General features: G+C 66.1%; 54 protein-coding genes, 1 tRNA gene and 2 rRNA genes (1 of these 57 only partly in view). 21 read left to right on the forward strand and 36 right to left on the reverse strand.

Going from position 1 to position 52,742, the window contains the following annotated elements; translation table 11 throughout:
* The 3 genes in view from ftsX to ftsY are tightly spaced (each overlapping or abutting the next) and all read right to left on the reverse strand, a layout consistent with a single transcriptional unit that may run on beyond the window.
* On the reverse strand, nucleotides 1-227 hold the beginning of the coding sequence (gene ftsX / locus BMY30_RS09240) for a permease-like cell division protein FtsX (protein WP_089712834.1). It extends 748 nt beyond the left edge of the window; the window shows 227 of its 975 coding nt (coding positions 1-227); the start codon lies at nucleotides 225-227; its stop codon lies beyond the left edge, outside the window.
* Nucleotides 224-892 (reverse strand): cell division ATP-binding protein FtsE, encoded by a 669-nt coding sequence (gene ftsE, locus BMY30_RS09245; protein WP_089712836.1) that lies wholly within the window; start codon nucleotides 890-892, stop codon nucleotides 224-226. Before ftsE ends, ftsX begins: the two co-directional genes overlap by 4 nt.
* Nucleotides 889-2,133 (reverse strand): signal recognition particle-docking protein FtsY, encoded by a 1,245-nt coding sequence (gene ftsY, locus BMY30_RS09250; protein WP_089712839.1) that lies wholly within the window; start codon nucleotides 2,131-2,133, stop codon nucleotides 889-891. The genes ftsE and ftsY overlap by 4 nt, the downstream gene beginning before the upstream one ends.
* 90 nt (nucleotides 2,134-2,223) lie before the next feature.
* Here ftsY and rsmD point away from each other — a divergent pair, with 90 nt between their 5' ends.
* Together rsmD and BMY30_RS17615 are read left to right on the forward strand one after the other, a co-directional pair.
* Nucleotides 2,224-2,883: a 16S rRNA (guanine(966)-N(2))-methyltransferase RsmD gene (gene rsmD / locus BMY30_RS09255; protein ID WP_089712841.1), complete on the forward strand. Its 660-nt coding sequence runs from the start codon at nucleotides 2,224-2,226 to the stop codon at nucleotides 2,881-2,883.
* 80 nt (nucleotides 2,884-2,963) lie between these two features.
* Nucleotides 2,964-3,158, forward strand: a complete 195-nt coding sequence (locus BMY30_RS17615; protein WP_139195497.1) for a cell division protein ZapB — start codon at nucleotides 2,964-2,966, stop codon at nucleotides 3,156-3,158.
* A 7-nt stretch (nucleotides 3,159-3,165) separates the two neighbouring features.
* On the opposite strand, the gene rimI is transcribed toward BMY30_RS17615, so the two are convergent.
* The 7 genes from rimI to BMY30_RS09290 form a co-directional block, all read right to left on the reverse strand.
* On the reverse strand, nucleotides 3,166-3,627 hold the full coding sequence (gene rimI, locus BMY30_RS17620) for a ribosomal protein S18-alanine N-acetyltransferase (RefSeq protein WP_244516165.1): 462 nt from the start codon (nucleotides 3,625-3,627) through the stop codon (nucleotides 3,166-3,168).
* Nucleotides 3,614-4,429, reverse strand: a complete 816-nt coding sequence (locus tag BMY30_RS09265) for a hypothetical protein (RefSeq protein ID WP_244516166.1) — start codon at nucleotides 4,427-4,429, stop codon at nucleotides 3,614-3,616. Before BMY30_RS09265 ends, rimI begins: the two co-directional genes overlap by 14 nt.
* Nucleotides 4,426-4,737: a BolA family protein gene (locus BMY30_RS09270; RefSeq protein ID WP_089712843.1), complete on the reverse strand. Its 312-nt coding sequence runs from the start codon at nucleotides 4,735-4,737 to the stop codon at nucleotides 4,426-4,428. The genes BMY30_RS09265 and BMY30_RS09270 overlap by 4 nt, the downstream gene beginning before the upstream one ends.
* A 227-nt stretch (nucleotides 4,738-4,964) precedes the next feature.
* Nucleotides 4,965-5,351, reverse strand: coding sequence for a hypothetical protein (locus tag BMY30_RS09275; protein ID WP_089712845.1), 387 nt, complete (start codon nucleotides 5,349-5,351; stop codon nucleotides 4,965-4,967).
* A gap of 297 nt (nucleotides 5,352-5,648) precedes the next feature.
* Complete coding sequence (gene lysS / locus BMY30_RS09280) at nucleotides 5,649-7,199, reverse strand: lysine--tRNA ligase (RefSeq protein ID WP_089712847.1); 1,551 nt, start codon at nucleotides 7,197-7,199, stop codon at nucleotides 5,649-5,651.
* Between the two features lie 68 nt (nucleotides 7,200-7,267).
* Nucleotides 7,268-8,366 (reverse strand): peptide chain release factor 2 gene (prfB, locus tag BMY30_RS09285; protein WP_139195498.1). Its coding sequence is split into 2 segments (ribosomal slippage): nucleotides 7,268-8,290 and nucleotides 8,292-8,366, totalling 1,098 coding nucleotides; the frame shifts between segments, so codons are not numbered across the junction.
* A gap of 368 nt (nucleotides 8,367-8,734) precedes the next feature.
* Nucleotides 8,735-10,057, reverse strand: coding sequence for an OmpP1/FadL family transporter (locus BMY30_RS09290; RefSeq protein ID WP_089712851.1), 1,323 nt, complete (start codon nucleotides 10,055-10,057; stop codon nucleotides 8,735-8,737).
* A gap of 278 nt (nucleotides 10,058-10,335) precedes the next feature.
* Here BMY30_RS09290 and BMY30_RS09295 point away from each other — a divergent pair, with 278 nt between their 5' ends.
* Both BMY30_RS09295 and BMY30_RS09300 read left to right on the forward strand, forming a co-directional pair.
* A complete protein-coding gene (locus BMY30_RS09295; protein WP_089712852.1) occupies nucleotides 10,336-10,779 on the forward strand; it encodes a MerR family transcriptional regulator in 444 nt (147 codons plus the stop codon).
* Nucleotides 10,776-13,589 (forward strand): heavy metal translocating P-type ATPase, encoded by a 2,814-nt coding sequence (locus BMY30_RS09300; RefSeq protein WP_089712854.1) that lies wholly within the window; start codon nucleotides 10,776-10,778, stop codon nucleotides 13,587-13,589. Before BMY30_RS09295 ends, BMY30_RS09300 begins: the two co-directional genes overlap by 4 nt.
* A 66-nt stretch (nucleotides 13,590-13,655) precedes the next feature.
* On the opposite strand, the gene BMY30_RS09305 is transcribed toward BMY30_RS09300, so the two are convergent.
* The 11 genes from BMY30_RS09305 to ffh all read right to left on the reverse strand — a co-directional run bounded on the left by BMY30_RS09305 (nucleotide 13,656) and on the right by ffh (nucleotide 24,618).
* A complete protein-coding gene (locus tag BMY30_RS09305) occupies nucleotides 13,656-14,273 on the reverse strand; it encodes a YitT family protein (RefSeq protein WP_089712856.1) in 618 nt (205 codons plus the stop codon).
* 10 nt (nucleotides 14,274-14,283) lie between these two features.
* Nucleotides 14,284-16,077: a single-stranded-DNA-specific exonuclease RecJ gene (locus BMY30_RS09310; protein ID WP_089712955.1), complete on the reverse strand. Its 1,794-nt coding sequence runs from the start codon at nucleotides 16,075-16,077 to the stop codon at nucleotides 14,284-14,286.
* A 208-nt stretch (nucleotides 16,078-16,285) separates the two neighbouring features.
* On the reverse strand, nucleotides 16,286-17,674 hold the full coding sequence (gene thrC / locus BMY30_RS09315; protein WP_089712858.1) for a threonine synthase: 1,389 nt from the start codon (nucleotides 17,672-17,674) through the stop codon (nucleotides 16,286-16,288).
* 3 nt (nucleotides 17,675-17,677) lie between these two features.
* Nucleotides 17,678-18,994, reverse strand: coding sequence for a homoserine dehydrogenase (locus tag BMY30_RS09320; RefSeq protein WP_089712958.1), 1,317 nt, complete (start codon nucleotides 18,992-18,994; stop codon nucleotides 17,678-17,680).
* 85 nt (nucleotides 18,995-19,079) lie between these two features.
* Nucleotides 19,080-19,820 carry a DsbC family protein gene (locus tag BMY30_RS09325; RefSeq protein ID WP_089712859.1) on the reverse strand — a complete coding sequence of 247 codons (741 nt, stop codon included), beginning with the start codon at nucleotides 19,818-19,820 and terminating at the stop codon, nucleotides 19,080-19,082.
* Between the two features lie 3 nt (nucleotides 19,821-19,823).
* Nucleotides 19,824-20,714: a site-specific tyrosine recombinase XerD gene (gene xerD, locus BMY30_RS09330; RefSeq protein WP_244516167.1), complete on the reverse strand. Its 891-nt coding sequence runs from the start codon at nucleotides 20,712-20,714 to the stop codon at nucleotides 19,824-19,826.
* 128 nt (nucleotides 20,715-20,842) lie between these two features.
* The gene (rplS, locus tag BMY30_RS09335) at nucleotides 20,843-21,199 is read right to left on the reverse strand and encodes a 50S ribosomal protein L19 (protein WP_089712863.1); all 357 of its coding nucleotides are present in this window, start codon (nucleotides 21,197-21,199) and stop codon (nucleotides 20,843-20,845) included.
* 162 nt (nucleotides 21,200-21,361) lie between these two features.
* Entirely contained in the window at nucleotides 21,362-22,123 is a 762-nt protein-coding gene (gene trmD, locus BMY30_RS09340; RefSeq protein ID WP_089712865.1) for a tRNA (guanosine(37)-N1)-methyltransferase TrmD, read from the reverse strand.
* Between the two features lie 29 nt (nucleotides 22,124-22,152).
* On the reverse strand, nucleotides 22,153-22,701 hold the full coding sequence (gene rimM, locus BMY30_RS09345; protein WP_089712867.1) for a ribosome maturation factor RimM: 549 nt from the start codon (nucleotides 22,699-22,701) through the stop codon (nucleotides 22,153-22,155).
* 39 nt (nucleotides 22,702-22,740) lie between these two features.
* Nucleotides 22,741-22,989 carry a 30S ribosomal protein S16 gene (gene rpsP / locus BMY30_RS09350; protein ID WP_089712869.1) on the reverse strand — a complete coding sequence of 83 codons (249 nt, stop codon included), beginning with the start codon at nucleotides 22,987-22,989 and terminating at the stop codon, nucleotides 22,741-22,743.
* Between the two features lie 228 nt (nucleotides 22,990-23,217).
* Nucleotides 23,218-24,618, reverse strand: coding sequence for a signal recognition particle protein (gene ffh / locus BMY30_RS09355; protein ID WP_089712871.1), 1,401 nt, complete (start codon nucleotides 24,616-24,618; stop codon nucleotides 23,218-23,220).
* Nucleotides 24,619-24,840: 222 nt separating this feature from the next.
* Between ffh and BMY30_RS09360 the strand changes: the two genes are divergently transcribed.
* Nucleotides 24,841-25,641, forward strand: coding sequence for a cytochrome C assembly family protein (locus BMY30_RS09360; RefSeq protein WP_089712873.1), 801 nt, complete (start codon nucleotides 24,841-24,843; stop codon nucleotides 25,639-25,641).
* 74 nt (nucleotides 25,642-25,715) lie between these two features.
* Nucleotides 25,716-26,999, forward strand: coding sequence for an HlyC/CorC family transporter (locus BMY30_RS09365; RefSeq protein WP_089712876.1), 1,284 nt, complete (start codon nucleotides 25,716-25,718; stop codon nucleotides 26,997-26,999).
* 3 nt (nucleotides 27,000-27,002) lie between these two features.
* On the opposite strand, the gene BMY30_RS09370 is transcribed toward BMY30_RS09365, so the two are convergent.
* A complete protein-coding gene (locus tag BMY30_RS09370; protein WP_244516169.1) occupies nucleotides 27,003-27,614 on the reverse strand; it encodes a 1-acyl-sn-glycerol-3-phosphate acyltransferase in 612 nt (203 codons plus the stop codon).
* A gap of 98 nt (nucleotides 27,615-27,712) precedes the next feature.
* On the reverse strand, nucleotides 27,713-28,330 hold the full coding sequence (locus BMY30_RS09375; RefSeq protein ID WP_089712880.1) for a TetR/AcrR family transcriptional regulator: 618 nt from the start codon (nucleotides 28,328-28,330) through the stop codon (nucleotides 27,713-27,715).
* Nucleotides 28,331-28,519: 189 nt separating this feature from the next.
* Between BMY30_RS09375 and BMY30_RS09380 the strand changes: the two genes are divergently transcribed.
* Entirely contained in the window at nucleotides 28,520-29,206 is a 687-nt protein-coding gene (locus tag BMY30_RS09380; RefSeq protein WP_089712882.1) for an SOS response-associated peptidase, read from the forward strand.
* The gene (locus BMY30_RS09385; RefSeq protein ID WP_089712884.1) at nucleotides 29,206-32,058 is read left to right on the forward strand and encodes an insulinase family protein; all 2,853 of its coding nucleotides are present in this window, start codon (nucleotides 29,206-29,208) and stop codon (nucleotides 32,056-32,058) included. Before BMY30_RS09380 ends, BMY30_RS09385 begins: the two co-directional genes overlap by 1 nt.
* Nucleotides 32,059-32,321: 263 nt before the next feature.
* Here the strand turns inward: BMY30_RS09385 and sbcB are convergent, their stop codons facing one another.
* From sbcB to minC, 4 genes are all read right to left on the reverse strand, one after another.
* Nucleotides 32,322-33,815, reverse strand: a complete 1,494-nt coding sequence (gene sbcB / locus BMY30_RS09390) for an exodeoxyribonuclease I (protein ID WP_089712886.1) — start codon at nucleotides 33,813-33,815, stop codon at nucleotides 32,322-32,324.
* A 75-nt stretch (nucleotides 33,816-33,890) separates the two neighbouring features.
* Nucleotides 33,891-34,142 (reverse strand): cell division topological specificity factor MinE, encoded by a 252-nt coding sequence (gene minE / locus BMY30_RS09395; protein WP_089712888.1) that lies wholly within the window; start codon nucleotides 34,140-34,142, stop codon nucleotides 33,891-33,893.
* Complete coding sequence (gene minD / locus BMY30_RS09400; protein ID WP_089712891.1) at nucleotides 34,139-34,957, reverse strand: septum site-determining protein MinD; 819 nt, start codon at nucleotides 34,955-34,957, stop codon at nucleotides 34,139-34,141. Before minD ends, minE begins: the two co-directional genes overlap by 4 nt.
* Before the next feature lie 62 nt (nucleotides 34,958-35,019).
* The gene (minC, locus tag BMY30_RS09405; protein ID WP_089712893.1) at nucleotides 35,020-35,787 is read right to left on the reverse strand and encodes a septum site-determining protein MinC; all 768 of its coding nucleotides are present in this window, start codon (nucleotides 35,785-35,787) and stop codon (nucleotides 35,020-35,022) included.
* A 256-nt stretch (nucleotides 35,788-36,043) separates the two neighbouring features.
* Between minC and BMY30_RS09410 the strand changes: the two genes are divergently transcribed.
* Nucleotides 36,044-38,824 (forward strand): DUF349 domain-containing protein, encoded by a 2,781-nt coding sequence (locus BMY30_RS09410; protein WP_089712895.1) that lies wholly within the window; start codon nucleotides 36,044-36,046, stop codon nucleotides 38,822-38,824.
* A gap of 104 nt (nucleotides 38,825-38,928) precedes the next feature.
* On the opposite strand, the gene phbB is transcribed toward BMY30_RS09410, so the two are convergent.
* Nucleotides 38,929-39,675 carry an acetoacetyl-CoA reductase gene (gene phbB / locus BMY30_RS09415; RefSeq protein ID WP_089712897.1) on the reverse strand — a complete coding sequence of 249 codons (747 nt, stop codon included), beginning with the start codon at nucleotides 39,673-39,675 and terminating at the stop codon, nucleotides 38,929-38,931.
* 184 nt (nucleotides 39,676-39,859) lie between these two features.
* On the opposite strand from phbB, the gene BMY30_RS09420 reads away from it, so the two are divergent.
* Nucleotides 39,860-39,936: transfer RNA gene (locus tag BMY30_RS09420), tRNA-Met, on the forward strand.
* A 221-nt stretch (nucleotides 39,937-40,157) separates the two neighbouring features.
* Here the strand turns inward: BMY30_RS09420 and BMY30_RS09425 are convergent.
* Nucleotides 40,158-40,940: a DUF3750 domain-containing protein gene (locus tag BMY30_RS09425; protein ID WP_342027778.1), complete on the reverse strand. Its 783-nt coding sequence runs from the start codon at nucleotides 40,938-40,940 to the stop codon at nucleotides 40,158-40,160.
* Between the two features lie 77 nt (nucleotides 40,941-41,017).
* Here BMY30_RS09425 and BMY30_RS09430 point away from each other — a divergent pair, with 77 nt between their 5' ends.
* Complete coding sequence (locus BMY30_RS09430) at nucleotides 41,018-41,956, forward strand: tetratricopeptide repeat protein (RefSeq protein ID WP_089712901.1); 939 nt, start codon at nucleotides 41,018-41,020, stop codon at nucleotides 41,954-41,956.
* A 108-nt stretch (nucleotides 41,957-42,064) separates the two neighbouring features.
* Here BMY30_RS09430 and BMY30_RS09435 read toward each other — a convergent pair whose 3' ends face one another.
* A complete protein-coding gene (locus BMY30_RS09435; RefSeq protein WP_089712904.1) occupies nucleotides 42,065-43,240 on the reverse strand; it encodes a MalY/PatB family protein in 1,176 nt (391 codons plus the stop codon).
* A gap of 43 nt (nucleotides 43,241-43,283) precedes the next feature.
* Between BMY30_RS09435 and BMY30_RS09440 the strand changes: the two genes are divergently transcribed.
* From BMY30_RS09440 to BMY30_RS09470, 7 genes are all read left to right on the forward strand, one after another.
* A complete protein-coding gene (locus BMY30_RS09440) occupies nucleotides 43,284-43,715 on the forward strand; it encodes a hypothetical protein (protein WP_089712965.1) in 432 nt (143 codons plus the stop codon).
* A 102-nt stretch (nucleotides 43,716-43,817) separates the two neighbouring features.
* Nucleotides 43,818-44,642, forward strand: a complete 825-nt coding sequence (locus tag BMY30_RS09445; protein ID WP_089712907.1) for a hypothetical protein — start codon at nucleotides 43,818-43,820, stop codon at nucleotides 44,640-44,642.
* A 59-nt stretch (nucleotides 44,643-44,701) separates the two neighbouring features.
* Nucleotides 44,702-45,109, forward strand: coding sequence for an acyl-CoA thioesterase (locus tag BMY30_RS09450; protein WP_089712910.1), 408 nt, complete (start codon nucleotides 44,702-44,704; stop codon nucleotides 45,107-45,109).
* Nucleotides 45,106-45,576, forward strand: a complete 471-nt coding sequence (ybaK, locus tag BMY30_RS09455; RefSeq protein ID WP_089712913.1) for a Cys-tRNA(Pro) deacylase — start codon at nucleotides 45,106-45,108, stop codon at nucleotides 45,574-45,576. The genes BMY30_RS09450 and ybaK overlap by 4 nt, the downstream gene beginning before the upstream one ends.
* A 78-nt stretch (nucleotides 45,577-45,654) precedes the next feature.
* Nucleotides 45,655-45,981, forward strand: a complete 327-nt coding sequence (locus BMY30_RS09460; protein ID WP_089712915.1) for a hypothetical protein — start codon at nucleotides 45,655-45,657, stop codon at nucleotides 45,979-45,981.
* A complete protein-coding gene (locus tag BMY30_RS09465) occupies nucleotides 45,953-46,474 on the forward strand; it encodes a DUF501 domain-containing protein (protein WP_089712917.1) in 522 nt (173 codons plus the stop codon). The genes BMY30_RS09460 and BMY30_RS09465 overlap by 29 nt, the downstream gene beginning before the upstream one ends.
* A gap of 59 nt (nucleotides 46,475-46,533) precedes the next feature.
* Nucleotides 46,534-47,088, forward strand: a complete 555-nt coding sequence (locus tag BMY30_RS09470) for an LOG family protein (protein ID WP_089712919.1) — start codon at nucleotides 46,534-46,536, stop codon at nucleotides 47,086-47,088.
* Nucleotides 47,089-47,189: 101 nt separating this feature from the next.
* Here BMY30_RS09470 and BMY30_RS09475 read toward each other — a convergent pair whose 3' ends face one another.
* Both BMY30_RS09475 and BMY30_RS09480 read right to left on the reverse strand, forming a co-directional pair.
* Nucleotides 47,190-47,678 (reverse strand): hypothetical protein, encoded by a 489-nt coding sequence (locus BMY30_RS09475; protein ID WP_089712922.1) that lies wholly within the window; start codon nucleotides 47,676-47,678, stop codon nucleotides 47,190-47,192.
* Between the two features lie 50 nt (nucleotides 47,679-47,728).
* Nucleotides 47,729-48,289, reverse strand: a complete 561-nt coding sequence (locus tag BMY30_RS09480; protein ID WP_244516168.1) for a tetratricopeptide repeat protein — start codon at nucleotides 48,287-48,289, stop codon at nucleotides 47,729-47,731.
* A gap of 220 nt (nucleotides 48,290-48,509) precedes the next feature.
* Between BMY30_RS09480 and BMY30_RS09485 the strand changes: the two genes are divergently transcribed.
* Both BMY30_RS09485 and yaaA read left to right on the forward strand, forming a co-directional pair.
* A complete protein-coding gene (locus BMY30_RS09485) occupies nucleotides 48,510-49,541 on the forward strand; it encodes an NADP(H)-dependent aldo-keto reductase (RefSeq protein ID WP_089712925.1) in 1,032 nt (343 codons plus the stop codon).
* Between the two features lie 132 nt (nucleotides 49,542-49,673).
* On the forward strand, nucleotides 49,674-50,453 hold the full coding sequence (gene yaaA / locus BMY30_RS09490; RefSeq protein WP_089712928.1) for a peroxide stress protein YaaA: 780 nt from the start codon (nucleotides 49,674-49,676) through the stop codon (nucleotides 50,451-50,453).
* A 4-nt stretch (nucleotides 50,454-50,457) separates the two neighbouring features.
* On the opposite strand, the gene BMY30_RS09495 is transcribed toward yaaA, so the two are convergent.
* Nucleotides 50,458-51,036: an isochorismatase family protein gene (locus BMY30_RS09495; RefSeq protein WP_089712930.1), complete on the reverse strand. Its 579-nt coding sequence runs from the start codon at nucleotides 51,034-51,036 to the stop codon at nucleotides 50,458-50,460.
* 100 nt (nucleotides 51,037-51,136) lie between these two features.
* On the opposite strand from BMY30_RS09495, the gene BMY30_RS09500 reads away from it, so the two are divergent.
* Entirely contained in the window at nucleotides 51,137-51,946 is an 810-nt protein-coding gene (locus BMY30_RS09500; RefSeq protein ID WP_089712933.1) for a Tim44 domain-containing protein, read from the forward strand.
* Between the two features lie 101 nt (nucleotides 51,947-52,047).
* On the opposite strand, the gene BMY30_RS09505 is transcribed toward BMY30_RS09500, so the two are convergent.
* The 3 genes from BMY30_RS09505 to BMY30_RS09515 all read right to left on the reverse strand — a co-directional run.
* Entirely contained in the window at nucleotides 52,048-52,242 is a 195-nt protein-coding gene (locus BMY30_RS09505) for a hypothetical protein (protein WP_342027779.1), read from the reverse strand.
* Between the two features lie 170 nt (nucleotides 52,243-52,412).
* Nucleotides 52,413-52,528, reverse strand: a 5S ribosomal RNA gene (gene rrf, locus BMY30_RS09510).
* Nucleotides 52,529-52,611: 83 nt separating this feature from the next.
* Nucleotides 52,612-52,742: ribosomal RNA gene (locus BMY30_RS09515) — 23S ribosomal RNA — on the reverse strand; the annotation flags it as partial.

The following is a 52,742-nucleotide window of genomic DNA, read 5'->3' on the forward strand; positions in this document are numbered from 1 at the left end:
TCGAGCAGACGGGCGCTGTCCAGGGCCAGCCAGAGCCCTGCCGGCAGCACCAGGGCGATGGCAATGGCCAGCATGGTCAGCAGGCTGCCCAGTGGCCGGCGCAGCAGGCGCCGGGCACTGTCGACGCCCATGGTGCGATGGTGGCGTGCCCAGGCCCGCCAGCGGATGCCGCTCGCCGACGGGTGTGTGCGTGCGCCGCGAGGCGAAGGGGGGGGTTCGCGACTCATGCGACCTCCTCGTCGGCCACCAGGCGACCGTCGTGGAGCCGCAGGGTGCGGTGACGCAGCCGAGCGATCAGGGCCAGGTCGTGACTCGCGACCATCACCGTGGTCCCGATGCGGTTGAAATCCTCGAACAGCGCCATGATGTCGGCGGAGAGCTGGGGGTCGAGGTTGCCGGTGGGCTCGTCGGCGAGCAGAAGGGCCGGCTTGTTGACCACCGCCCGGGCGATGCCGACTCGCTGCTGTTCGCCACCGGAAAGTTCGATGGGCAATGCGGCCTCGCGGTGCAAGAGCCCCACCTTCTCCAGCGCCGCTCGCACTCGCCGCGCCGCCTCGCGATGCTCGACCCCCTGGATCTCCAGCGGCAAGGCGACGTTGTGGAAAATCGAGCGATCGAAGAGCAGCTGGTGGTCCTGGAAGACCACGCCGATCTGGCGGCGATAGAAGGGAATCTGGCTATGGTGCAGGCGGTCGATATCATGGCCCGCCACCCGCACCCGGCCGCGGCTAGGCCGCTCCAGGCGCATGATCAGGCGCAGCAGCGAGCTCTTGCCTGCCCCGGAGTGGCCGGTGAGGAACACCATCTCGCCGCGTTGCACCCGGAAATCGATATTGGCGAGCGCCTCGAAGCGCCCTCCGTAGCGCTTGCCGACGTGCTCGAAAGCGATCATGACTCGGGCGACACCGGCTCGCGGTCGAACAGGGCATCGACGAATTCCTGAGCCACGAAGGGGCGCAGGTCATCCAGCGATTCACCGACGCCGATGAAGCGAATCGGCGTGCCTAGCTGGCGGGCCAGGGCGAAGATGATGCCGCCCTTGGCGGTGCCGTCTAGCTTGGTCAGGGTGATGCCGGTGACCGGCACCGCCTCGTCGAAGGTCGAGGCCTGGGCAAGCGCGTTCTGGCCAGTCCCGGCGTCGAGCACCAGCATCACCTCATGGGGGGCACTGGCGTCGACCTTGCCCATCACCCGGTGGACCTTCTTGAGCTCCTCCATCAGGTGGGCCTTGTTGTGCAGGCGACCGGCGGTATCGGCGATCAGCACGTCGATGCCCCGCGCCTTGGCGGACGACACGGCATCGAAGATCACCGAGGCGCTGTCGGCCCCGGTGTGCTGGGCGATCACAGGCACGTCGTTGCGCTCGCCCCAGACCTTCAGCTGCTCCACCGCTGCCGCCCGGAAGGTGTCGCCGGCGGCCAGCATCACGCTGCGCCCCTCGCGCTGGAAGCGCTGGGTCAACTTGCCGATGGTGGTTGTCTTCCCTACCCCGTTGACGCCCACCACCAGGATCACGAAGGGGCCCTCGCCCTTCGCTGGCAAGATCAGCGGCCGGGTGACCGGTTCGAGCATCGCCGCGAGCTCCTCCTGCAGGGCCCGGAAGAGCGCCTGGGGCTCCTTGAGTTCCTTACGCGAGACCCGCTCGGTGAGCCGGTCGATGATCTCGGTGGTGGCCTCGATGCCCACGTCCGCCATCAGCAACTGGGTCTCGAGCTCCTCCATGAGCTCGTCATCGATCTGCTTGCGGCCCATAAAGAGATCGGCCAGGCCATCGGTGAGGTTGGCGCGCGTCTTGCCGAGCCCGGCACGAATACGCGCGAACCAACCCGTCTTCTCGACGGAAGGCTTTTCCTGCAGGGCCGCCTTGGGCAGCGCAGGCTCGGGTTCGAGCGCAGTCTCTGTGGCCTGCATCCCGGGCACCGGTTCGGATTCGGGAGCCGTGTCCCGGGCCGCCTCGGGCGGCTTCGCCGGCTGACTGCCGGATGTCGCCTCGTCGACCCCGCCGGCGGCCTCTGACGGCGTCGCGGACTCGGTGCCGTCGTCTGCCGCTTGCTCGTCCGACCGGCGCTCGGCCTCATGTTCCGGTGTCGTCTGCTGCCCTTCCTGCTTCTTGCGCTTGAAAATACCGAACATGGGGGATCATGCCTCACGGATGAACGAATCGCCTCATCGTACCATCGCGCACCATGACTGTGGACAAGCCGACGGTTACAATCCGCCCCCATGACACGACGCCGCTCCCCTTCCCGCAAACCCCGCCAACCGGCCGCCAACGCACACAAAGACCTGGGCCGCCGGAACCCCGGTCGGCTGCGCCTAATCGGCGGCGAGTACCGGCGTCGTCAGCTGCCGGTGCTCGACCACCCGGGGCTGCGCCCCACCCCCGACCGGGTGCGCGAGACGCTATTCAACTGGCTGGCCGCCGCCACGCCCGGCGCACGGGTCCTCGACCTCTTCGCCGGCACCGGAGCGCTCGGCCTGGAAGCCCTCTCACGGGGCGCCCGACAGGCCGTGTTCGTCGAGCATGACTCCCGGGTGGGGCGTCAGCTGGCCGACAACCTCGCAACACTGGGCGCCGCCGAGCGTGGACGCCTGGTCACCGCCGATGCCCTGGCCTTCCTCTCGGCTGATCCCACCCACTTCTCTCTGGTCTTCCTCGACCCGCCCTTCCGGCAGGGGCTCACCGAGGCCTGCTGCAAGGCCCTGGAGGCCGGCTGGCTCGCCGACGATGCCCTGGTCTACGTGGAAACCGAGTCGGCGCTCACTCCGGAGGTACCCGCCAGCTGGCAACTGCACCGCCAGGTACGTGCCGGCGACAGCACCGGGCGGCTCTACCGCCGGCATCCACCTGGCTCAGGATCGACCGGCGGCGACGCTTGCTGAGCCCCGACCGCAGCGTTACGCTGCGCGCTGAACACCCCATCGGGCACGCCCCACCAGCAGGATGTCGTTAGGAGAACAGGATGAGTATCGAACTCTTCAACCAGCTCGAACAGAAGGTCACCAGCGCCGTCGAGGCTCTGGAGTTGATGAGGATGGAAGCCGAGGAGCTGCGAGAGGAAAACGCTCGCCTGAAGCAGGAGCGCGAAGAGTGGGAGCGTCGCCTCACCGCCCTGCTGGGCAAGTTCGACGAGGTCGAAACAACCACCAGCAGCTGAGGCAGCTTCAGGCCAGCGGGAGCGACATCAGCAGCGCATCCTCCCGCCGGCCACCGATGTGCGCCGGATAGTAGCCACGGCGCCGGCCGTCCTCGCCGAACCCCGCACCCCGATAGAGCCCCAGGGCCGCATCGTTGCTCGCCCTGACCTCAAGCAGCAGACGCTCGTTCTGCCAAGTACGCGCCTGTTCGATCACCGCCTTCAGCAAGCGCCCCGCCACGCCCTGACAACGCGCTTCCTGCGTCACCAGGATCGCCTGCAGCTCTGCATCGAACGGCAGCCGCACCACCACCGCATGGCCGACCAGGCCACCTTCACGCTCGATACCGAACACCCGGGTGTCAGGGTCGTCCAGCGCCGCCTGCAGCTGGTGTAGCGTCCATGGATCGGGACTGGCGGCCTGCTCGAGCGCCGATAGCATCGCCAGGTCCGCCGGAGCGAGCCGCCGCATCGCCTCAGTGGGGGTCACGACCCGCCCGCCAGGCATCGCACCAGCCGGCCATCCGCGGCCAGAGGGCGCGCTTGGCCTCGGCACTGCCGGCCAGCTCGCCTAGCCTGGGCCCCTGCCAGGCAGGCAACGCCAGCAACGGGCAGTGGCCGCCTGAGAGGGTCAGCAGCTCGGCGAGCGTCTCGTCCTCCCCGAACACCAGCAGCCGTTCCGGTACCCAGCCTCGCCGCTGCCGACCGGCCAGGAAGGCCTGGAGACCCTCGCGGGCTTCCTCCAGTGGCGCTTCCACCGGCAGTCCTTCCACCTGGGGCCAGCGAAAGCCCTCGAAGGCCGGCATCTGTTCGGGCTCCACGCCGGCAGCCTGTAGCAGGTGACGCAGCAGGCGCAGCTCTGCGCTGTCGGGGGGTGTCTCGCCGGGCAGCAATATCAGCCAGCGGCCATCCAGGCAGGCCACCTGCAGGGTAAAGCGCAGCGCGTCCCCGCTGTGGCGCACGGGGGCTGGGCTCACCGCCTCGGGCTTGGCTTCCTGGGCGTCGCTGGACCCCAGGTCACCCAGCAGCGCGCGGGCCTTACCAGCCGCAGGACGATGGCGCGGTTCCGGCTCGGCGGGGAGCGGTCGCGAGGTGGCGACCTGCGCCTCCGCGGCCTCGTCGAGCAGCGCATGCAGCCGTTCCGCCGGGGCGCGGGGCGCCTCGGCCACTGGCGCGTGGGCCTCCCACTCACAGGCTTGCGTGGGCAGGGCATTGGGCAGGCGATAGCGGGAGACCCAGGCCGTCAGGCCCATGGCCTCCAGATACTGCAGACGCTGCGGCTCCGGGGTCACGACTTACTACCACCCCGGCAGTCGGGGGAGTCGGGGCGAGAACGGCCGCTGGCCTCCCACTCTTCGGGCGTGAAGAGGTGCAGGGCCAGGGCATGGACGGGGCCAGCGAGTTCGTCGGCGAGCAGTGCATAGATCTGCTGATGCCGCTTGACCGGCATCAGTCCCTCGAAGCGGGAGGAGACCAGGGAGACCTTGAAGTGGGTCTCGGAGTTCGGCGGCACATTATGCCGATGGCTCTCGTTCTCCACCGCCAGGAAGGCGGGCTCGAGGGCCCTGAGCTTGTCTTCGATGGTGGCCTGGGTGCTCATGTCGACGTCCCGATGCTGAGTGAGTGATAGGGTCATTGTACGCCTTCAGTGAGGGACAGACGACGGCCAGCCGCGGCCCGTAACGGCGCGCCTCACGCGAGGCACACTGGGCGTCGTCGGAGGGCGGGTCGCGAAGAGTCGACTCATCCTGCTTCCATCACTGCGGGATCCCTAACGAGGAAACCGGCCGAAGCCGGTTTCCTCATGGTCGCTGCCTGGCAGGAAGATCAGTCCTGGTCCGCCTCCAGGAGGAGGGCGTCGTCCACCTCGGAGATCTCCAGCGCCGCCTCGTCGTCGAGGTCGATGGCCAGGTAGCTGTGCTCGACCTGCAGGAAGCGCTGAAAGAGCGCCCAGTTTAGGGCTTCTGGCCACTGGCGCTCGTCCTCTTCCCAGGCGCGTAGCTCGGTCTTCAGTATCTCGAGGTATCGCTCACGCACGAAGGCCTCCAGGGCCTCGGGCGCATCCATCTCGGGGATCAGGTAGACGGTGCTTTCGCGTTCGACGTCGGCCAGGGTCAGATCGTCGCCTTCCATCGTGGGTTCGAGCGCGTTGATCCAGTCCACGAAATGCCGGGTCGGCCTGATGCTCAGGGCGGAGCGGTTGAGCAGTTTCATCATGGTCTCCTCGACGTCAAAACGACAACCATTATGGGTGCTCGCCGCCCCGGTTACCAACACTTCCCGCCATGGAGATACTAGACGGGGCTGATCCGGCGGAAGGCCTGCAAGGAGGCGCTGTAAACCCCTCCCTGGGCGCTACCGACGCCCTGCGGCGCTCTCGCGTCCCGCTCCGCTTGCAGGACCGGTGCTGGCCATCCATGGCCAGCCCGTTCGGAGCAGTGCTCCTCACCCATGGCGTAGGACCTCCTCTTCGGCCTACCCCCCCCCCGGCGCCCCTCGAATCATCGCCGGTCAATCGACTTCCGGGCGCATGGCCGGGAAGAGCAGCACGTCACGGATGGAGGCACTGTCGGTGAACAGCATCACCAGCCGGTCGATGCCGATGCCCTCGCCGGCAGTTGGCGGCAGGCCGACCTCCAGCGCCCGCACGTAGTCGGCATCGTAGTACATCGCCTCCAGGTCGCCGGCCTCCTTTTCCGCGGCCTGGGCGCGGAAGCGCTCAGCCTGGTCCTCGGCGTCGTTGAGCTCCGAGAAGCCGTTGGCGATCTCGCGGCCACCGACGAAGAACTCGAACCGCTCGGTGACGAAGGGGTTGGCGTCCTTGCGCCGCGCCAGCGGGCTCACCTCGGTGGGGTACTCGGTGATGAAGGTGGGCTGCTGAAGGCGGTGCTCCACGGTCTTCTCGAATATCTCGATCTGCACCTTGCCCAGCCCCCAGCCGTCCTTGACGTCGATGTCCAGGCGCTCGGCGATCTGGCGCGCGGCGGCCTCGTCGGCGAGGGCCTCGGCATGGATATCCGGGTTGAACTCGAGGATGGAGTCGAACACTGTGATCCGCCGGAGCGGCTGGCCGAAGTCGTACTCGAAGGTCTCCAGCACCTCGCCCTCGCCGTTGCGCACGGTATTCACCAACGTGGTGGTGCCCAGCACCTTGTGGGTCACGCTGCGCAGCATCTCCTCGGTGAGGTCCATCAGGTCATTGTGGTCCGCATGAGCCTGATAGAACTCGATCATGGTGAATTCGGGGTTGTGGCGAGTGGAGAGCCCTTCGTTCCTGAAGTTGCGGTTGATCTCGAAGACCCGCTCGAAGCCGCCCACCACCAGGCGCTTGAGGTAGAGCTCCGGCGCGATCCGCAGGTACATGTCGATGTCCAGCGCGTTGTGGTGGGTAACGAAGGGACGTGCCGTGGCACCGCCGGGAATCGGCTGCAGCATGGGGGTCTCGACCTCCATGAAACCGCGATCCTCGAAGAAGCGCCGCATGGCGCTGATCACCCCGGCGCGCGTCTCGAACACCTTGCGAGAATCGGGGTTCATGATCAGGTCCACGTAGCGCTGGCGGTAGCGCGCCTCCATGTCGGTGAGGCCGTGGAACTTGTCGGGCAGCGGACGCAGGCTCTTGGTCAGCAACCTGGCCTCCACCATCATCACGTAGAGGTCGCCCTTGCCCGACTTGTGCACCGGGCCGCGGGCCGCCACGATGTCGCCGATGTCCCAACCCTTGACGTCCTCCAGCACCTCGGCCGGCAGCCCTTTCTTGTCGACGTAGAGCTGGATCGTCCCGGAGGGGTCCTGGATGACGATGAAGGGTCCCCGCTTGCGCATGACGCGCCCCGATACGGCGGCTTGACGGTCCAGCATCTCAAGATCGGCCTTATCCCGATCACCAAGCTCATCGATCAACCCGGCCGCCAGGCTGTCGCGACGGAAATCGTTGGGAAAGGCACTCTCGCCGGTCTCGGCGGCAAGCTGGCGGCGCGTTGCCAGCTTGTCACGCCGCTCGGCAATCAAGCGGTTCTCGTCGTTCTGCGGGCTATCCGATGAAGGGCTCTCGTTGGCCATTTTGCTACCTGTTGGAAATCTTTGATGCGGAGTCTGAGACACGTCTTGAACCGCGCGAGCGCAGCAGGCTATAGGCCTTGCTTGAGGCTGGCGACGATAAACTGGTCCAGGTCACCGTCCAGCACCTTGTCGCAGCTGCTCGACTGCACGCCGGTGCGCAGGTCCTTGATGCGCTGGTCGTCCAGCACATAGGAGCGGATCTGGCTGCCCCAGCCGATATCGGCCTTGGAGTCCTCGGCCTCCTGCTTGGCGGCGTTGCGCTTCTGCATCTCGTGTTCCCACAGCTTCGCCTTGAGCTGCTTCATGGCGAAGTCGCGGTTGGCGTGCTGGCTGCGCTGGCTCTGGCAAGCCACCACGATGCCGGTGGGTTCGTGGGTGATGCGCACGGCCGAGTCAGTGGTGTTGACGTGCTGCCCACCGGCCCCGCTGGAGCGGTAGGTATCGGTACGCAGGTCCGAGGGATCGATCTCGACCTCGAAGCTGTCATCCACCTCAGGCGACAGGAACACGGACGCAAAGGACGTATGCCGGCGGCCGCCGGAGTCGAAGGGGCTCTTGCGGACCAGGCGATGCACACCGGTCTCGGTACGCAGCCAACCGAAGGCGTACTCGCCGATGATGTGCAAGGTGGCCGACTTGATGCCCGCCACCTCGCCGGAGGAAACCTCGATGATCTCGGCCTTGAAGCCGTGGTGCTCGACCCAGCGCAGGTACATGCGCAGCAGCATGTTGGCCCAGTCCTGGGCCTCGGTGCCGCCGGAGCCGGCCTGGATGTCGAGATAGGCGTTGTTCTCGTCCATCTCGCCGGAGAACATGCGCCGGAACTCGAGCTTCTCGAGGCTGGCCTGAAGCCCCTCGAGCTCCTTCTGGACCTCGTTGACGGTGCCCTCGTCGTCTTCCATCTCGGCGAGTTCGAGCAGGTCACGACTGTCGCCGAGCCCCTGATCGAGATCGTCGATGGTGGCCACGATTGCCTCCAGCGTCGCCCGCTCCTTGCCGAGTTTCTGAGCGCGGTCCGGATCGCTCCAGACGTCCGGGTCCTCGAGCTCGCGGGTGACTTCCTCTAGCCGATCCTTCTTTTCGGCATAGTCAAAGATACCCCCTCAGGACATCTGTCCGCTCAGACAGGTCCTTGATGAGGTGGTGAATCGGGTTGGTTTCCAGCATGGGGCTCATCCGAGTCTGCGATACAAAAATGCCTGCCGTGGCGGTGGCTCGACGCCAGGGCCGCGGCGGCACGGAAAAGGCGCCTAGTGTAGCGAAAGTGCCGCTCTGTCGCATCCACCCCGCACCGACGGCAGGGCTATCGAAGTCACCCCAAGCGAGAGACGCCGGGGACAGGCCGAAGAGGAGGTCCTATGCCAGGGAGGGCATCGGTAGCGCCCAGGGAGGGATTCACAGCGCCTCCCCGAAGTCCTGTCGTCGGAACAGCCTCGAGCGTTACTTCAATCTGCGATAGTCCTGATGCTGGCGGCAGCATATGACGACGAGACCCGGCCAAAGCCGGGTCCCGAGGTCAGGCACATGATCGAGAGTCAGAAGCGGTAGTCCACCGAGAGGGCGAAGACATCCGCGGCGACCTCGTAGGTCCCAGAAAGGTTGCCCTTGGTCTCATTTTCGTTGCCGGGAGCCGCCTGCTGGTCGATATCGCCATCATCAGCGAAGACATGCATATAGCCGGCGGTGATGCCGAGCTCCGGGCTGGGCATCCAGGTGGCGCCGAGCGTGGCCCACTGGCGATCCGCATCCGGCACACGCGGTGTGCGGTATTCGGCACTCGGCACCGGGCTCTCGTCCACACCCAGGCCGGCGCGCAGCAGCCACTGCGGGGTCAGCGCATAGTTGGCACCCATCGAGAAGGCCCAGGTGTCGTTCCAGTTTTCGGTTGTCGGATTGCTAGAGCCATCCTCGAACTCGACCACCAGCTCGTCGAAGCTGCTCCACTCAGTCCACTCGGCGTTGGCCATCAATGCCAGCTGATCGGTCACCTGATGATAGATCCCCAGGTTCATGTTGGCAGGAGTGGTCAAGTCTGCGGTTCCCCCCTGGCTACCCGGGAGACTTGCTGCTACCAGAGGGTTATCAGAGCTGTAGTCCACCTCACCCTCTAGGGTCAGATCGATTTCCGAACGATAGCCGATCCCCAGGCGGGTCTGATCGGTGGCCTGGAAGAGTGCGCCGAGCGTATAACCATAGCCCCAGTCATCGCCTGTTACCTCAGCTAAGGCATCAAAATCCCCATTAGGGTTAGCGCTTTGCCCAGTTGATGGATTAAGCCCCGTGTCAACTGCCTGTGACAAGGTGGCATCCGCATACTGGGCCCGAAGCCCCACGGCCAGATTCAGTCGCTCGGTTGCCCGGTAGTTGAGCGTCGGCTGAAAGTCGATGGTGGCGAGCTCGGTCTCGACAGCATGATAGCGGCCAATCCAGTCTTCATCGTACTTGGTGGAGAGCCCATAGGGGGCGTTGATGGCCAGACCCAGATCGAACCGCTCATTGAACTGAGTCTTCACGGCAAAGGCCGGCACCACAGCGCTTTCGCCCCCCTGATTTGAAGCGTTCGAGATGTAAGGGGTGCCACCGACGCTGCTGGCCTCGGCGTCATGCAATTCGAACTTGGCATCGATATAGGCCACTCCGCCGACGACCTGGTGTCCATCGATATTGCCGATGGCGGCCGGGTTATAGGCCATGAAGCTGGCATCCTCGGCACCGGCGGCGGCGTTGGAGAGGGCGTTGGCCAGTGTCTTGGCGCTCTGCTCGCGAACCTGGAAGCCGGAGGCGGAAACCTGACTGGCGATCAACGCCGTGGAGGCAAGCGCTACAGCGAGGGAGAGCGTGTTGAACTTGTTGTGCATGGGCTCGTCATCCTTTCGGGTAGGTAGGGCTGGGTGCTAGTCATTGCTCTTCCTGACGTACCCGCAGTGTTCGCGAATCCCCCCTTCGGGATCAAGCACAAACGACCGTTTGAAAATAAAAAAGCCTAATACTTTGGTTGCACGCTTGTTTGATTTTTCGATTTCTCATCACCTTAGACAACCTCCATTCATCCGGAAGCTGAACTCTCACCCCTCTTGACCTGCGTGTTACCCAAAGGTTTTATACTTGGACAGTGACATTACATAGAGACCCCAACATGAAGGTCAGCGAACTGGCTCACCTGGCAGGCGTCACCGCAGAAACCGTGCGCCATTACACCCGAGAGGGGCTACTGCATCCCGAGCGCCATCCCGAGAACGGCTATCAGCTGTTCGGGCAAAATGACCTGGACCGGCTGCGCTTCATCCAGCGGGCCCGCACCCTGGGCTTCAGCGTGGCCGAGATCCGCGACATCCTCGACCATGCCGACCATGGTGACTCGCCCTGCCCCATGGTGCGTGACCTGCTGGCCAGCCGGCTGCCACAGATCCGTGAGCGGATCCGTGAGCTGGAATCCCTTGCCTCGCGCATGGAGGAGGCCCTTGCCGCCTGGAAAGAGATGCCCGACGGCACCCCCGACGGCAATAGCCTCTGCCGGCTGATCGAGAGCTTTCCCGAACCGCTGAATGCCGACCACGAGACACACGAGGAGACCCGATGAACGCCAGACAGACCCTGGAACGCCAAATCCCCGGCATGAGCTGCCAGGGCTGCGTGGCCAAGATGCGCCGGGCCATTCAGGCCCAGGACGCACAGGCCGAAGTCACCGGCACCCCGCCCGAAAAGCGCCTCGAGATCACCACCACCCTGGCCGATGACGACCTAGACAAGGCGCTTGCCGAGGCCGGTTATCCGGCAGCCAGCCGGCAGCATCACGAGCGCAGCGTGCCAGGCATGAGCTGCCAGGGCTGTGTCAGCAAGATGCGAAAGGCAATCCAGGCCGAGGATCCGGACGCCGAGGTGGTCGGTTTTCCGGACAAGAAACGCCTGGAAACGGAGACTTCCCTGGAAGGCGACACCCTGGACCGGTTGCTGGAAGAGGCCGGCTACCCACCAGGTCAGCCTACGGATGCTGCCAACACAGAGGCCAAAGCACCGACTGAGTCCGAGTCCGAGCTCCGATCCGCCGAGGCGTCACCTGAAAAGGCCCGCGAGCAGGACAAGGATTCGAAAGCGGAAGAGGCGGATTCTCGTGCCACCACCCGCCGGCTATCGATCGATGGCATGACTTGCGCCAGCTGCGTAAAGAGCGTCCAGCAGGCCCTGGAGGGGATACCCGGCGTGGTCAGTGCGGAGGTCAACTTCGGCACCCATACCGCCCAGGTACGCGGCAATGCCGATCCGAACGCCCTGATCGCGGCAGTAGAGGATGTAGGCTACGGTGCCGAGCCGATCGTCGACATGCGCGAGGCGGAGCAGGCCCGCGCGGAGAAGGACGAGAAGGCCTATCGCCAGCGCCTTCACGGAAGTGCCTGGTCGCTGGCGCTCGCCGTTCCGCTGATGGCCAGCATGTTCGTCTTCCATCCCCACCCCGTGGGAACCGGTCGGCTCTACTGGCTGGTAATCGGCTTGCTGACCCTAGCGGTGATGGTCTTTCCGGGCCGCCACTTCTTCGTCAATGCCTGGAAGAACTTCAAGCACCACCAAGCCAACATGGACACCCTGATCGCCATGGGTACCGGCACCGCCTGGGTCTATTCGATGGCGGTGGTGGCCTTCGGGCCCTGGCTTCCCGAGGTCGCCAGGGGCATCTACTTCGAGGCCTCGGCGATGATCATCGGCCTGGTGCTGCTGGGCAATGCCCTGGAGCTGCGCGCCAGGGGCCGCACCAGCGATGCTCTCAAGCGCCTCCTCGACCTGCAGAGCCGCACCGCAAGGGTGATCCGCGACGGCGAGGAACGCGAGGTGGATATCGACGAGGTGCGCGAAGGTGACCATATCCGCGTGCGCCCCGGCGAGCGCCTGCCGGTGGATGGCGAGGTGACCGAGGGCAAGAGCCATATCGACGAGTCCATGCTCACCGGCGAGCCCCTGCCCGTCGCCAAGGGCGAGGGCGACGAGGTAAGCGCCGGCACGGTCAACGGCAAGGGCTCGCTGGTCTATCGTGCCACTCGCGTCGGTGCCGACACCCGCCTGGGTCAGATCACCGAACAGGTGGCCAGTGCCCAGAACTCCCGGCCGCCCATCGGACAGCTGGCCGACAAGGTGTCGAGCGTCTTCGTGCCCGCGGTGTTGATCATCGCCGTGATCACCGCGTTGGCCTGGTTCAACTTCGGAGCCGAGCCACGAGTGATTCATATGCTGGTCACCGCCACCACGGTGCTGATCATCGCCTGTCCCTGCGCCCTGGGCCTGGCAACACCGATCTCGACCATGATCGGTGTGGGCAAGGCGGCCGAACACGGCGTGCTGGTGCGCAGCGGCGACGCCCTGCAGACCGCCAGCAAACTCACCACCCTGGTGGTGGACAAGACCGGCACCCTCACCGAGGGCAAGCCCGAGGTGACGGAGTCGGAGGTGCTCGAGGGCGAAGAGCGGGAGATGCTGAGCCTGGTGGCGGCTCTGGAGCGCGGCTCCGAGCATCCCCTCGCGGCCGCCCTGATGGACCACGCGGAAGAGCGGCAGGCCGAACCCGGCGAGATTCGCGACTTCGACACCGTCACCGGTGGTGGCGTCAAGGCGACGACTGCCGATGGCGGTGCACTACTGCTGGGCAATGCCCGCCTGCTTGAAGAGGCCGGCATCGACCTGGCCAGCGGCAGAGAGCTTGCCAGGGAGCTGGAGGATAAGGCGCGCACCGTGGTCTATCTCGCCGTGGACGACAAGCTGACCGCCATGTTCGGGATCAGCGATCCGCTGCGCCACGACACCATTGCCGCCGTGAAGCGCCTGCAGGCCGACGGCCTCAAGGTAGTGATGCTGACCGGCGACAACGAACATACCGCCGGGGCCATCGCCCGGGAGGTCGGCATCGACGACTTCCGGGCTGGGCTGCTGCCCGAGGACAAGCATGCCGAGATCGAGCGGTTGCAGCGTGAGGGCGAGATCGTGGGCATGGTCGGCGACGGCATCAACGATGCCCCGGCCCTGGCCCGGGCCAACGTGGGCTTCGCCATCGGACAGGGCACCGACGTGGCCATCGAGAGCGCCGGCATCACCCTGGTGCGCGGCTCGCTGCACGGTGTGGCCGCCGCCATCGAGATCAGCCGGGCCACCCTCACCAACATCAAGCAGAACCTGGTGGGCGCCTTCGGCTACAACACTTTGGGCATTCCCATCGCCGCGGGGGTGCTCTACCCCGTCACCGGCACCCTGCTCTCGCCGATAATCGCCGGGGTCGCCATGTCGCTCTCCTCGATCACCGTGGTCAGTAACGCCAACCGGCTGCGCCTGTTCCGCCCTTCCAGCGAGACGGGTGGCAACGAAAAGGGCGGCGACAACGGCCGCCACCAGCAGAAGGAGTCCAAGTGATGAGTTGGATCGTCAATCTTGCCGGCCTGGCATTGATCGCCCTGATCGCCTGGTGGTTCTGGGGGGTCAGCTGACCCCCATATAACGACCGGGCTTGTGATTGAGGGCAATGATCAGGTTGAGTGCTACGGCGCCCAGCACCGAAAGTCCTACGCGCTCCATCGGCAACACCAGCAGGGCGACCAGCATGATCACACCGTCGATACCCAACTGGACATAGCCGGCCCGCAGGCCGTAGCGATCCTGCAGGAAGAGGGCGAGGATGTTGATCCCACCGAGGCTCGTGCGATGGCGGAACAGCACCAGCATGCCGATGCCGATCAGGCTGCCGCCCATCAAGGCCGCGTAGAGCGGCTGCAGCCACTCGATGCGGATCCAACCGGCGGTGAGCTCCGAGAACACCGAGACCATGCCGATGGCCACGAAGGTGCGCAGGGTGAAGCTCCAGCCCATCCGACGTATGGCCAGCCAGTAGAACGGCAGGTTGATCAGGAAGAACCAGACGCCGAAGCGCCAGCCGGTCGCGTACTGCAGCAGGAAGGCCAGGCCCGCAGTGCTGCCGGTGAGCAGCATCGCCTGGGTATAGAAGCTGACGCCGAGGGCGACAAAGAGCGTTCCGACCAGCATCGCCATCACGTCCTCATGGGGGCGATGGGGGTCGGTAGGCAGGTCCTGTGGATCCATGTGGCTTTCCTTATAGTGGCTCGGCGTGCTCGACCATCAGTTGGAGACTCTCCCGACCCCGCCAGCGGTTGCGATTGAGCTTGAAGGCACAGCGGAGGCGATCGCCGACACCGAAGCCCGGTACCTCACCGGGGGTGAGGGCACGGAACCAGATCGCCTTGAGGCTCGTGGCGCCTGCGGAAAGCTCCAGCATCAGGTGGCTGCCATCGGCCCCCACCGGACGCAGCGCCTCGACCAGGAAGTCACCCTGGAACAGCGGGGCATCGAACTCGCGGCCATAAGGCGCAAGTTTCTCGAGCTCGTCCAGTGTGGCGAGGCCGAGCTGATGAGGCGAAAGCTCGCCATCGGTGAAGATCCGTGGGCACAGTTCGGTATCGCCCAGCTGCTCGCCAACCGCCTGCAGGAAGACTGCACGGAAGACCGACAGGTGCTCGCGCGGTACCCCCACCCCGGCGGCGCCGCAGTGACCACCGAAGCGCGGCAGCGCCTCGGGCGCCAGCTCGAAGGTCCGCTGCAGTGCGTCGCGTAAATGCAATCCCTCGATGGAGCGTCCCGAGCCGGTAAGCATGCCGGGGGCCGCCGCCGGTGTCAGCACCAGCGCCGGCCGGCCGAAGGCTTGTACCAGCCGGGAGGCGACGATGCCCTGCACGCCCGGGTGGCCGTCTTCCAGAAATACGACAATGGCGGGCTCATCGGCGGTCAGGGACGGCAGGGCCAGGGCCTTGGCCTCCTCGACCATGTCTGCCTCGATCGCCTTGCGCGACTGGTTGTCCTGATCCAGCGTCACCAGGTGCCGTGCCGCCGTGGCATCATCCGCCGCCAACATGAAATGCAGCGCCGCGTATGGATCGTCGAGCCGCGAACGGGCGTTGATGCGCGGCCCCATCTGGAAGGCCAGGGTCTCGGCATCGAAGGGCACGCTGTCGGACCCCAGTCGCTCGGCCATGGCCCGCCAGCAGGCGGCCTCCATGCGGTTGATCAGCGCCAGGCCGTGGGTCACCACCGCCCGGTTGGCCGCGCTGCCGCCCAGCGAGACGCAGTCTGCCACCGTGCCTAGCGCCACGTAGGAGAGCCAGGGCGAGAGCTTGGGCGTGGCCTGGGCCAGCACACCCCAGTCGATCAACACCTGGCGAGCCAGGGACATCACCAGCCAAGCCACCATGCAGCCGGCGATAGTCGGATCGGGATAGTCGCAGTCGTCGCGGGTGGGGTTCACGGTGGCGAAGGCCGAAGCTGGAGGGCCCTCCAGCGGCAGGGCGTGGTGGTCGCTGACCACCACCTCGATGCCGGCGGCCTTGAGCCGGGCGATGCGCGGCTCGTCACTGCTGCCGCAGTCGGCGGTGATCACCAGGCTCGGCCGCGGGGTGAGAGCCAGGGTGCGCTCCACCAGTGGCAGACTGATGCCGTAGCCATCATGGATGCGGTGGCCGATCAGGCTGTGCAGGCGTGCTTCGGGCACGCCGAACAACTCGACCAGGGTGCGCCGGATCACCACATGAGAGGTGATGCCGTCCACGTCATAGTCGGTGAGGATGCCGATGTGCTCGTCGTCCACCACCGCCTGGGCGATGCGCTCGGCCGCACGCCGTGCGTCAGCGAGCTTCTCGGGATGGGCCAGGTGACGCAGGCTGGGCGAGACCAGCGGCGCCAGCTCGCCCTGGTAGCCGGCAAGGCGCCCGGCCAGCACCCGGGCCTGAAGCTCGGAGAGCCCCTCGCGCTGGGCGCGGGCGTAGAGGGCAGCGTCCCGGGGCCGCGGAAGGATGCGTGGCCTCAGGCGCTGATGAATATCGATAGGGTCCGTCACGGCATCCAAGCCTGACTCCTGCGGTATAGCTCACGATGACGACCGGCAGGGGACATTAGCCCGCTCGGGGCTGATCCGGCGACAGGCCTACGAGGGGGCGCTGTGAACCCATCCCTGGGCGCTACCGATGCCATCCCTGGCATAGGCCCCCCTCTTCGACCTATCCCCGGCACCCCTCGCTAGTTCGGGCGCCCAACAAACAGGTCACTCAGCGGCGGTTCTCGGCCACGAATTTCTGCACCTCGGCCAGCTCTGCCGGCAGCACGGTGTAGCGCTCCTCACACTCCAGAAGGTCGTCCATGTGCGGTGGCAGCGGCACCCCCGGGAAACCGGCCTTGACCACCGCATCGGCAAACTTGGCCGGGTGGGCCGTGGCCAGGGTGATCACCGGGGTCGTGGCATCGGCACGCTCGCGCTCGGCGGCACGGTAGCCGGTGGCGGTGTGCGGGTCGAGGACCTCCTGGGTGCGGTGATGCGCCTCGCGGATCACCTCCAGGATGGTGGCGTCGTCTACGCTGTGGCTGGCAAAGGACTCACGCAGCCTGGCCAGCGGCGCCTCGGCCAGGGCAGTCGGTTCGGCCTGGAAGCGCTCGAGTAGGGCCTTCACCGCGGCGCCGTCACGCTCATAGGCTTCGAACAGCAGCCGCTCGAAGTTGGATGACACCACGATGTCCATCGAAGGGGCGAGCGTGGCGACCAGTTCCTGCTTGGAGAAGTCGTTGTCGGCCAGCGTGCGATGCAGGATGTCGTTGGCATTGGTGGCGATGATGAACTGCTTGACTGGCAGTCCCATGCGCTTGGCCATGTAGCCGGCGAAGACGTTGCCGAAGTTGGCCGAGGGCACACAGAAGCTCACCTGGCGCTGCGGCGCACCCAGCGCCACGGCCGAGGCGACGTAATAGACGATCTGGGCCATGATGCGCGCCCAGTTGATGGAATTCACCGCCACCAGCCGGGTGCCGTTCAGGAAGCCCTGATCAGCGAAGCTCGCCTTGACCATGGCCTGGGCGTCATCGAAGTTGCCCTCAATGGCGACATTGAAGACGTTATTGGCCAGCACCGTGGTCATCTGGCGGCGTTGCACCTCCGAGACACGCTGGTGAGGATGCAGGATGAAGATGTCGAGGTTGTCGCAGTGGCGGCAGCCCTCGATGGCTGCCGAGCCGGTATCGCCGGACGTCGCACCCATGATGACGGCACGCTCGCCGCGCTTCTGAAGGAAGTGGTCGAGGATGCGACCCAGCAGCTGCAGGGCCACGTCCTTGAAGGCCAGCGTCGGGCCATGGAACAGCTCGAGCAGGAAGTGGTTGGCATCCAGCTGGTTGAGCGGCACCACAGCGTCGTGGCTGAAGGTGGCATAGGCCTCCTCGACGATGCCCCGAAAGGTCGCGTCGTCGATCTCGCCGTTGACGTAGGGCTTCATGACCCGGAAGGCGATCTCGGCGTACGACAGCCCGGCCATATCGGCCAGGTCGTCATGGGAGAGCGTCGGGACCTCCTCCGGCACATAGAGGCCGCCGTCGCTCGCCATACCGGTGAGCACGACCTCCTCGAAGGAGAGCGCGGGCGCTTGCCCGCGGGTGCTGATATAGCGCATGGCTCACTCCTGCTCGTCGAGGCTTTCCACCCGGATACGGGTGACGGGGCCGGCAATGTCGGCCAGCGACTCGATCAGTCGCATCGCCTCGTTCATCTGCTTCTCGCGGGTACTGTGGGTCAGCAGGATGATCGGCACCAATTCGCCCTCCTTGGCCTCCTTCTGGATCAACGCCTCGATGGAGATGCCCTGCTCGGAGAGGATCGTCGCCACCCGCGCCAGCACTCCGGGGCGATCCACCGCCAGCAGCCTCAGGTAGTAGGCAGAGAAGATATCCTCCATGGGCATGATCGGCAGGTCGCTCTCCTGCTCGCCGATACCGATGAAGGCCAGATAGGGCACCCGGTAGTGGTGGGCGGTGGTGATATCGCGCGCCACGTCCAGCAGGTCGGCGACCACCGCCGAGGCGGTGGGCTCGGCACCGGCACCGGCGCCGTAGTAGAGGGTCGGCCCCACGGCATCACCCATGATGGCGATGGCATTCTTGACGCCATAGACGCTGGCCAGCAGCCGCTCCTTGGGGATCAGGGTCGGGTGCACGCGCAGCTCGAGCCCCGTTTCGGTGCGCTTGGAGATGCCCAGATGCTTGATGATGTAGCCCAGGTTATCGGCCTGCTCGATATCCTCGGCGGTGATCCGCGAGATGCCCTCGGTGTAGGCCTTGTCGAACTGCAGCGGCACGCCATAGGCGATGGAGGCCAGTATCGTCAGCTTGTGGGCGGCATCGATGCCCTCGACGTCGAAGGTCGGGTCTGCCTCGGCGTAGCCCAGTGCCTGGGCCTCGGCGAGCACGTCCTCGAAGGCACGCCCCTCTTCGCGCATGTGGGTCAGGATATAGTTGCCGGTGCCGTTGATGATGCCAGCCACCCACTCGATGCGGTTGGCGCCCAAGCCCTCGCGCAGCGACTTGATCACCGGAATGCCGCCGGCCACCGCCGCCTCGAAGGCCACGATCACGCCCTTCTCGTGGGCGGCCCGAAATATCTCGTTGCCATGCACGGCGATCAGCGCCTTGTTGGCGGTCACCACGTGCTTGCCATTCTCGATGGCGGTGAGCACCAGTTCTCGGGCAACGTCATAGCCGCCGATCAGCTCGACCAGCACGTCGATGTCGGGGTTGGTGGCCACCTCGAAGACGTCGGAGGTGGTCTTGATACCGGTGGTATCACAGTCGGGATTGAGGCTGCGAAAGGCGACCTGCTCGATGACGATCGGACGCCCCGCGCGCCGGGCGATATCATCGGCATTGCGCGTCAGCACGTTGAAGGTTCCGCCCCCGACGGTTCCCAGGCCACAGATTCCCACTCTCACCGGTTTCAATGTCATTCCCCTCGTTCTGGCGTGTGTCTCAGCGTGGATCAGGCCCACCCGGGCCCGTTGTGCGGACGTTCATCGACGTCGGTCATCATTCGTTGAGGCCGAGCATGGCGGCCAGGCGTTCCGCCGGCACATAGCCGGGTACCAGGCGGCCGTCGGGCAGCACGATGGCGGGCGTGCCCTGGACGCCGAGCGCCATGCCCAGATGATACTGTTCCTCGACTGGATTGTCGCAGTCGGCGGCACCCGACAAGCCTTCCTCGCGTTTGGCCGCAGACATGGCCTCGGCCGGGTTGTCGGCGCACCACACCTGTTGCAGCTCCCGCCCACCCGGGGAAGTCAGGCCGCTGCGCGGGAAGGCCAGGTAATGGACCTCGATACCCAGATCATTGAGGCGTGGCACCTCCTCATGAAACTGGCGACAGTAGGGGCAGGTAGTATCGGTGAAGACCACGAGCGTGGCGCGAGACTCGCCGGTACCGCGGAAGATCACCCGCTCACTCTCAGGTACCGCGGCGAGACGCGCGCTACGCTCGGCGTTACGTCCCTGCTCGGTGAGGTTGATCAGGCCGTTCTCGCCGTTCTCGTAGAGGTCGCCGACGAAGAAATGGCTGCCCTCGGCATTGCTGTAGAAGGTCTCGCCGCCCTCCAGCCTGACCTCGAAGAAACCGTCCAGTGGTGTCTCGCGCACGCTCTCCACGGGCATGGACTGGCCATTGACCGTGAGGGTCTCGGCCAGTTGTTCGGCCGGGTCTGCTTGGGCGACGGGCAGCAAGGCAAGGGAGGTGGCGAGCAGTCCGCCGCCGAGGGTAAGGGACGATCGTCTCATGATTCAGCCTCGAGGATGATGGTCGGCGTGCAGGGCTTCCAGTCGCACCTGCGCCACATGGGTATAGATCTGCGTGGTCGAGAGGTCGCTGTGACCGAGCAGCAGCTGTACGACACGCAGATTGGCCCCATGATTCAACAGATGGGTGGCAAAGGCGTGGCGCAAGGTATGGGGCGAAAGCGGGCGGTCGATGCCGGCTGTACGCGCATGGGCCTTGATGCGGTGCCAGAAGGCCTGGCGCGTCAGGCAACGGTCTCCACGCCCGGGAAACAGTGCCGGACGGGTGATGTCGGCCATCAGCGCACCACGTGCACTGCGCAGGTAGCGCGACAACCAATCGATAGCCTCCTCGCCCAGCGGCACCAGGCGATCCTTGCCACCCTTGCCCCGTACCCGGACCACGCCCTGGCGCAGGTTGACCGCATCGGTGGTCAATCCGACCAGCTCGCTGACCCGCAGCCCGGCGCCATAGAGAACCTCGAGCATCGCCCGGTCGCGCACGCCCAGATCGGTGGAGAGGTCCGGGGCGGCGAGCAGGCGCTCCACCTCGACTTCCTCCAGGGTATCGGGGAGCGAGGGACGCACCCGGGGCAATCGGACCTCGGCCAGCGGGTCGTGGTCGAGGACCCCCTCGGCCAGCGCCCAGCGATAGAATCCCCGCAAGCTGGAAAGCAGCCGGGCATTGCTGCGCAAGCTGTAACCGGCCTCGCGACGCTCATCGAGCCAGGCCGGCAGCACTACACCAGCAGGCGCAAGCAGCCGCTGATCGACGCTCTCGAGGCGCGCTATCCAGGCAACCAGGTCGTGGCGGTAGGCAGCCAGGGTATTATCGCTCGCGCCCCGCTCCAGCCAGAGGCCGTCGAGGAAGGCGTCGACCAGTGTGCCCGCATCCATGGTGGTTTCCATACGGCTCCCGGACATGCCCAAACGGAACGAAACCCCGCCCCGCGGCAGCGGTGACGGGGCTTCGAGGGGTGCAGGGCCTGAGGCCCCGGCACCATGGGCCAGCAGAGGCAGTCGCCTCAGGCCAGCTTTTCCTTGATACGGGCGGAACGGCCGCTGCGCTCACGGAGGTAGTACAACTTGGCCTGGCGTACGTCACCACGACGCTTGACCTCGATGGAATCGACCAGCGGGCTGTAGGTCTGGAAGGTCCGCTCGACACCGACACCGTGGGAAATCTTGCGCACGGTGAAGGCCGAGTTCAGGCCTCGGTTGCGCTTGCCGATCACCACGCCTTCGAAGGCCTGGAGGCGCTCGCGAGCGCCTTCCTTGACCTTGACCTGGACGACCACGGTATCGCCGGGGGCGAAGACCGGGACTTCCTTGCTCATCTGCTCGCTCTCGAGCGCCTGGATCACCTTGTTCTTGCTGCTCATGTCATTGACTCCTTGATAACCTGATCCACCGGTCGGCTTGAGTCGCCGGCGAATCGTGATCCCGGCGCCCGAGTCGAACTCGCGAGCGCGGGAATGCCGTTGGTGACACAGGTCCGCCCAGCCCGCCCAGGGGCTCGTGGCGTCCTGCACCTCCGCCCTGACCTATCGGGTGGCCAGCGCGTAGTCCTCGATGAACTCCTCGAGCAGCTTGCGCTGCTCGGCACTCAACGTCCTGCCTTCCAGCAGGTCGGGGCGCCTGAGCCAGGTCCGCCCCAGAGACTGCTTGAGCCGCCAGCGCCGGATGGCACCATGGTGGCCGCTGAGCAGGACCTCCGGCACCCGACGCCCGTCGACCTCCTCCGGGCGCGTATAGTGCGGACAGTCCAGCAGTCCGTCGTTGAAGGAGTCCTCGACCGCGGAATCCTGATGGCCCAGCACCCCGGGCACCAGCCTTGCCGCCGCATCGATCAGCACCATGGCCGGCAGCTCACCGCCGCTGAGCACATAGTCGCCGATCGACCACTCCTCATCGATGTCGGCTTCCACTACCCGCTCATCGATGCCTTCATAGCGTCCGGCCACCACCACCAGGGGTGGGCCCGACGCCAGTTCCTGCACGCCCGTCTGATCCAGGCGGCGCCCCTGGGGCGACAGGTAGATGACCTTCGCCCGCGCTCCGGTGGCCACCTCGGCCCGCTCGCGGGCAGCGTGTATGGCCGAGCGCAGGGTATCGACCTTCATCAGCATCCCCGGACCACCCCCATAGGGGCGATCGTCCACGGTGCGATGGCGGTCGGTAGCGAAGTCCCGGGGATTCCAGAACTCCAGTGCGATGCGACCCTGGTCCACCGCCCTGCCTGTAACGCCATGGCGAGTGACCGCCTCGAACATCTCGGGAAACAGCGATACCACGCCGATCCACATCGCCGATCCTGCCGGGGTCGAGCCGAATGTCAAAATTCGGGATCCCAGTCGACGGTCATCATGCCGGCTTCGAGATCCACCTCCAACACCACCTCGCCGGGCAGGTAGGGTAGCAACCGCTCGCGTGCCTCGACGCCCTCGTCGACCTCGCCCGTGACCACCATGACGTCGTTAGCCCCGGTCTCGAACAAGTAGTCGATGCACCCCAGCGCCAGCCCCTTTCGGGTCACGACCCGGAGTCCTTCGAGCTGATGCCAGTAGTACTCATCAGCGTCGAGTTCGGGCAGTTCGGCCTTGGGCAGCAGAATCTCCGCCCCGGCCAGGGCCTCGGCCGCCTCACGGCCATCTACACCCTCGAGCTGGACCACCAGGCCCTTGCCTTGGCGACGCCCCTGGACAACGATTGCCCGAGTCAGCGTCGCCCCCTGGCGTATCATCCAGGACGCATAGTCCAGGATGCCGTCCATGGGGCTGGTGTACGAGTACACCTTCAACCAGCCCTTGACACCGTGGGGGCTGGTCAACTTGCCCAGCACCACATGATCGACGGCGGGCTGCGCTTGCGCCTGTTCGCTCATCGACGATCCCTGGATCGTTACAGCCACAAGTCAGGCCCTTCAGGCCTGCTTGCGGGCTTCCTTGACCAGCTCGGCGACGCGGTCGGAGAGCTGGGCACCCTGGCTCTGCCAGTGGCTGATGCGCTCCAGATCGATGCGCAGGCGCTCTTCCTGACCACGGGCCACGGGGTTGAAGAAGCCCAGACGCTCGATGAAGCGGCCGTCACGAGACTTGCGAGAGTCGGTCACGGTGAGGTGGTAGAAGGGACGCTTCTTGGCGCCACCACGTGCCAGACGAATGGTAACCATGCGTTGATTATCCTTCGGTTGAAGTTGCGGATGTTTCGGCCGAGGTGCCGAATCCTGCTGGCCCCTCGACGATCTGCTATGGGAAGCGGGCCGACGGCCCAGCTTCGGGTCATTCGGTCACGACGATGGCCGCGTCAGTCGCGGTCCTGCCAGTGAAGACGCAATATTCTACGGAAAACCGCCCGACTTGGAAACCTTTTTGCGGGAGTCGGCCCGTGGCGGGAAGGCTCAGCGCCGGGGCATGCCACCGGGACCGCCCATACCACCAGGACCACCCGGGCCCCCACCCCCCATCATTCCTGACATGCCGCGCATCATCTTCTGCATGCCGCCTTTCTGACCCGCCTTCTTCATCATCTTCTGCATCTGCTTGTGCTGCTTGAGCAGGCGGTTGAGGTCCGGTACCTGCAGGCCGGCACCGGCGGAGATGCGTCGCTTGCGCGAGCCGTTGATGATCTCGGGCTTGCGTCGTTCCTGGGGGGTCATGGAGTTGATCAGCGCCTCGAGCTTGCCAAGCTCCTTCTCGGGGCCTGGACCCTGGGCCATCTCGGCCATCTGGCCCATCCCTGGCAGCTTGCCCATCAGACCACCCATGCCGCCCATCTTCTTGAGCTGCTGGAGCTGGTCACGAAAGTCCTCGAGATCGAAACCCTGGCCCTTCTTGACCTTCTTGGCCAGCTGCTCGGCCTTCTTCTTGTCGACGGTACGCTCGGCTTCCTCGATCAGCGACAGCACGTCGCCCATGCCGAGGATGCGCGACGCTACGCGATCCGGATGGAAGGGCTCGAGGGCATCGACCTTCTCGCCCACGCCCATGAACTTGATCGGCTTGCCGGTGATGTGGCGCACCGAGAGCGCCGCACCGCCACGGGCATCACCATCGGCCTTGGTGAGGATCACCCCGGTCAGCGGCAACGCCTCGTGGAAGGCCTTGGCGGTATTGGCGGCATCCTGGCCGGTCATGGCATCGACGACAAACAGCGTCTCGTCGGGTACCACGGCCTTATGCAGCGCCTGGATCTCGGCCATCATCGCCTCGTCGATGGCCAGGCGACCGGCGGTGTCGACGATCACCACGTCATGGAACTGGATCTTGGCGTGCTTGATGGCCGCCTTGGCGATATCGACGGGCTTCTGGTCGGAGCGCGAGGGGAAGAAGTCGACCTCGACCTCGCGGGCCAGGGTCTCGAGCTGGTCGATGGCCGCCGGCCGATAGACGTCGGCGGAGACCACCAGCACCTTCTTCTTCTCTCGCTCGCGCAGGTAGCGCGCCAGCTTGGCCACCGAGGTGGTCTTGCCCGCGCCCTGCAGGCCGGCCATCAGCACCACGGCCGGGGCGCTCTTGAGGGTCAGCCCCTCGTTGGCCTCGCCCATGATCGCCTCGAGCTCCTGCTGGACGATCTTGACGAACTGCTGACCCGGGGAAAGGCTCTGGGAGACCTCCTGCCCCACGGCGCGCTCGCGTACGCGATCGATGAACGCCTTGACCACCGGCAAGGCCACGTCTGCTTCGAGCAGCGCCCGGCGCACCTCGCGCAAAGTGTCCTTGACGTTGTCCTCGGTCAGGCGCGCCTGACCCTTGATCGACTTGAGCGTCTGCGACAGACGCTCGCTGAGGTTCTGGAACATGGGCCTCTCCACTGACGATGGCCGGAGAGCCGACCCGGCACCGACCGGGGGCTCCCTGCAATGGGCGAAAATTATACGCTCTGTGGCCGCCAGTCTCCATGCATGGCGGGCATTCCCGCCCTCCAGAGCGGCGCCATGCTGTGCGCGGCCGGGCGGATTCGGTATAGTGGCGGCTCCATTTCCTACCATCAGGCGCTGGCGCAGGCGCACGGACAGCGATAAATGCAGCCGCTATCACTTGCCGTCATGGCCTTCATCTTCTATCTCGGGGCCGCCTCCTGGCAGGGGCTGACCCTTATCCGGCGGGTGCCGCCACGCGCCATGCTGGTACGCAGCCTGGGCCTGCTCGGCCTGCTCTGCCACCTCCCCCTGGCCGCCACCCTGCTGGCCCGAGGCGACTCCCTTCTGCCTGGGCTCTCCACCAGCGCGGTGCTGGTAAGCGGCCTTGCCGTTCTGGTGCTGCTGTTGGTCAGCCTCTTCAAGCCGGTCCTCAATGTCGCCACCGGTCTGTTGCCACTGGCCGGCCTGACCCTGCTGCTGGCCGTCGGCCTGCCGAGCCCCGAGCGCGGGACCGGCATGACCCCGGGGATCGCCCTGCACGCCCTGAGTTCCGCGCTGGCCTTCGCGCTGCTGGCCATCGCCGCCATCCAGGCGGTGCTACTCGGCGTCCAGAACCAGGCGCTGCGCCACCACCACATCCGCGGCGTGGTTCAGTCGCTACCGCCGCTGACCACCATGGAGCGAATCCTCTTCGAGCTGATCTGGGCCGGCATGATCCTGCTGACCCTGTCGATCGTCAGCGGCTTCCTGTTCCTCGACAACATGTTCGCCCAGCACCTGGCCCACAAGTCGATCCTCTCCATGGCCGCCTGGGTGATCTTCGCCACGCTACTGTTCAGCCACCATCGACTGGGCTGGCGAGGCATGCGGGCGGTCCGCTGGACCCTGGGCGGCTGCCTGGTGCTGCTGCTGGCCTACTTTGGCAGCAAGTTCGTGCTGGAGATCCTGCTCGACCGCGGATGACGCCCGCGCGCCTTGACACCGGATGACTGAGCCCCTACAACTCGAGCCTGATACGCCTGTGAGGACCCTTCGACTTGAGTGACGACTTCCCGCTGGGACTGCTTTTCGGCCTGCTGCTACTGCTTGTCTGTCTTTCCGCCTTCTTCTCCAGTTCCGAGACCGGGATGATGTCGATCAACCGCTATCGCCTGAGTCACCAGGCGAACAGCGGTGAGCGCCCCGCTCAGCGGGTACTGCGCCTGCTGGCCCGTCCCGACCGGCTGATCGGCGTGATCTTGATCGGCAACAACCTGGTCAACAACTTGGCCGCAGCGATCGCCACGGTGCTCGCCATTCATTTCTTCGGCGAGGTCTCCGGCCCGGCCATCGCCCCGCTGATCCTCACCATCGTGATCCTTATATTTGCCGAGGTGGGTCCCAAGACCTATGCGGCGATCAAGCCAGAGCGCATCGCCTACCCCGCTTCGCTGGTGCTCGAGCCGCTGCTCAAGCTGCTCTACCCGCTGGTATGGCTGGTCAACGCGATCTCCAACGGTCTGCTTCGACTGTTGGGGGTAAGAAACATCGACGGGGGAGCCGACACCCTGACCCGCGACGAGCTGCGCACCGTGGTCCATGAGGCCGGCACCCTGATTCCGCACCGCCACCAGGCGATGTTGCTGTCGATCCTCGACCTCGAGAACGTCACCGTGAACGACATCATGGTGCCGCGCCACGAGGTGATGGGCCTCGATCTGGACGACGATCTGGAGGAGATCCTGGCCCGTATCCGCACCAGCCAACACACCCGGGTACCGGTCTACAAGGGCGATATCAACAACATCATCGGCATGCTCCACCTGCGCAACGCGGCGCGCTTCCTGTCCCGCGGCGAGGTAACCAAGGCGGCCATCGTCCAGGAGGCCCGCGAGCCCTATTTCATCCCCGAATCCACTCCGCTGCACACTCAACTGCTCAATTTTCAGAAGCAGAAGCGGCGTATCGGCATCGTGGTGGACGAGTACGGCGATGTGGAGGGACTGGTGACCCTGGAGGACATTCTCGAGGAGATCGTCGGCGAGTTCACCACTGACGTGGCGGGCCTGAATCAGGAGATTCACCCCCAGGAGGATGGCAGCCATGTGATCGATGGCACCACCAACATCCGCGACGTCAACAAGGCACTGGGCTGGCAACTGCCCACGGATGGCCCCAAGACCCTCAACGGCGTGATCCTCGAGCACCTTGAATCATTCCCCGACGGCCCCGCCTGCCTGCAGATCGGCACCGTACGCATGGAGATCCTTGAGGTGCGCGACAACCTGATCACCGCGGCACGCTGCTGGCAGCCGATCCGTCGTCCCTCACGCCGCGGCTGATCCCTACGCTCGCCGCTGTTCGCCGTCGGCCCAGCCATCGGCCTCGGCCTTGAGCGCACGCACCCGGGCCTCGATGTTGCGCCGACTCGCCTCACCGGGCTGGATGGGCTCACCGAAGAACAGTGCCACCCGCGCCCGGAAGCGCCGGGGCGGACTGCTCAATGCCTTGCCGCCATGGTTCGAGGTCCAGGACCCCCAGAGACCGGCTAGTCCGGCGGGCACCACCGGCACTCCATCTCGGGCTAGGATCAGCTCGAGCCCGCGGCGGAAGGGATGCACCTCGCCATCCGGGCTCAGACGGCCCTCGGGAAACACCATCACTACCTCGCCCTGGCGCAGCGCACGACTGACCTCGTCCAGGGCATGACGCACGCTGCCCGGATCACGACGGTCGGCATCCACGGGGATGGCCCCCACCAGGCGGAACAACCAGTTGAGCCAGGGCGAATCGAAGATCGGCTTGTCCATCAGGAAGCGCAGCGGCCGGGGGCTTGCCCCACCGACCACCAGGGCATCCATGAAGCTGACGTGATTGCAGACGACGATGGCAGGACCATACGGCGGAATCTGGTGTCGACCGCGGAAACGCAATCGATAGAGGAGGTGGACCAGCATGAAGACCAGCCAGCGCAGGCAGGGCCGAGGTGCACTGGCCACTCGCCAGCTCCCCGCTACTACTGCCAGGCCCGTGACTCCCCATAGCCAGGAGGCCATCATGACCCGCCAGGCGCTTGTCGGAGACCGGCCAGGATGGTCGAGAGCAACTGATCGAGCAGCTCACCCACCTCAAGCGGCTCACCCTGCCAGTGCCCGAGGCGCTCGTTAAGCCCGAGCTGGACCAAGCCATGGACGCTGCCCCAGAGGGTACGACTCAGTCGTCGCGCCTCCGGGTCGTCCAGCGCCGGCTGGTACTCCTTGAGGGTTGCCTCCACGCGCAGGAAGAGGCCTTCGATCATTTCGTTCTGCCGCTGATCGAGCTCGCCCTCCTGAGCCAGGGGGTAATCGAACAGCAGCTGCCAACGGTACGCATCCTGACGAGCAAACTGCCAGTAGGCCCTGGCCAGCGCCTTAAGCCGCTCCTCGGGAGCCACATCGGCGAGCAGTGGCTCGATCACCCCACGCAGGCGCGCCAGTGTCTCGATGTTGACGTGCTGAAGCAGGTTGCCGAAGCTGCCGTAGAGCTTGAGCAGGGTGCTTGGTGCACAGCCGACCTCACGGGCGAGGGCACGCAACGACAGCATGTGGGCCGGATGCTCCTGCAGCCAAGCATCGCATGCGGCCATGACCTGGGCATGAAGTGCCTCGGGAGCATGCTGTCTGGGACGGGCCATCGGGTTTCTCGCAAGGTAGTGTCGGGCATCGCGGGCCGGGCAGCCAAGGATACTCTCATCGAACACTGTTTTCGACAGAATATCCCACCCGGATGACGATGCAAGCCGGTGACAGGATCGCCGTCCGTTCGCCGCTTTTCACACCAGGTCGACTTGGTTACCCTGGCGCCCCACCACCCCGGAGACCCCATGGCCGGTCGACTGTACATCGCCCCCCTCGAGCTCGAGCGCCTGTTGCCCGACCTGGTCGCCGAGACCACGCTGATCACCGGCGCCAACCTGGCCCCACGGCGTCCATTGTCGATCCTGCGCCTCGAAGGCGGCCAGCTGCGTCAGGCGAACGCCTTCTGGGGACTCACGCCTCCCTGGTTGAAGGTGCTCGATCACGCGCCCCACTGCGCTCGGGCCGAGGCGCTGACGACCCGCCCCATGTTCCGCGAGGCCTTCGGCGCACGCCGCTGCCTGGTGCCGGCCAGCGGCGTCTATGTGTGGAAGCCGCAGCCACGCTTCAAGCAGCCTTTCCTGGTGACGCGGGCCGACCGTGGGCCGCTGCTGCTGGCGGGGCTCTGGTGCCGCTTCCATACCACCCTGAGCGAATACAATGATTCCATGGCACTGATCACGGTGCCCACGGAGGGGCTGCTCGCCCCGCTCACCGACCGGCTGCCGGCAGTGATCGACCCCGGCAACGTCCGGCGTTGGCTCGATCCACAGACACCGCTGGCCGAGGCACAGGCGCTGCTCGCACCCGCTCCCGGGGAACTCTTGGGCGCTTTTCCGGTATCAAGACGAGTGAACGATCCGGCCAACCAGGATCCGGCATGCGCCCATCCCACCGGGCCCATGCTGAACCACCCCGTCCCTCAGGAGCGATGATGACACAGCTTTTGTCTGCCCCCTTGCGCCAATCGACCCGCCTGCTCACCTGCCTCGGCGTGGCCGTGACCTTGATGGCGGGCCTGGAAGCTCAAGCCGGGACACCCGAAGCGTCAGAGGCCATCGACGAGGTCGTATCGCCGCGGGTCAGCCCTCACGATGACCGCGACTACCGTGCGCTGACCCTCGACAACGGCCTCTCTGTTCTGCTGGTCAGCGACCCGCAGGCCGACCAGGCCGCCGCCTCGCTGAACGTCGGCGTGGGCAGCGCTCAGGACCCGGAGGACCTGGCCGGACTAGCCCACTTCCTCGAGCATATGCTGTTCCTGGGCACCGACGCCTACCCAGAATCGGATGCCTATCAGGCCTACTTATCACGCCACGGGGGCAGCCACAACGCCTTCACCGCTCCCCAGGACACCAACTACTTCTTCGACATCGAGCCCGACGCCCTGGCCGGGGCCCTGGACCGCTTCAGCCGCTTCTTCGTCGCTCCGTTGTTCAACGCGGATCGCCTGGAGAGCGAGCGCAATGTGGTGCACTCCGAGTACCAGGCCCGCATTCGCGACGACGGCCGCCGCGCCAGTGATGTCCTCGACCAGTTGCTCAATCCCGACCACCCGACCACCGGTTTCTCGGTGGGTAGCCGCGAGACCCTGGCCGACCGCCCCGAGGGCGAGCCGAGCCTGCGCGAACGCGTGATCGGCTTTTACGAGGGCCACTACGGCGCCAACGTGATGCATCTGGCCGTGGTCGCTCCCCAGCCCCTCGATGATCTGGAGGCCATGGTCACCGAGCGCTTCGCCGAGATACCGGACCGCGGTCTTTCCCGCCCGGTCATCGAGACGCCGCTGGTGACGGATCAGGCACTGCCCCGCGCTGCCGAGATGCAGTCGGTACGTGACAGTCAAAGGGTCAGCTTCCTGTTCCCGGTGCCCGACCCCCAGTTGGCCTACCGCCATAAGCCGGCCGACTACCTGGCACACCTGCTCGGTCACGAAGGCGAGGGCAGCCTGCTCGCGGTGCTGCGCGAGGCGGGCTGGGCCGATGGCCTCTCCGCAGGCGTGACCCGCGGCGACGGCCGCCATGCGCTGTTCGCCGTGGACATCAGCCTGACGCCGGATGGCGCCGAGCGGCTCGATCGCATCCAGGAAAGCCTCTTCGCCACCATCGAGCGGATCCGCAATGCTGGCCTGGAGGCCTGGCGCTACGCGGAGCAGGCGCGCCTGGCCGAGCAGCAGTTCCGATTTCAGCAGCACGGATCGCCGCAGAGCGATGCCATGCGGCTGGCCATGAATCTGTCACGCTATCCGCTGGAGGATGTCAACGTCGCCCCCTACCTGATGGAAGGCTTCGTTCGTGAACAGATCATGCGCTGGCTGGACGGCCTGCGTCCCGACCGCCTGCTGAGGCTCTACAGCGGCCCGGACGTCGAGGGCGACAAGGTCTCGCCATGGTTCGATGCGCCATGGCGCGAGGTGAAGGCAACAAGTGCGGCCGAGCCGCTGGCGGGCCTTGCCCTGCCCGAGCCCAACCCCTACATCGCCGAGGATCTCGAGCTGCTCGACGGCCACGACGAGACTCCCGAAAAACATATCGAGGAGCCGGGCTTCAGCTTCTGGCACAAGGCAGATGCCACCTTCGACACCCCCAAGGTAGAGTGGCGCTTCAGCCTGCAGCACCCCGCCGCCAGCCAGGAGGCTCGCGAGGCAGCACTCTCCCGGCTGCTCGCCGGCTGGCTCGGCGACAGCCTCAACGAGACCCTCTACCCGGCACGCCTGGCCGGGCATGATTTCGAGGCCTATGCCCACGCCCGGGGCATCACCCTGTCCTTCTCTGGCTGGCGGGACCGCCAGGATCGTTTGATCACCCGGGTCCTCACCCAGCTGCAGGAGGGCGAGATCGAGGCGGCGAGCTTCGAGCGGGTGCACTATCGTCTTCAGCGCGAATGGCGCAACGCTCCCCAGGATGCCCTCTACCGGCAGGCCCATCGGACCCTATCCGAGGCCCTGGTGCGCCCCCAGTGGCCTACCGAGGCCCTGCTTGAGGCAAGCCGCGAGCTCGGCGTGGAGGAGCTGCGCGACTTCCGTGAACGCTTCCTGGCCGAGCTGCGCCTGGAGGCCATGGCCGTGGGCAACATCGATGACAACCTCGCCGAGCGTGAAGCCTGGCTGGTCGCCGAGAAACTCTCCCCCTCCCTCGCATCCGACGAGATCCCGGACCTCGTCCCCCTGCAGGCCGACGACCTGCCCACGCTGACCCCGGCCACTACCCGGGAGGAGTCGCTGGTACTGCGCTATCTGCAGGGACCGGACCGCTCGCTCGACAGCCAGGCGCGCCTGGCGGTGCTGGGCCAGCTGCTGGAAACCCCCTTCTACCAGCGCCTCCGCACCGAGGAACAGCTCGGCTATGTGGTCAACGCCGGCTACTCGCCGATGCTGGACGCTCCGGGCATCAGCCTGCTGGTGCAGTCCCCCGACACGGAAAGCGAGGCGATCCAGGCCCGTATCGATGCCTTCCTGGACGACTTCACCGAGCGGCTCGCGACGCTTGAGGATGCCGACCTGGCTACCTATCGTCAGGCCGTGCACGACGAGCTGATGCAACGCGACACCAGCCTTTCCGGACGCACCAACCGGCTGTGGCGCGCACTCGCCTATGGTGACACCGATTTCGACCGCCACCGCCGTCTCGCCGAGCGAGCCCTGGCCGTGACGGCCGAGGAACTGCGTCAGGGCTGGCCGGCACTGCGCGAAGCCGGCGTGGCGCGGGTCAGTTTCGACCCGGGCGACGAGCCCAGTGACGTGCTCGCCCTGAGCCGCCATCTTGAGCCGTTGCCGGAAGGGAAGTGAGCGCGCTTCGCGCTTGTGAGTGGTGAGGAGTGAAGCAAAAAGGGCGCCGGGGGGCAGGCCGAAGAGGAGGTCCTACGCCAGGGGTGAGGAGCACTGCTCCGAACGGGCTGGCCAAGGATGGCCAGCACCGGACCTGCAAGCGGAGCGGGACGCGAGAGCGCAGCAGGGCGTCGGTAGCGCCCAGGGAGGGGTTCACAGCGCCTCCTCGCAGGCCTGCCGCCGGATCAGCCCCGTGACCAAGTCAGCCCCGAGCCCTTTTGTTCTCAAGCATCGAAGGCCTGGGGCGGCATGATGGCTTCCACGTGCATCACCAGTTCCTCCAGGATCTGCCGGTCGCGGTCGGAGAGCGAGACGCCATTGAGCCGTTCGATCTCCCGGGCGAAGTCCTTGAGCGTCAGGCCGGCGACGGCCGGGTCGTTCATGCGCTCCCAACGGAAGGTTTCCCAACGCGTCTGCTCCTCGCTCTCCAGGGTCTCCGGGTAGCTGCGAGCCCGGTAGCGGAACAGCATCTCCTCGAGGCGCGGATCCTGGAAGGCGAAACGTGCCCCCACCAGGTCCCAGGGCTCGGTCTCGCGCACCCGCTGCATCTGCCGGCGATCCGCGGGCGAGAAGAAACCGCCGGCATAGAGCATCAGGTCCGGGTCATGCAGCGGCTCGGGAGGCGGCGCGGCGAACACCTCGGCAACCCGCTCAGCCACCTCCGGTCGGGTCGACAGCAGCTTCCAGTGTGCCCGACAGGCGGCCAGGTCCAGCCCCAGGCGCTCGACGATCGCGCCGTACTCGCCCTTGTGCGGCCCTTCCACGTCCTTGAGGGCGCTGGTCGGGAACAGCACCGGACACTTGTTGAGGTGAATCACCTTCAGCGGAATGCGCTCTTCACCCTCCGCCAAGTCATCATTGCTGACGAAGACTCGCTCGCGGATCTGCTCCGGGGTAAGTTCAAGCAGCGGGGTCGGATCCATGGAGAGATCGAAGACGATAACTCCGTTGGGATTGGAGGGGTGCTCGGCCAGCGGCATCACCAGGGCACTGCAGCCACGACTCGCCGGGTAGCGCCGTGAGATGTGCAGTACCGGCTTGCGTCCGGCCAGGTCCAACTGACGGGCGACGGCGCGCTTGCCACGCAACCCCAGCAGGTAGTCGAAGAGCTTGCCGTTGCGTTCGCGCAGCAGCCTCGCCAGGGCGATGGTGGCACGAACGTCGGCCAGAGCGTCGTGAGCCCCCGCGTGGGCGATGGCGTTGGCGGCCGTCAGGTGTTCCAGCTTGAAGCTCGGCGCGCCATCGTCGCGGGTCGGCCACTCGATACCCTCGGGGCGCAGGGCATGGAAGGCGCGCACCACGTCGATCAGGTCCCAGCGTGAATTGCCGTTCTGCCATTCTCGGGCATAGGGATCGAGCAGGTTACGGTAGAAGAGGTGGCGGCTCACTTCGTCGTCGAAGCGCAGGCTGTTGTAGCCCAGGGCGCAAGTGCCCGGCTCGCTCATGGCCGCCTCGACCCGGCCGGCAAACTCGGCCTCGGGCAGCCCCCGACGGCGGGCCTGCTGGGGGGTGATGCCGGTGATCAAGCAGGCCTGGGGATGGGGCAGGAAGTCATCGGCCGGCTTGCAGAAGAGCTCGAGAGGCTCACCGATCTCGTTGAGATCGGCGTCGGTGCGAATGGCCGCGAACTGGGAGGGCCGATCGCGCCGTGGATCGGCACCGAAGGTCTCGTAGTCGTGCCACAGGAAGGACTGCGGGACGGCGGGGGACTGCGCCATGGGCGGGAGCTCTCCGAAGGGCGTGAATTCTCGAGCCCCAGCCTAGCACAGGGCGAACGGCGGCTCAGCCGCCGTTCAGGTCTTGGGAAGCGTCACGTTGAGCTCCAGCACCGAGCAATTGTCTTCACTGTCGAGGGTGATGTTCACCGCGTCGTCGTCGATCTGCACGTAGCGGCGTATCACCTCCAGCAGTTCCTTCTCCAGCAGCGGCATATAGTCCGGCTGTCCCCGCTGGGTGCGCTGATGGGCCACGATGATCTGCAGCCGCTCCTTGGCGACCGACGCGGACTTCTTGCGCTCTCGCTTCAGGAAATCGAGCAACTTCACCGGCGGACTCCTCCAAACATACGGCTTAACAGGCCCTTCTTCTGGTACTCGTGGAAACGCAGGGGCACCTCCTCGCCCAGCAGGCGGGCCACGGTATCGGCATAGGCCTGGCCGGCATCGCTGTCGTCATCATGGGTGACCGGCACCCCTTGGTTGGACGCCCGCAGCACCGCCTCCGATTCCGGAATCAGGCCGAGCAGGTCGATAGCCAGGATCTCGCGGATGTCCTCCAGGTTGAGCATGTCCCCCAGGTCGACCCGGCTCGGGTTATAGCGGGTGATCAGCAGGTGCTCCTGGATCGGGTCCTCGCCACGTTCGGCGCGCCGGGTCTTGGAGGCCAGCAGGCCGAGAATACGGTCCGAGTCGCGCACCGAGGAGACCTCGGGGTTGGTGACCACGATCGCCTCATCGGCGAAGTACATGGCCAGTTGAGCGCCGCGCTCGATGCCTGCCGGGGAGTCGCAGATGATGAAATCGAAATCCTTGGTCAGGGTATCGAGCACCTTCTCCACGCCTTCCAGGGTCAGGGCATCCTTGTCGCGGGTCTGGGAGGCCGGCAGAATGTGCAGGTTGTCGACCCGCTTGTCGCGGATCAACGCCTGGTTCAGTCCCGCCTCGCCCTGAATCACGTTGACCAGGTCGTAGACCACGCGACGCTCGCAGCCCATGATCAGATCGAGGTTACGCAGCCCCACGTCAAAGTCGATGACCACGGTCTTCTTGCCGCGCAGGGCCAACCCTGTGGCAATGGCGGCTGCGCTGGTTGTCTTGCCGACCCCACCCTTGCCGGAGGTCACAACGATGATCTTGGCCAAGTGTCGCATCCTGTCTTGTGATGATGAAAAGAGAATGGTGGTACAAGCGCTGGTAGCCGGCATCAGCCCAGTGGCGTGATGCCCAGTTGATCGTCACTCAGCCGGACCTGCACCGCTGTGCCCAACAGACGCGGGTCGATGTCCTCGAGGCGCTTGTAATTGCCGGCCACCGAGAGCAGCTCGGCATGCAGTTCACGGCAGAAGATACCGGCCTGGGCATCGCCATGGATGCCGGCCAGGGCCCGTCCACGAAGGGCGCCGTAGACATGTACGCTGCCGGCCGCGAGCACCTCGGCGCCGGCATTGACCGCCCCCACCACCACCAGGTCACCCTCGGGTGCGGTCACCTGCTGGCCGGAGCGCACCGTACCACGATAGATACGACCGCCAACCGTGGTGCCAGGCAACGCGCCGGGCGTCACGACCTCGCCCGCCGGCTCTGACGGCTCGGCCATCTCGGCATCGCCATCACCGGTGACGCTCTCCAGAGGACGCGAACGAGGGGCTTCCTGAGGCGGGAACCAGCCCAGCCCCAGGGCCCAGGCCGATTGCTTGACCGGATCCGGCCCACCGCGCACCGCCACCGGCAGCAGCTTGTGGGCGCGGCATACCGCACAGATGCGCTCCAGGGCCAGATGCGGTTCATCGAGCTTCTCGACGTTGAGCACGACCGGGGTATGCTGGAAGAAAGCCGGTGACTGACTGAGTTTGCCCGCCAGTTGCTCGCGGATGCGCTCTGGATCGGCGCTGGTCAGCTCCATGACCGTCATCGGAAGCATCCCCCCCTTGAAGGTGAATGCCATGCTGTCCCTGTCCACTTTGAGACTCATTGCCGAACTCCACGTCGGGTGATGGTCGGGGTACAGCATCAAAGCTAAGCGAGTGGCTGCGACCCTGCAACTGATCATACGGTCATGATGGGGTCCTTGTCAGTGTCTCCGGACGGCCACACCTGCCCGCCGGTGGACTTTTCTGCCGACGCGGCACGTGCTTAGATACTCTCGACCCGGATCCCACGCCGTTACCGCCCACAATAACGACCCTCCTGCGCCCCGCCGGGGCGCGCTCCCATTGTCAGGATGCCCCATGTCTGGACTCCTTCGTCGCCTGTTTGCCCCGCGCTGGAAACACCCGGACCCCGAGGTCCGCCGCCAGGCCGCGGCCCGCCTCGATCCGTTCCGCGATGAGCAGCGCCGCACCCTCGAGCAGCTCGCCCTTGATTCCGACCCCGGGGTACGCGAAGCGGCGCTGGCCCACCTGGAGGATCCCGAGCGCCTGCTGACGCTCTGCCAGGAGGGTAATGCCTCCCCGGAGCTGCGGCACCAGCTGGTGGCCCTGCTGGCCGGCCGCCGCGGCCAGCATGACCTGGCGACACGCATCACCCTGGTGGAACGCCTCGAGGACCCCGAACTGCTCAACGCGTTGGCCCTGCAAGGCGACAACCAACAGCTTCGCCTCGCGGCCCTGGCTCGCCTCGAGGCGGAAGCGGACCTGATACACCAGGCCTGCGACAACGGCATCGCCGCCGTGCGTCATGCCGCCGCTGCCAGGGTCGAGAGCGAGGCGGGACTGTCCCGGCTGGCCCAGGAGGCACGTCGTGATCGCCAGGTGGCCCGCAAGGCACGCGAACGCCTCAACCGGATGCGGGCCGACGTCGCCTCCCTGGCGGCCGCCCGGAAGCGCCGAGAGGCCCTGCTCGAGACGCTCGAGCAACACGCCAACAGCCCTTGGGAGCCGCTCTATGCCGGTCGTTTCCGCCACCTGATACGCGAATGGGACAAGCTCGAGGACCTGCCGAATGCTCAGCAGGAGCGTCGCTATCAGGAGGCCTGCCTACGCTGCCGCAAGGTCATCGGCGACCACGAGGCCCAGGAGCAGGCCCGGGAGGCCGATCATCGTCAGCGGGAGAGTGCCGACCAGACCCGGGAGTCCCTGGTCGAGGCGCTGGAGGAGAGTCTCGATGACCTTTATCGGGGCGAACGTCTCACCGATCAGGACATCGCTAGCCTGAGTGCCCAAAAGCGCCTGCTGGCCACCCGCTGGCAGGCACTCTCGGACCAGCACCTGGCCGACGAGGCACTGCGTGACCGCTATGACCGGGTGCTTGCCGCCTACGAAGACATCGTCCAGGCGCGGGGTCGCCTGGACGAGCGAGCGGAGGCGATCGAACAGGCCCTGATGGAGGGCGATGACGAACGCTTGAAGGCCCTGGTAGAGGCTTGCGCCTGGCCGCAAGGCCTGGCTCCAACGCCGCTGTTGCAACGTGCCCGGCAGCGCCTTGTCGCCGATATCCCCCGGGAAGACGGCGACCTGGACGCCCGGCTGGCGAGATTCGTCGAGGAGCTCGACGAACTCGAACGCCTGCTCGATAGCGGCGCCTTCAAGGGCGCCAGCCGACTCTACCAGCGCTTGCGCCAGCAGGCCGATCAATTACCCCCGGCACCGCTGCAGGCCCACCAGGCGCGGCTCAAGCACCTCGCAGCACGACTCGCCGAACTCCGTGACTGGCGAGGCTTCGTGGCCGGCCCCAAGCGCGACCAACTGTGCACTGCCATCGAGGAACTGGCTGATCATTCCGCCCCGACCGAGGCCGAGCTCGATCGCCGCCATCGTCAACTGGTCAAGGAGTGGAAGGCCCTGGGCGATGCCGCCGCCAATCGCGAACAAGCCGCCCGCTTCCGTGCCGCCTCCGATCGCATTCACGAACGTCTGAGCCCCTGGCGGGAGCGCCAGCAGGCTGAGCGCCAACGTAACCTGGAGGCTCGCGAAGCGCTGTGCGAGCAACTCGAGACGCTGCTCGAGCAGCCCGCCCATGAGGCCGACCCCGATGCGCTGCGTGAGATCCGTGACCGCTCTCGAGAGCAATGGCGTCGTTTCGCCCCCGTGCCTCGCGAGCAGGCCGAGCCCGTCGGCCGACGCTTCGGGCGCATCCGCCACGACCTCCAGGCCCTGATCGACCGGCGTGCCCGAGAGATCGCCGAGGCCAAACGTGATCTCATCGGGCAGACCCGCGAGCTGCTGGCCCGGGACATGCCAGCGGTCAAGCGGGCCGACCAGGCCAAGGCGCTGCAGCGCCACTGGCGGGAGTTGGGCCGCGCCCCCAAGGGTGAGGAGCAGGCCCTGTGGCGTGAGTTCCGTTCGCTGTGCGACGACATCTTCGCCAGCCGGGAGGCCGCGCGGGATGACCAGGCACAGCGCAATCGTGCACGGCTGGATGCCATGCAGGCACTGATCGACCGGCTGGACAGCTGGCACCCGACGAGCAGTCACGAGGCCGGCATGCTGGACGAGGCCGTGCACGAGGCCACGGCACTGGAGCCTCTGCCCTCGGGACGGCGCAGCGAAGGCATGCGGCGCCGCTGGAGTGGCATCGTGCGAGCTCGCCGTGAGCGGCTGGCACGCCTCGCTCTGGCCGAGGAAGCCGAGCGCTGGCAGGCCATCCGACCACTGCTCAATGCCCACCTTCAGGCGGACGCTCGGCGACTGGAGGGCGGACCCGCCGAGCAGGTCGACCTCCCCCACGACCTTCTCCTGCCTAGCACACTGCGCCAGGCCCATGAACGTCGCAACGCTGCTCGCCAGGCCGGCGCGGAGGATGGCGTGGAGGAGCGACTGGCTCGCCTGCGGGCCCATCTGTCACTGCTGGCCGGTGGTCGCGTCAACCAGCGCGACGACCCACTGCGTCTGGCGATCCAGGTCGAACGCCTCAACGACAGCCTGGGCCAGCAGACCTCTCGCGCCGAGGAGCTCCATCGGATACTGACCGAACTGCTGGCCACCGGGCCGATGCCCGAGAGGCTCTGGGAACGCGAGGTGGGTGAGCTCGACCGCATGCTGGAGAGCCTGGCCGAACGGCCCCCACCCTGAGCAAGAAGACCGCCCAGACACACGACAGCGCGAGGCATTTGCCCCGCGCTGTCGTATCTACCGCCGGGGTCACCGACGGCAGCATGCGTGCGACGGTCGGGCGATCAGCCCATGAACTGCCCGCCGTTGATATCGATGTTGGCACCGGTGATGAAGCCTGACTCCTGATCGGCAAGGAAGGTCACTAGGCGACCGATCTCCTCAGGCGTGCCGTAGCGCTTGACCGGAATGGTCTCGCGGATGGCCTCGCGTACCTTCTCGGGGATGTTCATGATCATGTCGGTGGCGATATAGCCGGGCGATACCGTGTTCACGGTGATGCCCTTGGTGGCTGTCTCCTGCGCCAGCGACATGGTCAGGCCGTGCATGCCCGCCTTGGCAGCGGCATAGTTGACTTGGCCAAACTGACCCTTGCGGCCATTGATGGAAGAGATATTGATGATCCGGCCATAGCCCTTGTCGAGCATGCTCTCGATCACGCTACGGCAGGTGTTGAAGACGCTGTTGAGGTTGGTATCGATGACCTCGTGCCACTGATCCGGCGTCATCTTCTTCATGGTGCCGTCCCGGGTAATCCCGGCACAGTTGACCAGCACACTGACGGGACCGTGCTTCTCCTCGATCTCCTTGACCCCTTTCACGCAGGCATCAAAGTCAACCAGGTCGATCCCGGCGATGTCGATGTTGTCAAAACCCTCGGATTTCTGAGTTTCCAGCCACTTCTTGGCCTTGTCCGGATTATTGTAGCCGGCAACCACCATGTAACCTTCTTTGGCGAGCGTGCGGCAGATCGCGGAGCCGATGCCACCAGTACCACCGGTGACCCATGCGACGGGTGCTTGTGTTGTCATTGACTACCTCCCTGATATGCATGACGTGTGGCGTGGCGTCAGGCCGGCCATCGCCAGTCTTGTTCACTGATCTGTCACCTCGATGACAGCATGGGGAGTATGGACCAGAGAGAGCCGTCGGGACGAGCGTTTGAAATCAATCCTTGACCAAAGGCGAATACCTTGTAGAATACGCCCACGTTGATGCGGGGTGGAGCAGTCTGGTAGCTCGTCGGGCTCATAACCCGAAGGTCATCGGTTCAAATCCGGTCCCCGCTACCATCTTCAATGGGAATGCCAGAACCCACCGGTTCTGGCTTTTTTCATGCCTATGGTAGCGCCTACCTCGAAGCTCGTCGGGCTCGGCTCTCCACTACCCTAGGAAGGTCATCGGTTCAAATCCGGTCCCCGCCACCATCACATAGAGAAAGTCGATTCCTGCGGGAGTCGGCTTATTCGTATGCGGCATAGCCATCGGTTATCGGTTCCCTGTCGTTTCAGATTCAGCGGCCCCCGCTACCTACCTCCCCCTTGAGGAGCGGGGCCATGCCCAGGCGACCGATGCCCGGCAGCTTGAGTGCCGGGCGTCGCAGATCAATGCCCAGCGCGAGGCCCAGCAGGTTGAGCTCGATCCCCTCGTCGCGCCCCACGGTCAGCCCCAGCACACCGCCCACTGAGGCGGTGACGCCGAGCCCCCCCGGCGTCTCAGCCAGCACGCCCTCGAGCAGGTAATCCTTGCCCACCGCAGTCACCGGCAGCGTCGCTTCGAGCCCTCCCACCTCGCGGATTACCCAGGCGGTGAAGGTGTTGCTGTTGGGCCCCGGCCAGGCACGGTAGGTGGCGGGAGCCGGATAGGCCGCCACCGCCGCCTCGATCTCGGGAATTATCGCGGCCGCCGCCTCGCCCCGGTAATCGGCCAGCAGCGTGGGCTGGCTGCCGTACCAGGCCCGGTCCGGCGTGGTGGTCGCGCGTGACTCGAGGACCGGCCGGCGCCAGCTGAGCAGCTGGTGCATGCACCAGGCCTCGGCGCCAGCCTCGCGGGTGGCAATCCAGGTATGCACGCCGAAGGCCCCGCGCCATCCCCAGGCCCTGGCGGCATAGACCTGGACCACCGCCTCGGGGGCCTCTGCGGGGCTCGGGGCCAGGCCCGTCACAGTGCGATCGGCGGAGGACCAGTGGCCACCGGCTTCCACCTTGCCGGTAGCCAGCATCCACAGCGGCCCGGCCACCAGCAGGGCAAGCACCACCGCCAGGGCGGAGACCACACGCAGAATTCGTCGCAGCACAGGCCGGCTCCCCTTGAAGTCGCGGGCGATCACCCGCATCTGTAAGGCAAATTCATCTCTATTCAAGGCCAGTGATCATGCCCATCGTCGACCCGCGCACCGGTGAGCCGCTCACCGACGACCTTACCGCCAGCGAGAATGCCGACGCTTCATCTACCGGCGGCCAGAACGCCGAGATGATCCTCGACGTCGACACCAGCAACATCCAGCAGCTGCTCGAGACCTCGATGCAGGTGCCGGTGTTGCTCGCCTGCTGGGCACCCTCGAGCGAGTCCAGCAAGACGCTGATTCCGATCCTCGAAAAGCTGGCCCGGGAGTACCAGGGCACCTTCATCCTCGCCAAGCTCAACATCGACGAGAACCAGGAGATCGCTGGCCAGCTCGGCGTACGCTCGGTACCCGACGTCAAGTTGATCAGCCAGGGCGGACTGGTCGACCACTTCCAGGATGCCCTGCCGGAGAAGCAGGTGCGCGAATGGCTGGGCCGCTACTTCCCGGCGCCGGAAGAGGCCCCGGCGAGCCCCGAGGACCAGGCCGCCGAGGCCCTGGCCGCGGGGGATGCCGCTACCGCACGGAATATCTACCAGGAACTGGTGCAGCAATACCCCCAGCATACCCCCTACCAAGTGGAGCTGGCCCGCGCTCTGGTGGCCGACGGCCAGGCCGAAGAGGCCCGCACCCTGCTGGACAACCTGCCCCCGGAGGAGCGCGAAGCCGCCCCGGCCCGTGGCGTGCGCGCCAGCATCGAGTTCGGCGAGCAGGCGCCCTCTGCGGAAGAGCTGGCTGCCTTGGAAGGCCGCGACGACAGCGAGGCCCAGTACAAGCGTGCCCTGCGCCAGGTGGCCGATGGCGACTACGAAGCCGGCCTGGATGCCCTGCTCGCGCTGATGAAGCGCGACCGCGCCTACGGCGACGATGCCGCCCGCCGCACCCTGCTGCAGGTCTTCGATGCCCTGGGAGCCGACCATCCACTAACGGTCGCCTATCGCCGCAAGCTCTTCGCGTTGCTCTACTGAAGCTGGAAGCTCGAAGCTGTAAGGAACCTCCACGACCCAAGCTTTGGAGGTTATGCCGCGTAGCGGCATTCTTCCAGCTTCCAGGCGCGAAGCGCCGCTCTTCAAGCTTCAGCACAGCACCCCGTCCAATCGCGCCAGTGCGGCCTCCAACTGACTCGCCGTGGTGCCGAAATTGAGACGAGCAAAACCCGGCCAGCCGAAGTCGGCGCCGTCGGAGAGAGCGACGCCGGTGCGTTCGAGCAGCCGCAGCTGGGGGGACCCGGCCAGTCCTTCGAGCCCCTGCGCTTCGCGCAGGTTCAGCCAGGCCAGGTAGGTGGACTCGGGCGGGCTCATGGTAACGCCGGGCCAGCCGGCCACCCGTTCGACCAGGGCCTGCCGGTGGCCGCGCAATACGGCCAGCAGCGCCTGCCGCCACGGTTCGCCATGGGCATGGGCCGCCTCGGCGGCGACCAGCCCCAGCACATTGCCGTCGGGCTGAAGGCCCTTCACACCGGCGGCGAAGCGTCGCCGCAGGCCGGCGTCGGGAATCACCGCACAGGCCGTGGTGAGCCCCGCCAGGTTGAAGGTCTTGGATGGCGCCCAGAGGGTCAGGGTGCGCGAGGCCAGTTCGGGGAAGGCTGCTGCCAAGGGTACATGGTGGGCGCCCTCCTCTAGCAGCAGATCGCAGTGCAGCTCGTCGGAGACCACATACAGATCGTGGCGCTCGACCAGCTCGGCAAGCCCCGCCAGCTCCTCCCGCGTCCACACCCGTCCGGTGGGGTTGTGGGGCTGACACCAGAGTAGCAGTTGGGTCTCGGGGGTGATCGCTGCCTCCAGTGCCGCGAGGTCGAGGCGCCAGGGCTCGCCGGGCGCGGCCGGAGCCTGCAAGGCCGCCTGCTGGGGCCGCCGCCCCGTGCGCTCGGCCACCCTGAGGAACGGCGGGTAGATGGGCGTCACCGTCAGCACGCCGTCGCCGGGCTCGGTGAGAGCCAGGCTTGCCATGTGCAGTGCAGGCACTACGCCCGGCAGCCATAGCTGCCAGCCGGGCTCGATGGCCCAGCCGTAGTGCTCGGCACTCCAGTCGCAGAGGGTCTCGCGCAGCGAATCGGGCACCAGGCCATAGCCGAACACACCATGCGCGACCCGGGACCGCAGCGCCTCGATAACCGCAGGGGGCGAGGCGAAGTCCATGTCGGCGACCCACAGCGGCAGCACGTCATCACCGTAGCGATGCCACTTCTGCGAGGGCCAGTGACCGTCAGAGGGGTGGCGTCGCTCGACGGGCGTGGCAAAATCGAATTCCATGTGCAGTTCCCGATCCCAGAAGGCCAGCTAGATGAACGAGACCATGCCGCAAGACGGCTTCTATGCCAAGGTGCGCCGCGGCCTGCCCGCTCTGGTCGCCCAGTGGCTGACCCTCGGCCAGGGCGACGCCGACCGCCTGGCACTGCTGCTCGCCGAGACCGCGCGGGTAACCCGTATCGGGCTCCCCGAGAGCACCCCGGATGGTGATACCCTCGTCGACTGGAGCCGGCCCGACGGTGCCGAACCACCCCTGTGGGCAGCACGCACTGCCACCTTCCTGCTGGTACAGATGCCTGCCAGGGCCCTACCGGCCAGTGACGACGAAGCCTGCGCCTGGGCCTACTGTTGGCTGCGCAATCGCGACTTCGCGGATGTCGATGCCGCCGAGCAGGCACTACCCGAGCATCTTCGCGAGCCGTTGGCCACCTCCCTGAAGGCCGCCTGGACTGACCTCAAGGGGCTGCGCCTGGTCTAGTTGCCAGGCTTCGGGGCGCCTGCCGGCGCCAATCACGCAGGTAGCTGTCGGTGCCTTCACGCCAGCCTGCGAAGAACCCGATACAAGGATAAGGAAAACAGCATGGACGTTCCCTTGAGCTGGCAACTGGCCAAGCTGCTGGTATCGATCGGCGTAGTACTCGGCCTCTCGGTGATCGCCGAGCGGGTCAGCACACGCGTAGCCGGCCTGCTCGCCGGCTACCCGTTGGGCACCGCCATCGCACTGTTCTTCATCGGCCTTGAAATCTCCCCGGCCTTCGCCACCCAGAGTGCCGTGCATACCCTGGCCGGCTTCACCGCCACCCTGGCGTTGGGTGGCGGCTACCTGCTCTGCGCCCGCCGCGACGGCCTGGCCGGCGTGCTCGCCGGTACCGCGGGTGGGCTGGCCGCCTGGTTGGCGGTGAGCCTGCTGTTGACTCAGCTGGAGTTCACGCGCCTGACCGGCACCCTGACCACCCTGGTGGCGATCGTCGTCTTCATACGGCTCTACCGCCGGGTACCGGAAACCGCGACCGGCGCCCGCGTTGGCTTCAGCTGGGCGGCCCTGGGCCTGCGCGCCGCCCTGGCCGCCGGGATCATCTTCCTGATCACCGGCCTCGCCCATGTGATGCCGGCCGCTTGGGCCGGGGTCATGGCCGCATTCCCGGTGACCATGTACCCCTTCCTGGTGATCCTGCACCTGACCCACGGCGCCGCCCCGGTGGCCACGGTGATCAAGCACTACCCGGCCGGGCTCGGCGCGCTGCTCTGGTACGCCCTGTGCGTCTCGCTGACCTACGACAGCCTGGGACTGGTCCTAGGCACCCTGATCGGCTTCGCCGTCGCCACCGCCTGGCTGCTGGCCTGGACCCGCCTGCTGGCCTGGCGGGCCACTCGCCTGGCCGAGCGCGCAAGCGCCGGGACTTGACCGAGCGCTTGCTCGGGGCAAAGCTGTCAGGCTCAAATAAATCACGAGGACCGCCCCCGATGTTCACCCGCACCATCGAACCCGCCTTCTACGACACCGATGCCTTGGGCCACGTCAACAATACCCGGCTGCCGGCCTGGTTCGAGCTGGCCCGCAACGACCTCTTCCGACTGTTCACGCCAGACCTGGACCCACGCAAGTGGCGCCTGATCATGGCGCGCATGGAGGTCGACTATCGGGCCGAGCTGCAGTACGGCCGCGAAATCGAGATCCGCACCTATGTCTCGCGGCTCGGCAACAGCTCCTTCACGGTGAGCCAGGAGGCACGCCAGGACGGTCAGCTGACCAATCTCGGTCACACCGTGATGGTGCACTTCGACCATGAGGCCAAGAAGGCCATCCCCATCGAGGGCGAACTGCGCGAGGCCCTTCAGATCCACTTCCAGGCGGAGCCGGCAGACGCATGACCCCTGCCGTGAAGGTCCTCGAGAAGGCAGGAGTCGCCTTCAGCCTGGTCGAGTACGAGCATGACCCGCGCAGCACCGCCTACGGCGCGGAAGCCGCCCAGGCGCTGGAGCTCTCGCCCGAGGAGATGTTCAAGACCCTGCTCGCCAGGCTCGACGACGGCCGTCTGGTGATGGCCATCGTGCCGGTTTCGGCCCAGCTCGACCTCAAGGCCCTGGCCCGGGCGGCCGGGGGCCGGAAGGCCAACCTGGCCGATCCCGCCGATGCCGAGCGGACCACCGGCTACGTGGTCGGCGGCATCAGCCCGCTGGGCCAGCGCAAGCGCCTGCCCGCCTTCCTCGATGCCAGCGCCGAGCACCTCGCGACCCTCCATGTCAGCGGCGGTCGCCGCGGGCTGGAGATCTGCCTGGCGCCGGGGGACCTGGCGCGTTTGACCGGCGCACGCCACGCCCCCCTGGCAAGGCGCTGAGCTACCACAAGCCATCCCTGAGCCAAACGTCGGCCGGCGGTGTCACAACAAGAGCGCCATCCACCGACGGGAGTCCCCATGGCCATTCGCTACACCCTCTGGCTGGACCCGGACGACACCCCTCGGCATCGCGCCGTCGAAGCCGATCTGGAGCGCTACTTCATCGAGCGCTTTGCCGACTATCCGCACATCCGCTTGTTCGGTGCCGATCCCTACGATTATGATGCGCCGTTCAATCGCCTCCATGACGTGCTGATGGCGCGGGCCGGCGAATACTGCGAGCGGGAGTGGCGCTACGTACCCACCCCCGAGCAGCTCAACCGCGCCTTCTTCCTCGCCGTGGGGCACTCGAACAAGTTCGTACGGGACAACGATGATGGTGATCCGCACCGACCTGGAACCTGACGCGCGGCAGCTGGCCATCATCGCCGAGCAGCTGGGTCGCGCACCTCGCGGTATAGAGGCCCTGGCCGCCACCGATGGCGAGGGCACGCCGCTAGTGCTGCGCATGGCGCCCATCGTCGACGGCAAGCCCTTCCCGACGCTCTACTGGCTATGCTCAGAGCGGCTCAAGATCGAGATCTCGCATATCGAGGCCGCCGGGGTAATCAAGCAGCTGGAGACCCGCCTTCAGCAGGACCCCGACTTCCTGGCCGCCTACCACCGCAGCCACGACGCCTATGTGGCGACCCGCTGGGCCTGCATGAGCGACACCCAGAAGGCCGAGGTCCACCGCCTGGGCTATGAGGGCGTGCTCACCGAGCGCGGCATCGGCGGCATCACCAACCGCGATCAGGTTCGCTGCCTGCACACCCAGTATGCCCACCACCTCTGCGGCGAGAACGTCATCGGCCAGTGGCTCGACGCGACCTACGGGGTGGCCGACTGCCTGCCATGACACAGGCTTTCGGGTCCCCCGCCTGCCCGTTAGCATGACCCCTTGCCAAGGAGGAGAGGATGTCGAGATTCTGCGTCTATCTGGGGTCCCGGGAGGGCCATGACCCGCAATTCCTCGAGGCCGCACGCCAGCTCGGCGCCGAGCTGGCCAAACGTGGCCACGGCCTGGTCTATGGCGGCGCCCGCATCGGCCTGATGGGCAGCCTGGCCGATGCCGTGATGGCCGGCGGTGGCGAAGCCATCGGGGTGATGCCCGACCACCTGGTCGAGCGCGAGCAGGCCCACCACGGCCTGAGCGAACTGGTGCGGGTGCGCAACATGCACGAGCGCAAGGCGAGCATGGCCGCCCATGCCGATGCCTTCATCGTGCTGCCCGGCGGCATCGGCACCCTGGAGGAGTTCTTCGAGGCCTGGACCTGGCATTACCTGGGGCTGCACGACAAGCCCATCGGCGTGCTCGATACCGCGGGCTTCTACGCCCCGCTGCTGGCCTTCCTCGATAACACCGTGGAGCACGGCTTCCTCAATGGCCGCACTCGGGCCGAGCTGATCGATGCCACCAAGCCCGCCGAACTGCTGGATGCGCTAGAAAGCCGAATAGCCAAGCAGAGCTAGCCCGCATTGGCGCTTGCCGAACGGCTTGCTCAAGACCATGGATAGCACGACATGCCTGTTGGCAGGGCACTCTCGGTCAGCGGCAAGGAATGAGCCGTCTGTCAGACGCCAAGGGTGCGCTGGTAGGTGAGCTGGAGCAGGCGAGCATCGTCGCCGGCCCGATGTCGATGAATGCCCTGCTCGCGAATGATCGCTTCCTTGGTTCGGCTCCACAGGGCCTGCTGCTGCTCGCTGAGCAGGATGCGCAGCGCCTCGAGGCGAAAGGCCGGCAGCATGCCGGCATGATGGAAAAGCAGCGACAGCCAGGTGTTGTCGTAGCCCCAGCTGTCGCTGTAGGCGATGCCGATCTCTCCCAGTTCATCATTGAGCCAGCGAGCCACCTGGCGCACCGGGTAACCCTCGCGCTGCAGCCGCCCGCGGCTGATGCCGTGCAGCAGCTCGGCCTTGGGGTCCCAATGCGTCCACTCCTTCAGCGGCTGGATGAGGAAGGCACAGGTACTGCCATCGGCGCGGGCCAGGCCGACCTCGATAGGGTAGCTGCCGCGCCCGAAGCCGGACGCCTCGATATCCAGCAGTGTGGGTAGCGTCACGGGCGGGAGAGTCCTTGGTCGGGATGGCCGATGGCAATGGAGATGAACGGCTAGTGTCGCGTCTCGCCTTCGGCCCTGTCCAATGAATCAGCGCCCGGAGAACCGGAGCCCGTCAAACCCGAGTCCAGCGAGCCGGCCAATCCGGCCAGGCGGTCAGCCAGGGCCTGCCAGTGCGCGGCCTTCTCTGTATCCACCGGCAGTCCGAGATCCCCGTTGCGATAGGCGCGAGCCAGGCGGGTCGCTGCCAGGGGATGGCCCGCCTCTCCGGCACGCGCATACCAGGTCACGGCATATTCATCGCGGCGCGGATACTGGGCGCAGCCATGCTCACGAATCTGCCCGGCCTGGTACTGGGCTTTGGCATCCCCGGCATGGGCCGCCTCGAACACATAGCGCGCCCCGCGGGCCTTGTCCTGGGGACTGACCCCGCGATGGAAGAGCATGTGACCATACTGCGACAGCGCCGCCGGATGCCCGGCATCGGCGCAGCGCTGGAAAAGGCGCATGGTCAAGCGCTGGGTCCGCGGCGAGCGGGGCAGCCAGCGGGTATGGAACAGTTGCTGTGCAAGCCGGTACTCGAACCGGGTGAACAGTGAGGATGCCTCTGGCATGGCAACAACCCTGCGTCCTGTGGTGCGAAAGTGATACCGGCCACATCCTGTGGCCGGTATCACTTCCTGCAAGAAACGGTGGCCCTGCGGACTCCGCCGGGGCAACGGGGTGGCAAGCATACGCCCGCCCCGTCAGTGACTCAACCCCGCAATTTGCTGCCCCACCCGGGCCCCGCTACCATGCCGGCTCAACCCTTCACAGTCCTGACAGGAGTGATGGATGCAGACGCGACCGCTAGGCGATACCGGCATCGAGGTCAGTCGCCTGTGCCTCGGCACCATGACCTTCGGCGAGCAGAACAGCGAGGCCGAGGCCCACGAGCAGCTCGACCGAGCCGTGGCCTTCGGCATCGACTTCATCGACACCGCCGAGATGTATCCGGTACCCCCCAGGGCCGAGACCCAGGGACACACCGAAGCCTATATCGGTAGCTGGCTGAAGCGTCGTGGCAGCCGCGATGACGTGATCATCGCCACCAAGGCCAGCGGCCCCGGCCTCGAGCATATCCGTGGCGGCCCGAGGCTGACTCGTGATCACCTTCACCAGGCGGTCGATGAAAGCCTCGGCCGGCTGCAGACCGACTACGTCGACCTCTACCAGCTGCACTGGCCGGACCGGAAGGCCAACGTCTTCGGCAAGCTGGGCTACGAGCACGCTGAGGAAGAGGACGCTACGCCGCTGGAGGAGACGCTGTCGGCGCTCAAGGAGCTAGTGGATGCCGGCAAGGTTCGCGCCGTCGGGCTCTCCAACGACACCCCCTGGGGCGTGATGCGTGCCCTGCACTTGGCCGAGACCCTGGGCCTGCCTCGGGTCGCGAGCATCCAGAATCCCTACAACCTGCTCAATCGCACCTTCGAGGTGGGGCTGGCAGAGATCGCCCATCGAGAAAGGGTGGGGCTGCTGGCCTACTCGCCGCTGGCCTTCGGCATGCTCTCCGGCAAGTACCTAGATGGCGCCCGCCCCGCCGGCGCCCGGCTGACCCTGTTCGAACGTTTCCAGCGCTATACCAAGCCGCTGGCCGAGGAGGCGACCGCCGCCTATGTGAAGATCGCCCGCGACCATGACCTGGACCCGGCCAAGATGGCCCTGGCCTACGTCAACTCGAGACCCTTCCTGACCAGCAACATCATCGGTGCCACCAGCATGGAGCAGTTGGAGAGCAACCTGGCCAGCGAGTCCCTGCGACTCGACGACGAGGTACTGGAAGCCATTGAGGCCGTTCACCAGCGCATTCCCAACCCCGCGCCCTGAACCACGCTCTCTATACAATACAAAGAGTGCCTCAGCGATGGGCTATTACCCCGATAGCCCATCGTCCTCGGGCTGCTTGATATACTGGCCCAACTGCCAACAGGCCATCCCCTTCAGGTACAGGAGCGCCCCATGCTGAGCGTGATTTCGCCCGCCAAGACGCTGGACTTCGAGACCCCGGCCACCACCACCCTGCATACCCAGCCGGACCATCTCGATCGCAGCCGTGAACTGATCGAGATCCTGCGTGACTACTCGCCCCAACAGCTCAGCGAGCTGATGGGCATCAGCGACAAGCTGGCCGGGCTCAATGCCGCACGCTTCGCCGAATGGCATACCCCCTTCACGCCCAAGAACGCCAAGCCTGCTGCCCAGGCCTTCCAGGGCGATGTCTATGTGGGGCTCGAGGCGGACACCTTCAGCGACGACGACAACGCCTTCGCCCAGGATCACTTGCGCATCCTCTCCGGCCTCTACGGTCTGTTGCGCCCGCTGGACCTGATCCAGCCCTATCGCCTGGAGATGGGGACCAGGTTGGAGAACCCTGCGGGCAAGGACCTCTACGCCTTCTGGAGGCAAACCCTCACCGCTGAGCTCGACCGCGCCGTGGCGGCCAGCGGCAACCCGGTGTTGGTCAACCTGGCTTCCAACGAGTACTTCAAGGCGATCGACACCAAGGCGCTCACCTCACGGGTGATCACGCCGGTGTTCAAGGATGAGAAAAACGGCAAGCTGAAGATCATCAGCTTCTACGCCAAGAAGGCCCGCGGCCTGATGGCCGCCTGGATAATCCGTGAGCGCCTGGACGACCCCGAAGGCCTCAAGGACTTCGATGTGGCGGGCTACGCCTGGAATGCCGCCCTTTCGGAGGGCGATACCCTGGTCTTCACCCGCGCCGAGGGCGCTGCCTGAGCCCCTAGCCGGAAAACACCAGGGGGCGTGCCGAGCGCTCCTTGAGAAAATGGCGATGGGCCTGCTTGAAGCGCGCGTCGTCGCAGCGATGCAACCACTCATAGGCGATCATGTCGGCACTCACCGCGACCGCCCCGGCCTGCACCATCCGCTCCTTGGCCAGTCGCGCCTCGTCGGCCCGACGGCTGGCGCACGCCTCCACCAGCCAGTAGACCTCGTAGCCCGCCTCGAGCAGGCCGAGGCCGGTCTGCATCACGCAGATGTGGGCCTCGGTGCCGCACAGCACCACCTGATGGCGATCACCGGCGGCCATGGCCTCGGCGAAAGCCGGTTCGGCATGGGCATCGAAGTGGACTTTGTGCCACAGGCGATGCGCCGGCAGCGCCTCGAGCAGCCGTGGCTCGCTGCCCCCCAGCCCTTCGGGATACTGCTCGGTGACCCACACGGGCACCTCGAGCTCGCCGGCTATGCCGGCCATCCAAGTGGCCTCGGTCACCGCCTGGTCGCCATGTTGGATGACCGGCAGCAGGCCGGCCTGCAGGTCGACGATCAACAGCAGGCTCTTTTCTCGCGTCAGGCGCATCGGCGGCCCCTCTCTTTAATTGTCGTGACCAACCAGCATAGTCGCTAGAATACATCTTTCCGGCCCTTTCTCATGCCCTTTCTCGATGGAGAACTCCCTGATGCGTCACCTACTCGTCATGATCGTGGTCGGCGTTCTAGGCTTCGGCCTGGCCGTGGACCATGCCGAAGCCCGCCGCCTGGGTGGCGGCAAGACCTTCGGCAGTCAGTCCCGCACGGTGCAGCAGCCCGCGGCCACCCAGAACCAGGCCATCGGCAGCCGCGCCAACCAGACTCGCGCCGGCTCGCGAATGGGCGGCATGTTCGGCGGCCTGCTCGCGGGCGGCCTGCTCGCCGCGCTCTTCTTCGGCGGCGCCTTCGACGAACTCCGCGTGATGGACATCTTGCTCGTCGCCGGCGTGGCCTTCCTGCTCTTCAAGCTGCTGGCCCGGCGCCGGCCGGCCATGGCCGGTGGCCAGGGCCAGCCGGATGGCACCGCCGCCCCCCAGCACTTCCAGGCCGAGCCTGCACCGCTGGGAAGCGGAACCGCCTTCGCCTCGGAGCCCGAGTGGTTCGACCGGGAACGCTTCCTCGGCGGCGCCAAGGAGCATTTCATGACTCTGCAGCGGGCCTGGGACAACAACGACTTTGCCGGCATACAGGAGTACGTGACGCCGGAGCTCTACAACTTGCTGCGTGAGGAGCGTGGCCGTCAGCCGGCCAACAATCGCACCGAGATCGTGCGGCTCTTCACCGAACTCGGGAGTATTCGCGAGGTCGGCCAGGAAGCCGAGGCCACGGTGATCTTCCACGGCATCATCGCCGAGAACGGGGAGGAGACCGAGTTCAACGAGACCTGGCACCTGACTCGCCAGATGCGCGACGGCGCTCCCTGGTACCTGCAAGGGATCGAGCAGAATCCCGGCGCCTGACGTCCCAGGGAGTGACATGCCGATACGCTAAAGGCCGGGCACTATGCCCGGCCTTTTCTGTCCTATTATCACTTCTGATTTCTGCCACCCTAGGCGGGCAATCAATTCTGGGCGTCCTCGGCGGCCTGCTCCATCTCGTCACCCATCTCCTCCATGCCTTCGCCCATCTCTTCCATCGACTCGTCGATATTCTCGCCTGCCTCCTCGGCCGGCCCTTGCTCATCCTCGCAGGCCACCAGGCCGGCACCCAGCATGGCAATCAGAAGGGCCAGGCCCAGCTTACGCATCATCCCCATCTTAATGTTCACCTCCTGCTGAGACGTCGGAAACCATCAGTGTCGTAAACGAAAACCCTAACCCTTGGCAGACGGCCTTTCCAATCCAGGTTGCAACATCATGTAACGGCGTGAGTGCCAGACATAAAAAAACCCCGCGCTCTTTCGAACACGGGGTTTTCGGGATAGGTGCCTGACGATGACCTACTCTCGCATGGGGAGGCCCCACACTACCATCGGCGCTGAGCGGTTTCACTGCTGAGTTCGGCATGGGATCAGGTGGTTCCCGCACGCTATGGTCGTCAGGCGAAAAACGGTGAATCATGCTGAACTGAGTCGTCTCGTCGTATCCGGCTGTCGGTCGCCATCGGCAGACCGCTTGGGTGTTATATGGTCAAGCCTCACGGGCCATTAGTACCGGTTAGCTCAACGCCTTGCAGCGCTTCCACACCCGGCCTATCAACCAGCTGGTCTCGCTGGGCCCTTCAGGAGGCTCGAGGCCTCGGGGATGTCTCATCTTG

It is taken from the genome of Halomonas daqiaonensis (assembly GCF_900109725.1).
Taxonomy (GTDB): Bacteria; Pseudomonadota; Gammaproteobacteria; order Pseudomonadales; family Halomonadaceae; genus Halomonas; species Halomonas daqiaonensis.

Bases quoted from the DNA above. Each gene is read 5' to 3' on its own strand.
- ftsE (WP_089712836.1), bottom strand. From the start codon at position 892: ATGATCGCTTTCGAGCACGTCGGCAAGCGCTACGGAGGGCGCTTCGAG.
- ftsY (WP_089712839.1), bottom strand. From the start codon at position 2,133: ATGTTCGGTATTTTCAAGCGCAAGAAGCAGGAAGGGCAGCAGACGACA.
- rsmD (WP_089712841.1), top strand. From the start codon at position 2,224: ATGACACGACGCCGCTCCCCTTCCCGCAAACCCCGCCAACCGGCCGCC.
- BMY30_RS17615 (WP_139195497.1), top strand. From the start codon at position 2,964: ATGAGTATCGAACTCTTCAACCAGCTCGAACAGAAGGTCACCAGCGCC.
- BMY30_RS09270 (WP_089712843.1), bottom strand. From the start codon at position 4,737: ATGAGCACCCAGGCCACCATCGAAGACAAGCTCAGGGCCCTCGAGCCC.
- BMY30_RS09275 (WP_089712845.1), bottom strand. From the start codon at position 5,351: ATGAAACTGCTCAACCGCTCCGCCCTGAGCATCAGGCCGACCCGGCAT.
- lysS (WP_089712847.1), bottom strand. From the start codon at position 7,199: ATGGCCAACGAGAGCCCTTCATCGGATAGCCCGCAGAACGACGAGAAC.
- BMY30_RS09290 (WP_089712851.1), bottom strand. From the start codon at position 10,057: ATGCACAACAAGTTCAACACGCTCTCCCTCGCTGTAGCGCTTGCCTCC.
- BMY30_RS09295 (WP_089712852.1), top strand. From the start codon at position 10,336: ATGAAGGTCAGCGAACTGGCTCACCTGGCAGGCGTCACCGCAGAAACC.
- BMY30_RS09300 (WP_089712854.1), top strand. From the start codon at position 10,776: ATGAACGCCAGACAGACCCTGGAACGCCAAATCCCCGGCATGAGCTGC.
- BMY30_RS09305 (WP_089712856.1), bottom strand. From the start codon at position 14,273: ATGGATCCACAGGACCTGCCTACCGACCCCCATCGCCCCCATGAGGAC.
- thrC (WP_089712858.1), bottom strand. From the start codon at position 17,674: ATGCGCTATATCAGCACCCGCGGGCAAGCGCCCGCGCTCTCCTTCGAG.
- BMY30_RS09325 (WP_089712859.1), bottom strand. From the start codon at position 19,820: ATGAGACGATCGTCCCTTACCCTCGGCGGCGGACTGCTCGCCACCTCC.
- xerD (WP_244516167.1), bottom strand. From the start codon at position 20,714: ATGGATGCGGGCACACTGGTCGACGCCTTCCTCGACGGCCTCTGGCTG.
- rplS (WP_089712863.1), bottom strand. From the start codon at position 21,199: ATGAGCAGCAAGAACAAGGTGATCCAGGCGCTCGAGAGCGAGCAGATG.
- trmD (WP_089712865.1), bottom strand. From the start codon at position 22,123: ATGTGGATCGGCGTGGTATCGCTGTTTCCCGAGATGTTCGAGGCGGTC.
- rimM (WP_089712867.1), bottom strand. From the start codon at position 22,701: ATGAGCGAACAGGCGCAAGCGCAGCCCGCCGTCGATCATGTGGTGCTG.
- rpsP (WP_089712869.1), bottom strand. From the start codon at position 22,989: ATGGTTACCATTCGTCTGGCACGTGGTGGCGCCAAGAAGCGTCCCTTC.
- ffh (WP_089712871.1), bottom strand. From the start codon at position 24,618: ATGTTCCAGAACCTCAGCGAGCGTCTGTCGCAGACGCTCAAGTCGATC.
- BMY30_RS09360 (WP_089712873.1), top strand. From the start codon at position 24,841: ATGCAGCCGCTATCACTTGCCGTCATGGCCTTCATCTTCTATCTCGGG.
- BMY30_RS09370 (WP_244516169.1), bottom strand. From the start codon at position 27,614: ATGCTGGTCCACCTCCTCTATCGATTGCGTTTCCGCGGTCGACACCAG.
- BMY30_RS09375 (WP_089712880.1), bottom strand. From the start codon at position 28,330: ATGGCCCGTCCCAGACAGCATGCTCCCGAGGCACTTCATGCCCAGGTC.
- BMY30_RS09380 (WP_089712882.1), top strand. From the start codon at position 28,520: ATGGCCGGTCGACTGTACATCGCCCCCCTCGAGCTCGAGCGCCTGTTG.
- BMY30_RS09385 (WP_089712884.1), top strand. From the start codon at position 29,206: ATGACACAGCTTTTGTCTGCCCCCTTGCGCCAATCGACCCGCCTGCTC.
- sbcB (WP_089712886.1), bottom strand. From the start codon at position 33,815: ATGGCGCAGTCCCCCGCCGTCCCGCAGTCCTTCCTGTGGCACGACTAC.
- minC (WP_089712893.1), bottom strand. From the start codon at position 35,787: ATGAGTCTCAAAGTGGACAGGGACAGCATGGCATTCACCTTCAAGGGG.
- BMY30_RS09410 (WP_089712895.1), top strand. From the start codon at position 36,044: ATGTCTGGACTCCTTCGTCGCCTGTTTGCCCCGCGCTGGAAACACCCG.
- phbB (WP_089712897.1), bottom strand. From the start codon at position 39,675: ATGACAACACAAGCACCCGTCGCATGGGTCACCGGTGGTACTGGTGGC.
- BMY30_RS09430 (WP_089712901.1), top strand. From the start codon at position 41,018: ATGCCCATCGTCGACCCGCGCACCGGTGAGCCGCTCACCGACGACCTT.
- BMY30_RS09435 (WP_089712904.1), bottom strand. From the start codon at position 43,240: ATGGAATTCGATTTTGCCACGCCCGTCGAGCGACGCCACCCCTCTGAC.
- BMY30_RS09440 (WP_089712965.1), top strand. From the start codon at position 43,284: ATGCCGCAAGACGGCTTCTATGCCAAGGTGCGCCGCGGCCTGCCCGCT.
- BMY30_RS09445 (WP_089712907.1), top strand. From the start codon at position 43,818: ATGGACGTTCCCTTGAGCTGGCAACTGGCCAAGCTGCTGGTATCGATC.
- BMY30_RS09450 (WP_089712910.1), top strand. From the start codon at position 44,702: ATGTTCACCCGCACCATCGAACCCGCCTTCTACGACACCGATGCCTTG.
- ybaK (WP_089712913.1), top strand. From the start codon at position 45,106: ATGACCCCTGCCGTGAAGGTCCTCGAGAAGGCAGGAGTCGCCTTCAGC.
- BMY30_RS09460 (WP_089712915.1), top strand. From the start codon at position 45,655: ATGGCCATTCGCTACACCCTCTGGCTGGACCCGGACGACACCCCTCGG.
- BMY30_RS09465 (WP_089712917.1), top strand. From the start codon at position 45,953: ATGGTGATCCGCACCGACCTGGAACCTGACGCGCGGCAGCTGGCCATC.
- BMY30_RS09470 (WP_089712919.1), top strand. From the start codon at position 46,534: ATGTCGAGATTCTGCGTCTATCTGGGGTCCCGGGAGGGCCATGACCCG.
- BMY30_RS09480 (WP_244516168.1), bottom strand. From the start codon at position 48,289: ATGCCAGAGGCATCCTCACTGTTCACCCGGTTCGAGTACCGGCTTGCA.
- BMY30_RS09485 (WP_089712925.1), top strand. From the start codon at position 48,510: ATGCAGACGCGACCGCTAGGCGATACCGGCATCGAGGTCAGTCGCCTG.
- yaaA (WP_089712928.1), top strand. From the start codon at position 49,674: ATGCTGAGCGTGATTTCGCCCGCCAAGACGCTGGACTTCGAGACCCCG.
- BMY30_RS09495 (WP_089712930.1), bottom strand. From the start codon at position 51,036: ATGCGCCTGACGCGAGAAAAGAGCCTGCTGTTGATCGTCGACCTGCAG.
- BMY30_RS09500 (WP_089712933.1), top strand. From the start codon at position 51,137: ATGCGTCACCTACTCGTCATGATCGTGGTCGGCGTTCTAGGCTTCGGC.
- BMY30_RS09505 (WP_342027779.1), bottom strand. From the start codon at position 52,242: ATGGGGATGATGCGTAAGCTGGGCCTGGCCCTTCTGATTGCCATGCTG.